Raw genomic sequence first — 57671 nt, 5'->3', positions numbered from 1 at the left:
TGCTTCAATATCTCAATCAGTAAGAACTAATCTAAAGAATGAAAACTATAATTTAATAGAATTAAGCGGGAAAAATAGGTATGAAACTAACATCGCTGTAGCAAACCAACTAGTTAAACTTGGTGTAAGTGCAGATAGTGTTATGTTGGTTAGTGGAGACGGCTTTGCCGATGTATTATCTGCTACTCCTGTAGCTGCAGCAAAAGGCCAAATTCTTTTATTAGGAAACAATAGTACTAGTTCAATGGAACCAGTACTTGATTTTGTGAAGACCAATAATTCAAATGTTACAGTTGTAGGAACAAATAATGCTATAAAAGATGATATTTACAAAGCTTTAGGAGCTGTTAAAAGAATAAACGGCGGGGCTAATAGATTTGAAACAAATATAAACGTATTAAATGAATTTAAAGATGACTTAAAAACTGACAAGTTATTTATTGCAAACGCAAGTGGTGGAAGATATACAGATGCCCTAATAGCTTCATCCTTAGCTGGAAAGTGGAGCACTCCATTAGTATTAGTAGATGATGAAACCTCTGATTCTACAAGTAAGGCTATAGATTATATTAAAGGAAAAATAAGCAGTTCAACTGATTTAAGTGCCATAGGTGAAACAGGCGTTATTTCTGATACTATTGTTTCAAGAATAAATTCATCTATATCAAGTTCTGTTGAAAATAACTATAGTCCTACTGTCAAGTCCGTAAGCACTAATGGACTCAATCAAATAAAAGTCGAATTTAATACTCCCGTAGATGAAAGTTCTGCAGAGCAAATACAAAACTACTCAATCGAAGGTTCTTCTTTAGGTTCGAATTCAGAAACTGAATCATCAGCTAATCTTCAAGAGGATGGAAAGACAGTGCTTATTACTTTTGCGCATCCATTCCAGCAGTATAAGACTGTAAATTTTATGGTTAAGAACTCCATACTTGATTTAAGTCTTAAAAATACTATATCAAAGTATGAACAAAAAATTACTTTTTCTGATATATCAGCTCCTTCATTAGAATCAATAACCCCAGTAGGAGGTAATAAATTAGTTCTTAAGTTTTCTGAGCCAATAAGAATGACTATCTCTAACTTATCATCAATGAAAATCAACAGGCAAAGTATCGCAAATTATGGGTTAAATTCAGCTCAAACTGTATTTGATAATAAATCTGGAGATTGGTCTGATAAGGTAGAGCTTTATTTCGACTCATCACTTCCAGTTGGTAGCAATGTATTTACTATGCCAAATGGAGATCTAGGCAAAAAATTTGATAATGCTGCAGGATTCCCCATATTAGGGTCTTCTAATAATTTCACTATTAACTCTATATCTGGGGTTCCAAAAGTTACGAATGTAACTACTGACAATGCAAAAACTATTTTTATTACTTATGATAGATCTATGGATCGTCAAACAGCACTTCAGTGCAGTAACTATAAATTAAATGGTAGTGTAGTATCTGTTAGTAGTTCAAATATTAGTTTTGTTGAAGGTTCAAATGACTGTATAGTTAAAATAAAACGTCTAGATTATATACTTAAAGATGGGTCAAATCATCTTGAAATTAATAATAATATTACAGATACTTATGGTAATAGTATAAAAACTAGTTCCCTGGATTTTATTTATGGAGACGATTCACTTAAGCCTCAAATTACAAGCGCTTCCGTTCGTGATGGTAAGACTTTGCGTATTAAGTTCAATAAGGATGTACAGGATTATTACGCAACAAATAAGGCAAACTATAAAATATCTGATTCAGATGGAAAAGATATTTCTTATAGAATTAGCAGTATTAATAAGGTATATGATTCTAACGGAGGCAACAATAATATATACGACATCACATTTAAAGACGCAGATGCCTTAAAAGGTTATAAATACACATTAACTGTTAGTAATATCCTTGATACTGGAACCAACCCTAATGTAATGGATACTTATACTGGTGTAGTTACTGGCTTAGATAAGCAGTTGCCTGATGTCACCTCAATAGTTAAAAGCACAAATGATGAGCAAGAAGTAGTTGTTTTCTTTAATAGATCTATGGATGAGTCATCAATAACTGATACATCAAATTATTTTTATCAAGACGGCAGTGGTAACACTCAAAGGCTTCCTAGAACTGCTACAGTTTCAGCAGGAATAGATGGCAGATATGCTATTATAGATTTCCCAACAAGCTGCAAAATCAGAACAGGAAGCGACGATAGGTATGTTATAAAATTAGGAGTTCAAAATATCAAAGATAAAGATGGAAGAATAATGACAAATATGTCTTATAGTGGTGAAATAAGCACCGACTATTATAATGGTCCAAAGCTTATTGATAACACAGCAAGATTGTATTATTCTGGTAATGATATAAAAGTTAGATTTTCTCTAACTTCTCCATTAGATATTTTAAACCTAAGTGATTTTAAAGTGGCTGGAGAAACTCCAGATAGTGCTATTACAGACAGTAATGATGTAATTCTTACTTATAGAGCTGGTGTTAACGACAATGAAAAAATCACTTCTATCCAATCAGAGGGAACTAGTACAACGCTTAGTATATCTAACACTAAATCCGTAGATGCAGCTGGTCGCAAGTTAGGTTCTTCCTCAGATGTGGTACTTTTACCGCCTATAACTCACCAGGATTCATGGATAGCTCATAGTTCTGGAGGAGGTTATAATACAGTAACCATAACCTTTGATCAATATATAGATGATACAATAAAATCATCCTATAATGATGACTTTATTTTTACAAATGAAACCACAGGTCAAAAGCTTAAAGTTTCATACGTAACAGTTAGCAATCAAAATGTTATATTTAATTTTGACAACGGTACTATGAAGCTTGGCGATAACATAAGCGTACATGCTAATAGTGATACATCACTTATTAATATTAGGGATAAAGACCATGTTGGAGACTATGAAATTTATAGCCCTACATTAGATGATATAAACGGCAAAACAATAGTAGTCCGCTAAAGATGAATTTTAAAAAGAATGAAAATAGGCTTACAAGAAGCCTATTTTCATTCTTTTTCTTTAATTATTAAATGTGAGTAAAGTTAAAAAAATTATAAAAAATATCATAGGTGAAAATCCCCATGATATTTTTTAATAAACATCATATTATATAGCGAAGCTATATAATTCTATATAAATTCTCTGAAAGAGTATGAAATGACTATTTATAGATGATGAATTTTTATTGGATAATCATTGAAATGGGGAGGATAACCGTATGGTTATCCCCTTTATTTTTTAACTTACTATTCTATCTGAATATAGATTAGTAAATCTTAACTTGTCTTGTCTTAGTACTATCATCAGTTGATGGAACGTACTTAGCATAGTTTTCATTATCATCAACAAGAGCTTCTACATCAATTGAAGTATTCTTTAAAGCAACTCCCACATTGTAAGTAGCTGTTGATGTACTTGCTGTAAACTTAGTAGCTTTAGTACCAGTGAATACAAATACTAATGCATTATCTTTGATTTGTACAAGATCAGCTTTTACTGATTCTCCACCTATAGTAAATGTAAAGTCATCAGTTTTAACTCCACTATGAGGATCTATAGCATTGTCAAATGTTAACACTACTGCAGAACCTGTTGTAGTTCCATCAACATATGAAGTTTTTGCATACCAGTAATCTGAATTAGTTTTTGGTGCTGCTAAATAATCATATGCTACTGTAGCTAAAGTTCTTGGAGCAATTGTTGCACCAGCAATGTCTTGAAGTGCTTTTGTACCAGTAACTATTTCAAGATCTGCAGCTGATCCTTGAGCTTTTATAGCTTCTATTTTAGTTAAGTTAGTGTTAGTGCTTGATGCCTTCTTTGCAGCGTATGCAGGATTATTAATATAATCAGCAAAACCAAGTGTAAATGCAGTACCTGTAGTTGTAGTACCAGGGATATCTTTGCTGTATCTTAATACTATATTTGAACCATCAACATATACGCTATCAGGATTTTCTCCAGCAACTTTAAACTGACTTCTGTCTAATGAATCGGTATCTATTGACTTGTCTAATTGGAATTTAACTAATAAATCATCTCCATCAGCTTCAATTCTATAAGTATCAGATTTATAAGCTGCAGTACTTGAACTACTTACACTTAGAACTGTTCCACTATTAGCAAATGAATCTATTACGTTTCCTGATATATCTTTTACACCTGATAAAAGAATTTCAGCTACTTGGTTATCACCATCTATACCTGTGTATGCTACTCCAGCACTGTTAGTACCTGCGTATGGCACATAGTAATTTGATGGGAATTCTAATGTAACGCTCTTACCATCATTACTAGCTGTAATCTTTGTTGCACTTGGTAAGCTATTAGTATCTCCTGATCCATTTTGATATTTATAGTTATCTATATTATTTAATGTATCTGTGTCCATTTCTTCAGTGAAGAATACAACAACTTTATGGTGATCAGTATCAACCTTTGAAATTACAGCAGGTCTTGAATCTGAAGAACTTACTGCTGCTATCTTTGGTGCCACATCATCATTACCTGTTAGAGTAACTGTATAATCATCCATACGATTTATATTTGATGTTGTATCTACTAAGTTTTTGATTGTAAGTGTGTATTTGCTACCTGTTAACTTATTAGAGTCACCAGATTTCATTTTAATATCCCAAACATTATCATTGCTCATTAAAGCAACAGTAGCTGGTAAATCGTCAGTATAACTTGAGTTAGCTGGTCTAATATAAGCAATGCTGCTTTCTAAGTCTGAACCAGTGTTATCTTTTAATGTGTAGTTACTTATTTTAGTAGCATAATTCTTGTCAATATCCTTACTAAATGTTATACGGATAGTTGAACTATCTATCATAGTTACTTTTGTTACTGTTGGCTTCACTTCATCTTTAGCATTGTCAAAGCTTACTTTTGTATCATCAGCAACTTTATTTCCATAAGCATCTTTAATAGAATTACTTATATATAAAGTATTAGCTCCTGTAGCAAAGGATACACCCTTAAACTTAACAGTGCAATCATCTTCTTTTAATTCTCCATCATTTGCAGGCATATTTCCAGTATTGCTACCACTTGTATTTAATCCGTAGTTACCAACTTTTGTAGCAGTAGTCTTATCCATTGGTCTATCGAATCTTACCCACATAGTTCCATCTGCATCAGCTTTAACTTCTTTTACTACTGGATTTGTAGTTACAGAATCAACATTAAAGTTTTGAGTGTTTTCTGCTATTATGAAGTTTGCAGCATCACTTAATACAGCGTTACCTGTTGTAGTTCCATCAGATACTTTTAAAGTATTGCTTCCACTTGGAAGTTTTGATGAGAAGTAGAAGTCTACACCATCAGCCCATACTGTAATAGATCCTGTTGTAGTTGTAGTTGTAGATATTTCATGCTTAGCAACTGCTTTGCTAAGACCAAAACCTGATATGTTTTGACCATTTACCTTAAACTTTGTAGTAAATGAGCTATCAGCTTCAAAATCTCCAGTTGTAGCATTATAGCTACCAGTCATTCTAATAGGTTCTGAGAAGTTCACTGTAAGCTTACTGTTTCCTTTTACACTTACTGATGATACTGTTGGTGCTGTTACATCTGAGAATGTTACAGTTGTACCATATTTAGCTACAGTCTCAGTTTTGTCAGAAGTTAAAACACCATCTTTAACTTCAACATCGTAGGACTTGTTTTGTTGTTTTACATCTTGTAAATTAATTGTTAAAGTTCTGTTATCATCTGCCAATGTTGCAGCAGCATTACTAGTACTTAATGCTGTTCCATCAACCTTATAGTTTGAAACTAATTCAGCTGAATCTTCATCAACATCACTATTAAATACTACCTTAATTTGGTTTAGGTTAGTAGCAGTTACTGAAGCAACTGTAGCATCACCAGTATTTGTTCCTGGAGTAGTTGGGTTGAAGATTTCATTTATAGCTTTAACTGTAGCTTCTGAAACAACACCAGTTCCACCAACAACATTTAAGTCAGTAGTCTTAGTTGCTTTAGCTTTGATATAGTTTAAAGCAGCAGTTGTTGCGCTTGTACCTTCAGCATCAACTAATACTAATGGTGCAGCTGATTTTCCAGCTAAAGCTGAAGCTACTAGAGCATCTGCATAACCGTTTCCGCTTGCATTAGCAATGAATAACTTGTCTGCTTTTAAATCTGCAGCAAATTTATTTAAAACATTTATGTTAGTATCAAATCTGCTAGCTCCGCCGTTTACTCTGTCAACAGCTCCTACAGCATTGTATATAGCATCGCTTATAACGTTGCTTGTTCCAACAACTGTAACTTTTGAGCTGTTAGCTTTTACGAAGTCTATAACAGATTTCATTGAATCTGCATTGTTATTTCCTAATAATAATATTTGTCCTTTAGCTGCTGCTACTGGAGCTACTGATAAAGCATCAGAGAATCCTTCTCCACCAACTAATAGAACATTGTCAGCTTTAACGCCAAGGTCTACTAATTTCTTAGCAACTGCTACGTTAGTTTCATATCTGTTTGCTCCTTGAAGCTCTACTAAAGTGTAGTTAGCTTTAAGATCGCTTCTTACTGATGCGCTTACTGAAGCATTTCCACCTACAACATATACATTTGTTGGTTTTAATGCTGTTAATGCAGCTTTAGCATCAGCGTTTAATGAACCAGCTGTAGTTAAAAGTATTGGTGCGTCTAATTGCTTAGCTAATGCTGATGCACTTACTGCGTCTGCATAACCTTCACCTGAAACTAGAACTACATCTTTAGCTCCATCTTTCCAATTTTGAGTAGCAACTTGTGCTGCTGTAGCATATCTGTCAGCGGCACCGATTCTTGTAACTGATCCTTGTGCTGCTTTAACTGGGCCAGCTGCTAGAGCTGTAGTTAAAACTAAGGACATAAGTGTAGCACTAGCAAGTGCTCTTGTACCTTTTTTACTCATATTGTAATACCCTCCTCGATTAAGTGAATTAAAATTATTTTCTTTTAAATATATATATTTAATATATACTTTATTGAAATATGCCCAAGCTCTTTTAGTAAAAACTTATGGCTTGGTCCATATTTTTTGAAACAGGTTTAATTATAGCATATTTGGATTGCCGTTTCTACTAATTTTATGTAATTCATATGTTTTTTTCATATAAACCTTCTATTAGCCAACAATTCCAAAATTCACTCCTAATTATATCATAAGAAAACTATAATTTCTATAGTTTGCATTATTTAATAATTTATTAATATTTTAGACTATTTAACCCGTGTTACTATTATACAACACTATTTCCTTTTTTTCTATAGCTGTAATTATTCCAGTTTAAGGATTAAAACTTATATTAAATTATTATATGAAAATTTAGGTTCATAACCTGTATTATTCTACATAATACTAAAAATTCCTTCAAAAATGCACAAAAAATATCCTAGATAACTCTAATTGAAGTATCTAGGATATTTTTCTATAAGTTAGTTAGGTTAAATTATTCAATACCTATTATTTCAAGTGTATCTGACACTTGTAGGTTAGTCTTTATAGTATCTGATACAGATGCAGTACCTCCGATTATACTTATCTTTGAAGTATCTGATGCATTTGCTAGTATATAATCTTGAGCTGCTAATACTTGACTTTCATCTGCACCAGTTCCACTTAGAACTAATGGTGATCCTGTTTTCGCTGCTGCAGCAGAAGCTACTAGTGCATCAGCAAACTGATCAGGAGCCGCTCCGCCAGCTGCTACATATATATTAGTAAAATCTAATCCGCCGTTATTGTTAAAGTATTTTAGAACTGCTAGATTTGTTGAGAATCTATTTTTGCTATCTGCAGCTTGAGTTATCTTTGTTCCACCTACTATGCTTGCTACTGATTGAGGTAAAACACCTTCTCCCCCTACTGCTAGAACTGATAAACCATTTTGAGTTACAACATCAGTAACTACAGGTGCTACAGTTTTAGAACTTCCAAACAAAACAGGATATCCTTTTTGAGCTGCAATAGAAGCTACAGATAAAGCATCTGCATATCCATCTTGTCCATTTACAAGCACTGCTGTTTTCTGACCACTAAGGCTTAAAACCTTTTTAGCTACCTCTGCATTAGTTCCCATTCTTGTTGAATCAGTTGTTCCAGTTATACGCTCTACAGTATATTTTTCTTTTAGCATATTTTCTACTGTAGAAGATACAACTCCTGATCCTCCAACTATATATACTTTAGAAGCTCCAAGACTTTGTATTGTTGCTGCTACTTCTGGTTCTAAAATTTTTCCTCCTGTAAGAAGTATTGGTGCATTAAGCTGTTTTGCCAGTGGTGTAGCACTTACTGCATCTGCATATCCATAACCATTTACAAGAACTACATTTGTTGCAGTTCCAAATAGATCTGTTGCAACTTTATTTGCCGTTCCTATTCTTCCACCTGCGCCGCCATCAACTCTATTTACTGTAGCAGCTTGTACATTTGCTGTGCTTAAAACTGTAGATAAAACTAAGGCTGTTAATACAGAACTTAGAAAGGTTCTTCTTCTGATCATTCCACAATCCCCCTATTCAAATGTTATTTTTTATTTTAACAAATAATATGTTATTATTATATACCATATTAAATTTTTTTACATCTTTATTATATTGCTTTTACTGTAGTACATATTTCCTTTCATATATATTTCCAGCACTATTAGTATCGTACTTCCTTTACCCCATATTTAGAGGTTGAACAGAAATTTCTATAATAATTAACCTATTTGTAATTATCCTTTGGTAACTTTCCCATGATTTCTGCATTGAAGTACCTATATGCTTAAAATATAATATTTTATGATAGCTTATTTATGATAACTTATTATTGAAGGAAAAATTATTGAGGAGGTTTTTGAGTGAACGATAGAAACAAGTTTATTGTATTTTTCCTAGCCCTTATTCTAGTGGCAAATTCTTTAACCTATACCACTCAAGCAGCTTCCCCTTATATTTCTCGTCAGGAAGCTCAGGATAGAGCACTGAAAATGGCTTACAGTACGTGGTACTATGATAAAAGCTTGAATGGAAATACACAGAGCTATATTGAATTGCCACCTTATTTAAAGGATAAAGCTAATTCACTAGAAACAGGAATTCCATATAACTATGGTGGTTCTGATGGATTTGATACAACCTCCAATATACAGTGGAGTAATTTCTTTGATGCTATAAAGAAAGGCGCTACTGCAGGTAATATCCGTTTTGAAGGCGGCTACAAAGGAGAGACTGCAGGTATAGATGCTGCAAGCTTTATTCAGAGCACTTTGAAGATTTCAGGAATCAAGCTTACTACAAATACCTTATTACAATACTTAACACCTATATCCTTTGACCAGTTAACTAATATGGATATACTTTTATTAAAAGGCGGCAGTGCGGCTTTCTTTCAGTCTTGGGTTTATGATGATCTTGGAAATATAATTGGAGCTGTAACTTTAGAAGCTACTATAGAAAATAATGATGGTACAGGACAAAAGGTAAAGGAGTATTATAGATCAAAAGACAATATAATTAACAACTACAAACCATATAGATATAAATATATAGGTAGTGATTTTATTGAAAGCAATTCAGCTCAGCCTACAATAGTAAGTCCTGTATATAGACAAGCTATTGATAAAGCTGATAATCAAGTAAGCTTCAAGTGGTATTTTAATTCTACAAATAATAGTGGATATCAAACTGCCTATAGAATTAGAGTTTATAGAGGATCTCTAGTTAACAGTTCCAGTACCTCTGGAGTATTGGTAAAAGAATTCTCTCAAGGTTCTAATTCTACAGAAGTTACAATAAGTTTTAAAGATCTTCCTGAGGATAACTACTATTTTATTTTGGAGACTAAAAACAATAATGGTTACTGGAGCAGTCCTTCAGTTGTTCCCTTTAGTTTTACAACTAACTCAAGTAGCGTTCCATATAAAATAACAGCAGTTAATAGGTTTGGTGGAGCAACTAGATATGAAACTTCAAGGATAATAGCAGAGAATAACTTTAAAGGTTACGACATGAAAAATGTAGTAATTGCCAGCGGTAATAATTTCCCTGATGGTTTATCTGGAGTTACTTTAGCTAGAAGACTCAATGCACCTTTGCTTCTTGTAGACAATAACCCAGAGGATAGCGGAAGTCAGGCTGTTCTTCAGTATATCCTGCAAAATCTAAAAAAAGACGGAAATATCTATATATTAGGAGGACAAGGTGCTGTCAGCAGCTCCTATGTGGAGTATCTTACCCAAAGGGGATATATAGGAACTAATATAGTAAGAATTGGTGGCATGAACAGAAATGAAACCAGCGTTAATATTGCAAAGAAGTTAAATTTAACAAAGGGAACACCGGTTGTTATAGCAAATGATTCTAGCTTTGCAGACGCTTTAAGTATTTCCTCTAAAGCTGGGTCCAGTCAAATGCCTATATTATTAACTTCTAAAGACAGTTTAAATAAAGAGGTTGAAGACTATATTAAAGATATTATGCCTTCTAAAGTCTATATAATAGGTGAAACAGGGGCAATTTCTGAAAATGTAAAAAACCGAATTTCAGAAATCACCTCATTAAGTGATAGTAAAATCGTAAGACTAGGTGGACAAACTAGATATGATACCTCTGAAAAGATAAATAATTACTTTTATCAAAGTGATTTCAAAAGTGTATACGTAGCAGTTGGTGAAAACTTCCCTGATTCCTTAAGCGGAAGTGCCGCTGCAGCCTTTAATAATGGGGCTCCATTAGTTTTAGTATCAGATAATTCATACGTTACTTCTGCTAGAACAATAAATTATCTTACCGGAAACAATAAGGTTACACTTAATATCTTTGGTGGTGATAGAACGGTGACCAACTATCTCATTTCTAGAATTAATACTGCTAGTATGCGGCTTCAGTAGCGACAGCAAACAAGGTACCAGGTATCTATGGATTTTTTCTTGTTAGACAAAAATCAGTAGATTCCTAGTACCTTGTTTTGTTTACCTTAATTTCCCACGCATATTTATTCTAAATAAAACCAATAATATCGTTGTAATAAAAGGAACACAGGGAGGTTTATTTTATGGAAAACAAACAAATAGAAGCTAATAATTTAAAGGTTATTCAAGATCAACTAAGCCACGAAGCATTAATGAACAAAAAATATAGTGAATATGCTGGAATGTGCAATGATACTCAATTAAAGGATTTATGTAATCAGGCTTGCCAGGTTCATAAACAAAACTTTAATTCTCTTAAATCTTATCTTGACTCACATCAGTAAAGTAAAAACTGAACGGATCTAAATACTCCTTTAAGAAAAGGAGTGCCGGAGTCACTGATTATGACACAGAAATTTTAAATTAATTGGAGGGATTGCATAATGCAAGAAAAAGACTTAATGCAAGATTTACTTACTAGTGAAAAACAAGTTATATCATCTTACAGTACAGGAATAACTGAATCATCCTGTCAAAATCTTAGAAGTACATTAGTTAACAATTTTAAAAGCGCTCAAGATATTCAGTATAAAATATTCGATACTATGAAACAAAAGGGCTGGTATGCTACAAAAGATGCTCCTGATAGTGATGTTAACCAGTTAAAAAATCAAGCCAACCAAATGATGGGCGAATTAAAATAGCATATTATACTTTTAACAAGCTGTTGATTTTTTCAACAGCTTTGCTCTTATTCGATGAATAATTCAGTTATCAAGGAGGTATTAATATGGATTTTCCTAAAACAGTACCAGCTCAAAAGCAAGATAAACAACCAGGCATTGAAGCTTTAATGAATCCACCACCGATTTTTGAAGACCCTCAGTATAAGGGGTCAGATAAATTAAAAGATAAAGTAGCTCTAATTACTGGCGGGGATAGTGGTATTGGAAAGGCTGTATCAATAGCCTATGCTAAGGAAGGTGCTGATATAGCTATTGTCTATTTTGATGAACATCAAGATGCAGAGGAAACTAAAAAAATTATAGAACAAAAGGGAAGGAAATGCATCCTGATTCCCGGCGATATAGGAGATGAAAATTTCTGCATCTTGGCAGTTCAGAAAACTATGGAGGCCTTTAACAGGATAGATATTCTTGTTAACAATGCCGCAGCTCAATATCCTCAAAATAGTATTGAAGATATAACAGCAACTCAACTTGAAAAAACTTTCAGAACAAATATCTTTAGTATGTTTTTCTTAACAAAAGCTGCAATGCCTCACCTTAAGAATGGAAGTTCTATTATAAATACTGCTTCTATTACTGCATATAAAGGAGATGAACTTTTACTAGATTATTCTGCCACTAAAGGTGCTGTTGTTACCTTTACACGATCCTTGGCTCTGTCACTAGTTGCTAGAAACATAAGGGTCAATGCTGTTGCTCCCGGCCCAATTTGGACTCCTCTTATTCCTTCTTCCTTTGATGAACAAAAAGTTGCTAAGTTTGGTTCAAGCACTAATTATGGAAGACCAGGTCAACCAGTTGAGCTTGCTGGTGCCTATGTATTTTTGGCTTCGCCAGATTCTTCTTATGTGTCTGGGCAAACTATACATGTTAATGGTGGAGTTATTGTAAATGGATAGAGTTGTATGAAGTGAAAACTTGAATCAGGTGGAGTTTCAAACTCCACCTGATTCTTAGTTGAGCGAATCCAGGGACGTAGCCGCTCGCAACGTACACTTTGAAGAAGATGGGAGTATTAGAGCGGGTAGTCATCGGATAAAAACACCCCTTAAGATAGGAATTTATATTTATTTCTACCTTAAGGGGTTTTTATTTTATTTTTAACGTTAAAAATGTAATATTTTGTATTACGATACTCTCTTATAATTGTAACATTTTTTCGCCTAGTAAATAAAATAATATTGTAAGCAAATTTAATGAGGTGAATAACTAGTGGATGCCAGAGAGTTGTTAGCTAGAATTATTAAGTGTGAAGCTGGCGGAGAAGGCGACAACGGTATGAAAGGTGTTGCCACTGTTGTCATGAACAGAGTACGTGTTCCTGATGGTGAATATCGTAGAATTGGTCAAGGTGATGTTAGAAAGATAATTTATCAAAAGGGACAATTTGATTGTATGCGTCCTGTACTTGGTGGAGTAGCTAATCCTCAGACTATTTGGGCTAACCCACCAGAGCAAATACATTATGATATAGCCGATTGGGCATTAGCAGGTAATAGATTATTTACAATAGGTTCTTCTTTGTGGTACTTTAACCCATTCGCTCCTTGTCCTTATACTTTCCCGTATAACGGTAATGGCAGGTTCCAAGTAAAAATACTAAAACACTGCTACTACAATCCTACAGCAAGTTATTTTGAGACCTAATTATTGATCCTATATAAAAAATTATAAATAGACTGCGGAGGTAAATATATGTTTCCAGATTGTTATTTAAATTATATGAACAACTTTTCTAGGGCCGTACCAGAAAATCCTGGAGCACATGCTAACTCAATGCCAGAAGCATTCCCTATGCCAAGTCCAGAAATGTTTGATGAGCCAATTCAGGAGGGAGAGGATATTCCAATGGAAGAAAATATTATGGGGGGTGAAACAATGCCACAAGACAATATTCCTATGCAAACACCTATTCAAACACCTCAAATACCAATGGCAATGCCTATGCCAATGCCTCCTTCAACACCAGAATCACCTTTTGAAGTTCAACCTGGCGCACCTGTAGTGTTAAGCACTGAGTACACACAGGGATACTTAAGAACACAAATAGGAAAGAGAATGAGAGTAACCTTCCTACTCGGAACCAATACAGTACAAGACCGTGAGGGAATATTAGAAAAGGTAGGAATAAGCTATATTATTCTAAGAGAAACTCAAACAAACAATTTGACTCTTGCAGATATTTATTCAATAAAATTTGTAGTCATTTTCCCAACTGTTTAGTTTATATACTATTTAGTTTTTATTTGACTACATTTAAATTAATAAGATCAGCATTTTTTGCTGATCTTATTAATCGTTTTTTCTTTATTTAAGCTTATTTCCATATGATTACTTCTTAAAAATGGATATATGCTTTATACTTAACTCTATTCTTCATTATAAAGGTCTAGATAGGAGTACTTCTTTCCGTCCTTTTCCCAGCCTAAAATAGATTGCATATTTACGTTTTCCGCTGCTCTAAAGATTGATTTCTCCACATCTTTAAAGTTAACTTTTAATTCTTTAATTAGGTCTTTAATCTCATAACGCTTATTCCCTATTTTTTCAGCAGCCACCATGCATGCACAATTAAGAGGCCAAATACCACTATTTTGTGTAAAACGCTGAATACTCTGCTCTTCAATATAGTAAAGAGGACGAATTAATTCCAACCCTTCAAAATTGGTAGATTTCAACTTAGGAAGCATTGTCTTAAAGTTTCCTGAATACAATACATTTAATAGAGTCGTTTCAATAACATCATTAAAGTGATGTCCAAGGGCCAGTTTATTACAACCTAATTCCTTAGCCTTTGTATACAGTGATCCTCTACGCATTTTTGCACACATATAACAAGGATAGTCTTTTGCAATACGGTCTACTACTTCAAAAATTCCAGATTCAAAAATGTGAATAGGAATGTTCAAATAGTTACAGTTGTCTATTAGCAGCTTTTTAATATCAGGGTGATACCCTGGATCCATAGCAATGAACTCTAATTCGAAGTTCATCTGACCATGACGTTTTAGCTCTTGAAACAATTTAGACATTAACAAACTGTCTTTTCCACCAGATACCGCTACTGCTATCTTGTCTCCATCCTCTACTAATTTATAATCCTTTATGGCTTTAATAAACTTTGACCATATATATTTTTTATATTTTTTAGTAATACTACGTTCTATTTCCTCAAGGGGCTTTCGTTCATTAAATGGAACTAATACTTCACAACCTTTTCCTGCAATATCACTCATACTTTACACCTCTCTTTTGACCACAATATTATATCATTTTTAAAGAGTTTTGTCTTTGGAAACTGCAGTATTATAGCCCTGAATATTTATATCTTAAATTTATTAATCTGTTTTTCCAGCTCTTCTGAAAGTTCCTTTAGTTCAACCGCTGAGTTAGAAAACTCGTTCATTGCTGCAGCAACTTCCTCGGTAGTGGCTGATACTTCCTCTGCACTTGCTGAGGACTCCTCTGAAACTGCAGATATGTTTTGCATTCTACCAATTATCTCTGTTTTTGCCTTATTAGTCTCAATTGTAGCTTTCTGTACTAACTTTATTTCTTCTGTAAGACCATTAATAGAATGGAGTATTTTATTAAATATGTCTCTAGTCTCAGTAACTGCCCGACTCTGCTCTCCTACAATTGAATTGGAAATCTCCATAGATTGTACTGCAGATTCTGTTTTATTCTTAATCCCTGAAATTAATTCCTGAATTTGCTGGGTTGCTGATGTAGATTGTTCCGCAAGTTTTCTTATTTCATCTGCAACTACAGAAAACCCTCTTCCTGCTTCTCCAGCTCTTGCAGCTTCTATAGCCGCATTTAAAGCCAATAAATTAGTTTGTTCAGCAATTTGGTTTATGGTATCTGTAATCACTGATATCTTTCCCGCTTCAGTCTTCATATCCACAACAACTACAGCTACCTCTTCAGAGGCTTTTATATTCTTCTCTGTTTTATCTGTAAGTATATTCATGACCCCTAGACCTTCTTGACTAAGCTTATTTGATTCATCTGATATATTGATCATTTCATTAGTTAAACTATCTATTCTATCTATCTTACCGGCAAGATTATTAATGGCTGTGACACCGGACTGTATATCCTGAGATGTTTCAGAAGCTCCCTGTGCTACTTGATCAATAGTTGTAGCCACTTCATTTATAGCATTATTAGTCTCTTTTGCCATTCCATTTACATTACTAGAAGTTCTTGAAATTATCTCAGAGGAGGTCCTTAAATTTAAGACTAATTCTCCTATTCTTTTCACCATAACATTAAAGTTATTCCCTAGTTCTCCAAATTCATCCTTGGTATTTATGCTAACTTCTGCTGTCAAATCTCCTTCAGAGGCCTTTTCAAAAGCATCTTTTAGAACTATAATCTTTGAAGTTACGCTCCTGCCTACTAAAAGCGCTATGATTGTGCCAATAATTGCAATTATAACAAATATAGTTACATTAGCCACCTTGATGATCTTTGTCTTAGAGATTAATTCATCCATCGGCATTGATGCCATTATCTTCCAACCAGTTATATTATTTGTATTATATACTGCGTATTTATCTTCACCGTTATAAGTATATTTTTCGAAACCATATTTCGAGGTTTTTGCTTTTTCCCAATAGCTTAAGGTTGTTACAATATCTCCACCTAGTAACTTCTTATCAGGATGAGCAATCATTGTACCTTTTAAATCAGTTACAAACACATATCCTTTTTCCCCAATTGTTATGGCAGCTAATCCATTTGATAGAGCCTCTAAGTCAACATTCATGGATATTACACCAACTATAGTTCCATTATTCTCTACAGTTCTGGATATAGAAACTATTATTTTACCATCTACCGCACTCTTGTATGGGTCTGTATAGGTTACTTTTCCTTTTTTATCTATAGCATTTTTATACCATGGCCTTGCAGTAGGATCAAAACCATCCGCCATCTTGGATTCAGGGTAAATTAAAAACCCCTTATTCGGCTGTCCAAAATAAACTTGCAAGATATCTTCTCTACTTTCTGTAGCATCTCCTAATAACTTTAAGGCACTTTTTCTATTTTCTTCACTGCTGTCTATATTCTTAATCATTGTATTTTCAGCCAGCATATTCAAAGTACCTTCAAAGCTTGAGAAATAGTTATCTATTCCCCTGTTAACCTCCTTCAATGTTGCTGTAGTTGAAGATTGAAATTCATCAGATAGAAGCTCACTAGTTTTATTATAGGTGTATAACCCAGATAAAATAATAGGAACTAAACATAGCAACAGTAATATTGATATCAACTTAACTTTAATACTTTGGAAATTGAAAGTTACTTTCCTCTTCATATAGAACACCTCTTTTCTTATATATTCGACATATTAATTATATTATCGGCTTATTTCGAACTTTCTTCATATTTTATTTAGTATGCGAATTTGTTTAGTACATAAATATATCCTGAAGAATTTAATGCAAAAATAAAACCTTACTGACTGCAATCAGCAAGGTTTTTTATTTAAATTATGCTTTACCATATGAATAATAACAAATAACCGGAGTACCCTCATCAATGTTATCAAATATTGTCTTTGCTAAATAGTATGGTGAATTTACACAACCATGGGAACCACTTGTTCTATATATACTTCCACCAAATTCACCTCTCCAGCTTGCATCATGAATTCCAATGCCATTATTAAAGGGCATCCAAAAGTTAACAGGCGAACTATATCCCGGTCCTCTTAGGACAGCATTTCTTTCCTTATATTTTAACTTATAAATACCTTCAGGTGTTGAGTGATTAGCGCTTACATTACCTGTAACAACGTCTCCCTGTACTATTAGTGAACCATTTTTATAAAACCATAAATGTTGATTTCTCATATCTATTTCTACATAGGTATTTCCAATATCGTTACTACCATGAGCTGCGGCAGTTTGGAGGTATGTTGGCTCTTTAGTTATAGTTTTTCCTTCTTTAATTGCATCGGTTAAAGCTTGGGTTTCCTTGGCAGTATCAATATGCCATCCATAGTCACCACCACCAATAGTCATAGTATTTCCTGATGATGTAGAAAAATTTCTTACCTTCCCAACTGTATTATAGGTATTACAAAGTGATTCCATATAGCTTTTTACTTTTTCTTCATCAAATATAACTCCAAGATCCTCATTAACCGTAAGCCATTTGTTTATTGTGGAGCCATCTATAATTTCTTTACCATCTCCAAAAGTATACGTAACTTTTGAAGATACATACTTATTAAGAGTATTCTTCACTTCAATAGTTTTCGGTGAATCTTTAGTGTATTTTGGACGAACATAACAATTGGCTGCTTCCAAATCTACTGCAGCCTCCTCTTTGTTTATTGCCTTTACCACATTATCATATAAGATTTCTTTATTAACCTTGTTTCCATTTACTTCACCTACAATGGTGTAGCCTTTATCTGCATATTTAAAGCTAGGGTTTTTAGGTTCAACTATATTTTTACTATCAAAACAGGAAAGTTTATCTATTCTTTCTTTTAATAGCTTCGTATCATACGAAACTTCAATCTTCATTTTAGAATCTTCTGTATTAAAAAATGATGATACCCATTTATAAGGATTCTGCCTATCTTTAAAAGTCTTAAGTTGTTCTCCAAAATTGTACTTTAAACCAATATCTGATCCTTTAATTTGTTCGTTTTTACTGTCTCGTTCTTCCAAACTCAACGAATACGTCTTTAGCTTCGATGCCATTTCTCCCTTTGCTTCCTCTACAGTTTTAGTAGAAACATTAATTCCATTGATTTCAGAGCCAAAATAGAAGTGATTTTTAAAATATGCCGCCATACTAAAGTATATAATAAGTAGAGTGCAGAGAGAAATCACTGTACCTATTATAATTTTATTACGTTTATTTTTTTCCTTTTCCGTAATACCCATCCCCTTTATAATTTCAATAGAAACTTAAAATTAATCCTTTGCATGACTTAATGTTACTGAACTTTATAAATCTTACATTCCATTTTATGTATGAAAATTCATATTTAAGACAATTATGTTTTATAATTTTGAAAAAAAATTAAAATTCTATGAACACATGAGATGGGTAATAAATATCCCCCAAAAATTTAATAATTACTAAAGAAAAGCTTAATTGATGTTACAAATTTAGTAGTTGAATCTAATCTGACAGACAAAAAACAAAACCGCCCATAAGTAGCTACTTAAGCTGCTTACAGGCGATTTTCACTATTTATGCTGGTAACAAAGGATAATAGTTAAAATTTTCGCTTCTGATTTCATTAATTTTTTAATATAGTGATTTGTATATTTCATACACCGTTTTTTCATTTAATTCTACATAGTTATTTGCCATTAAACGGCCTTGTTTTGTCATAACACTTTCAGTAAATACCTTTAACTCTTCTTCTTTTAATCCATATTCACGTAATTGTTTTTTAGGAATCAATACATTTAATAATTCTTCTATTTTAACATAAACTTCATCCTCTTTGCAGTTCAGAACACCAGCTAAAAATTTATTCAATTTTGTAATTTTTCCTGTTGGATTTAGACGTTGGTATGTTTTAAATACTCCAATAAACATTTGATAATTTGCTTCTCCATGAGGAACATGATATCTGGAACCTAAAGGATAGCTCATAGCGTGTACTGCTCCACATCCTGCATTACCAAATGCAATCCCAGCATAAGTACTTGCTAACAAAAATTCCTTTAGTAGTGGAATTCTCGCCTCCGGTCCATGGTTTGCAATTTCTTCATATCCTTTTAGAATCATTTCCATTGCCTTGTAAGAAAATAGTTCTGTAAAATCTGTAGCTTTTGGTGACATACTTGATTCAATAGCATGAATTAAAGCATCAATTGAGCTAGTGGCAAAAAACTTAAAAGGTAAATCCTCTAAAAGTTCTGGAATCATAATAGCGTAATCTGCATATAATTCCTCTACAGCAAGGCCTAATTTTGTTTGCCTTGCCTTTAATTCAAGAATAGAAATATTAGTTACTTCACTACCTGTTCCACAGGTTGTTGGTATTAAAACTAATTCCTTATCCTTTATAAATCCTAATTTGTGATCAAATAAATCAATCACTGGTGAAACTGTTTTTAATGCGAATAATTTTGATACATCAAGAACACTGCCTCCGCCAATGGCAATTACTCTTTTATAAGGAATATCCTTTATATCCTTATAGATTGCTTCTACCATTTCATCGCTTGGTTCTCCATGACCGTAGTTTCTTATAAAAATAACATTAGTATCTAGATTATACTTAGAGAAATAGGAAACATATGTGTGTTCACTTGTTATAATTAAATCCTCTCTCCCTATTTGAAAGTTATCTATAAATTCTTTACATGTATCAAAAGTATGAATTTCTGGTTTGATAGATAGTGCCTTCATTTTCTGCCCCCATTTTTAAATATTTCCGTAAATCTCCTTTAGGTGATTTGTCAGCTTTAGGTTTTCCTCATAATCAACCTGACAATCAATAACTACTGGTACATTTTGTTTAAATGCTTCTTCTAGGGTTGGAATTAAATCTTCTGCTTTTTCTACTCTATATCCCTTTGCATGCATACTCTCTGCAAATTTTACAAAATCAGGATTAGTAAAGTTCACATAACAGCTCTTGCCATATTGTTCCTCTTGTTTCCACTTTATTAAACCATAATTATTATCATTAAATACTAAAACTACAATTGGAGTTCCTATACGCAATGCCGTTTCTAATTCTTGGTCGTTCATCATAAAGCCGCCATCTCCGGCAATAGCTAATACTTTCTTATCCGGATTAATCAATTTAGCTGCGATTGCACCTGGTATAGCAATGCCCATAGTAGCAAAACCATTTGAAATAATACAAGTATTAGGTTCATAACAGTTGTAGTGCCTAGCAATCCACATTTTATGAGCACCTACATCTGATATAACAATATCTTCTCGTCCCATAACCTTTCTGACATCATTCAAAATTCTTTGGGGCTTCATTGGAAAACCATTATCCTCTGCATAGCTTTCATGTTCAGCTAACATTTTTGCTTTAATCTCCAAGGCCTTTACCGGTTCCGCTTTGCTAGATGTTCTCCTCATTATATTGTAGAGTGCATCTGAAATATCTCCAACCACTTCTACCACTGGTTGATAAAGCTTATTGATATGAGATGGTCTTGCATCAATGTGTACAATCTCAGTCTGTCCCTTTGGGTTCCACTTTGACGGAGCATATTCTACAATATCATATCCAACTGTTATTACTAAATCTGCTTCTTCTATAATTTTATTCACATAATCTTTTTGTGGAATCCCAATTGTCCACATTGAATATTTGTTATCAAAAGGAATAATGCCCTTTGCCATCATTGTATTAATTACTGGAATCTTTAGCTTAGTTGCAAACTCTGTAACAGCTTTTGAAGTGTTTCCTCTTACAGCACCACTTCCAGCTAAGATAACAGGATTTTTAGCTTTAAATATTTCACTTGCAGCATCCTCGATTGTTGATAAATCCGCATGTTCCTTTGGTGGTATTTTCTTTTCCAAAGGCTTTTCTCCAATGCTTACCGGCATTTTCGCAATATTTACAGGTAAGTCAATATGGCATGCCCCTGGCTTTTCACTTTCTGCGTATTTAAAAGCAAGCCTTACAATCTCATTTACAGTGTCAGGACGAACAATTTGTTTACTTCTCTTTGTAATTGGCTCAAACATTTTGCATAGGTCTAGAAATTGGTGTGATGTAATGTGCATTCTTTCAGTACCAACCTGACCTGTAATCGCAACAACTGGAGCACCATCACTATCAGCATCTGCTACACCAGTTACTAAGTTAGTTGCACCTGGACCTAGTGTTGCTAGACAGACGCCTGCATTCCCCGTTAAACGTCCATATACATCTGCCATAAATGCAGCACCCTGCTCATGACGAGTTGTTATAAATTTAATACTTGAATCTGCAATTGCGTTCATTACTTCTAAATTTTCTTCACCTGGAATACCAAAGATATATTCTACCCCTTCAGCTTCTAAACATTTTATCAGCATTTGTGCTGTATTTAACTGAACTTCTTCTTTTATCTCTCTACTCATATAAACGCCCCTAATCTTTATTGATTTTATTAATAAATTAAAATTAATTACTTACATTTAACAGTTTGTTATTTATAGCTTTATTTATTATGATACTTCAACTAACAACACCTTTCCATCACTTTTTTTCTTATTTTATCACAACAAAATGATTGTGACTATCCTTCAGAAACGATTTATTATTTGTAAGATAGTATAATTATAGTAATAATAATCACTTAGTGACATTTTCATTAAACAAAAATTGCCTGTAAATAGCTACTTAAACCACTTACAGGCAATTTTCAATATGTATAGTAGAGGCAAAGCATCGTAAGTGAAATCTACTACCTTTTTGTAACTTTTACCTCTTTACCTCTAAATACAATAGCTAACTCTATTATATTCTCTACATTTCCTTCTATTAACTCTGCTCTATAATTCATATCTTTTATTTGTTTTAATGCTTCTTCTGTAGCTTCTTCCATAGTATCCTTAGAAAAATCACTAATTTTCTTAAATTCAATTATTATTGCAAGCTTAGAAACTTCCTTTGGAACGAGCATAACATCATATCTTCCGTATCCACTTTCCTTATTTGATTTAACATAATAATCATCTGAAAGTGAAATTAACATCCCTAATACAAAGGCATGATAAACCTTCTCTGGTTCCTTTCCTCCTATGTCAAAATAGCTAATACTATTTAGCACAAATTCCTTTAATATATATTCAAAAACCTTAATATCTCCTGTTATTAAAGCTTTAATCATTGCATTATACTTTGTACTGCTAATACTTTCCGAGAACCACTTTTTTATTATGTTTCTATAGAATGTGTATACTTCTTTATTGGGAACTTTTAATTCACATACCAAATCCCCATCAACAGTCTCTTTATTACTTACTTTTAAGTATCCTGTAAATAACAAAAAACTCCACAGATTTTCACTACTATCTTCTATTTCCGTCATAACTATATTGTCATTTACTACCTTTTTGATTTTTTCACCAGAGATTAAAATTTCTAAATCTCTTTTTATTTCCTCATTGCCTCTTGAAAGAATTCCTTTGATTAAATCATTAGCACTTGTATTTATCCAGTAAGCTTTTAACCCTTCTCTTATATTATCTAAATAATTTAAAACTGACCATGGATTATAGATAGTTGTATCTCCAAATATATATCCGTTATACCAATCTTTTATCTTTATTAATTCTTTTTGTAAATTATAATACTTTAGCAATTCAATTACTTCGCTTTCGGTAAATCCGAATTTCTCACTAAATTCAAATCCTGTAAGTGATGATACTTTTAAGTTATTTAGTCCTGAAAAGATACTTTCTTTCGCTACTCGTAGTATGCCTGTCAACATAGCCTTTTCTAAATAATTATTATCCTTTAATGCTTCACTTAGCATATTTCTTTCAAAGGATATAATTTTTTCATAATATCCCTTAATGTATCCTTCCTGAATAGGTACATCATACTCATCAATTAATAGGATTACCTTTTTATTATGATACTCACTTAAATATGCCATTAAATTACTTATAGCACTTGATAATAATACTATATCCGCTTCTTTGTTAAGAACTTTGTTAAATTCTCTTTTTTCGATATCTACCATATTATCGCCATCTAACAAATACATATATTTTTTATATACATCAGATAGTACTGAAGCAAATGCTTTAATAGCATCTTCCATATTCTCATATTTGATTCCTTTAAACGAAATGAATATTACTGGATATTTCTGATTTAGCTTCATTGTTTCTTTATCTTGTTCTATTTTTAAACCTTTGAATAGGTGTTTATTTTCTTCATTCATATCAAAGAAATGTTTTATTATACTCATATTAAGGGTTTTTCCAAATCTTCTCGGTCTTGGAGTAAGAATTACTTGTGCTGAATTTCGTATAAATTCTTTTATTACAGAAGTCTTATCTACAAAATAATAATTACCCTCTATTAATTCTTTAAAGTTTGAAATTCCAATTGGTATGCTTTTTTTCAAGCTATCACCTTCTTTCCCTTAAACTATTATAATTATTTTATCAAAATAAAAAGCTTTATACTATAATTATGATATAAAAGTTCCCATTCTATAACAATAACATTTGAAAATTTTATACACTTAATCATAATATATATTTGGTGGAGCTATCCTCACCCAACAAAAACAAAACCGCCTGCAAGCAGCTGTTTAAGCCACTTGCAGGCGGTCTTTATATGTATGGTGGAGGCGAGGGGTGTCGAACCCCTGTCCGAAAGTCGTAATACCTAAGCATCTCCGAGTGCAGTCCTTATATTAACATTCCCTCTACTAGACGCCCAAGGACAGGCTTCTAGTTTCAGTAGCTTCATAAATCCCGTTCCTGTGGCAAAGCTTACACAGGCTCGTTTCACCGCTGTCGTCGCCAGATTCCGGTCCGCGGTACTACCGGGCTGACGTTAGCAGATTAAGCTGCTAAAGCTAAATTATCGTTTTTAGCGTTTATATTTAATCCTATAGTTTTTTAAGGCGGGTCCACAGGTTCCCTCCACTCGCTTCTTAGATACAACATACCCCCGTCGAAGCCAATACGCCCCCTTGTTATAACTCATAACACTTGGGTGATGAGTGTATCTTTTTTATAAACGCAATTTGTATTATTAAATTGTATCATTCAAAACTCTCATCGTCAAGGACTTTTGCTCACCTGACAGTTATTATAATACATCAGATGCAGAAAGTTATCAATAGGATTTTTACTGCTGATTAATCATTTCTTGGATGCTTTCTTATTATTTTTCTAATAAGCAAAATGTTATAGCAATCTTTATTTTAAATTCTTAAATTTTAATACCATATTTCCTATTACAGCATAGAAATTATAGAAAATCACTACAAAACTAAAGGGTCTATCTAAGTCTTTCTTTCATCTGTCTATCTATATCTCTCTTAGCTGCCTTTTCAAGCATAGCATCTCTCTTATCGTAGTTCTTTTTACCTTTAGCTACTGCTAGATTAACTTTTACCCTTCCTTGTTTAAGATATAAGGATAATGGTATAAGTGTATACCCCTGCTGAGTAGTATATCCTAATAATCGTCCTATTTCTTCTTTATGAAGAAGAAGCTTTCTATCTCTAAGAGGATCTTTATTAAATATGTTTCCTTTTTCATAAGGACTTATATGCATGTTTCTAACAAATATTTCTCCATTTATTATTTCTGCATAACTATCCTTAAGATTTGCTTTTCCTGCTCTTATAGACTTAACTTCTGTTCCTACAAGCTCTATACCAGCTTCCATACTCTCTTCTATAAAATAATCATGTCTTGCTTTTCTGTTTTCAGCAAGAGTTTTGTTTACTGATTTACTTTGGGCCATAAAAACACCTACTTTAGATTTTATTCGTAGTATTTAATTATATTCTATTAGGAAGTTAATGTCAAGAAATAATTTACTTATTTTCCCAAAAGAGTTTTAAGCCCCTAATCTAGGTTTCACATCCTATATAAGGGGCCTTTAACACCTTTATCCGATGACTACCCGCTCTAATACTCCCTCTTTGAGAAGCGTACGTTGCGAGCGGGTACGTCCCTGGATTCGTTCAACTAAGAATCAGATGGGGGTTAGATGCCTAAATGGCATTTAACGGGCAATGCCCCGGAGTCGAAGACAAACCCCATCTGATTCAAGTTTCCACTTCATCTTAACTTTCTTTGAAAATCTTCAGTAAGAACTACCGCTGAGTTTTCCTTTCCATCTTCTGTTTCTCCTACTGGTGACATAGATGCCTGTTTTAAGGTGTTTTCTTCAGCATCTTCTTTTTCAATATCTGTGATTGTTGTCTCATCATAATATTCTTCAGACTTATCATCCTCAGTATTAAAATCGCTACTTCCTATATCATCCACATCATAATTTCTTTCTATAATTATTTCTTCTATACCCTCATCATTTTCTTCCTTTATTAGTTCGAAGTGTATTTCATGAGAGAACATATCCACTTTTAGAACTTTAACTTTCACTTCATCCCCAAGTCTATAGATATTTTTAGTTCTTTCTCCTATAAGACTTAAGTGTCTTTCATTATATACATAATAATCATCAACCAAAGTACTAATGTGTACGAGACCTTCTATTGTATTTGGAAGCTCAACAAACATTCCAAAGTTTGTAACGGAAGATATTATACCATCGTATTCTTCCCCTATTCTTTCGCTCATATATTCTGCCTTCTTAAGATCATCTACTTCTCTTTCTGCATCCTGAGCTAATCTTTCCATATCTGATGATTGTTTTGAAGCATATTCTACTTCTGCTGTTAATCTTTCTATTCTCTTCTGATCTATTTTTCCGTGTATAAAGGCCTTTATAATTCTGTGTATTATAAGGTCTGGATATCTTCTTATAGGTGATGTAAAGTGACAATAATATTTTGCAGCTAATCCAAAGTGTCCTATGGATTCTGGAGAATATCTTGCCTGTTTCATAGAGCGAAGTAATAAGGTACTTACTACTGTTTCTTCCTTTTTACCTTTTACTTTTTCTATAACATCCTGTAGAGCTTTAGGATGTATTTCTTGACTGATTTTCATTACATATCCCAAGTTATGAATAAACTCACTAAAATGCATTAGTTTTTCTTCATCTGGATCCTCATGTATTCTATACACAAATGGGATATTGGACCAGAACATGTGCTCAGCTATAGTTTCGTTACACACTAACATGAATTCTTCAATTATCCTATTTGCTATAGCTCTTTCATATGGCTTAATATCTACTGGTTTTCCTAATTCATTAAGAATTATCTTACATTCTTCAAAATCAAAGTCTATAGCTCCACGGGTACGTCTTTTCTTATTTAATATGTGGCAGAGTTCTTCCATTATTTTAAAGGACTCTACAAGATAATCGTACCTTTCAATAAGTTCTGGGTCTTCATCTCTGAGTATCTTAGTTACATTAGTATAGGTCATTCTTTCACTAGTCTTTATTATAGTTTCTGCTATACGGTGATCAACAACTTTACCTGTCTTATCTATTTCCATAAAACAGCTTAAGGTAAGTCTATCAACTTTTGGATTTAAGCTGCATATGCCATTTGAAAGCTTCTTAGGAAGCATTGGTATAACTCTATCTATCAAGTACACAGAAGTTCCTCTTTTTAAAGCTTCTTTATCTAGAGCGTTCTTTTCTTTTACATAATTAGATACATCAGCTATATGTACTCCTAAGTAGTAGTTACCGTTTGGCAACTTTTCTATGGATATAGCATCATCTAAATCTTTAGCATCTTCGCCATCTATAGTCACTATAGTTAAATCTCTTAAATCTTCTCTTCCCTTATATTCTTCTTCTGGTATTTCCTCTGGTATTTGCTCAGCATAGGATACTACCTTTTCTGGGAACTCTTCAGGCAATCCATACTTTTTAATTATGGTAAGAATATCAATACCCTTATCTCCCTTTTTACCTAGTATTTCTATAACCTTACCTTCTGGATTTCTTCTTTTATCTGGCCAAGAGGTTATTTCCGCTATTACTATGTCTCCAGTTGTAGCCCCTTTTCTGCTTTCCTTAGGTATAAATACATCCTGATATATTCTCTTCTCCTCTGGTACTACAAAACCAAAATTTTTACTATCTTCATAGGTACCAATAATAGTTTTACTGTTTCTCTCTAGTATTCTTATTATTTCACCTTCACGTTTTTTTCCTCTATTCTCTTCTCTTGTTACTTTAACTACTACTTTATCTCCATGCATAGCGCCATTTAAATATGAGGATGGTACGAAGACATCCGGTGTATCGTCTTCAGTTATTACGAATCCAAAGCCCTTTTGATGACCTTGAAGTTTTCCAACTACAAGATTCATTCTATCTGGAATTCCATAACGGTCTGTACGGGTTTTTACGATCTGTCCATCTCTTTCCATCTCATTTAATATCTTTTCAAAAACTTTTCTCTCTGCTTTTTTTATACTAAAAATTCGCCCTAATTCGTATATGTCCATAGGCTTATATGCCTGTTCTCTCATGAAGTTTATAAGTGTTTCTTTAATATTCATAAATTCACCTCGCCTTTTAATTAATAAATTTAGTATTTGGAATTTTAAAATTTAAATAAATACCTGTATATTATAAATTTATCTATTATTATCTTCTATTATTCCCTTAAAAATATTGAATAATCCTTACTATTTGTAGTTTTAATGTTATAGTAAAATTATCCATCAGTCAACCTGGTTTTGAATCGTTAGAATTAATTGAAAAATAAATAGAGTGGCTTAAAGCCACTCTATTTATTTAAAACTATTCTAGTTTTACTTTACTACATTTTGAATCATACATAATGCTGCAAATATTATTGCTGAAATAACTGTAATTCTTGATAATAATGCTTCTGATGTTCTTGATTTATTCTTTGAGTAGAATGTGTCACCAGCTCCACCTGAAACTAATCCGCTTAATCCATTAGTTTTACTTGGTTGTGCTAATACAACTACAATTAATACTATAGCTACTATTGACTGTAATATAGTTAAAAGAGTACGCATACTCCTCACCTCCTGGCACCTTGGCATATCTTAAATTTTAACATATAAACTTATTCATTACAATGATATATTTACACACTAATATGAGGTTTAGCTAAAGCGAAACCTCATACCAAAATAAATCATTTATTTTTTTATATTATAGAAGGTATTTAATCCTCTGTATTCTGCCATTTCTCCTAATTCTTCTTCTATTCTAAGAAGTTGATTATACTTTGCAACTCTTTCAGATCTTGCAGGTGCTCCAGTTTTTATCTGTCCTGCATTTACTGCTACAACTAAATCTGATATAGTTGTATCTTCTGTTTCTCCTGATCTATGAGAAATAACTGCAGTATAGCCTGCTCTTTCTGCCATTTCTATAGCATTTAAAGTTTCTGTAAGTGTTCCTATTTGATTTAATTTTATAAGTATGGAATTTGCAACTTTCTTTTCTATACCAGTTGTTAATCTACTTGTGTTAGTTACAAATAAGTCATCACCTACAAGCTGAATTTTGCCACCTAACTTTTCAGTTATTATTCTCCAGCCTTCCCAATCCTCTTCTGCCATACCATCTTCTATTGATATTATAGGATATTTATTTACAAGATCTACATAGTAATTAGCCATTTCTTCAGATGATAGGACTTTACCTTCACCTTTTAAATTGTACTTGCCATTTTCATATATTTCAGATGAAGCAGGGTCTAAAGCTATATATATATCATCTCCTGGAGCGTAGCCAGCTTTTTCTATAGCTTCAACTATAACCTGAATTGCTTCTTCGTTTGATTTTAGATTTGGAGCAAAACCACCTTCGTCGCCAACACCAGTATCATAGCCTTTTGATTTTAATAATGATTTTAATGTATGATAAACTTCTGCACTCATTCTTAAGGCTTCACTAAAGGAAGGTGCTCCTACTGGCATTATCATGAACTCTTGTAAATCCACATTATTGTCAGCGTGTTTTCCTCCATTTATTATATTCATCATTGGTACTGGAAGAACTTTCGCATTAACTCCTCCAATATATTGATAAATACTAATTCCAAGATATTCTGCAGCTGCTCTAGCACAAGCAAGAGAAACTCCAAGCATTGCATTTGCTCCAAGTTTTCCTTTATTATCTGTTCCATCAATTTTTATCATAGTTTTATCAATTAAAACTTGATCAAATATATTCATTCCAATAAGTTCTTCTGCTATGTAATTATTCACGTTGTCTACAGCTTTTAGAACCCCTTTTCCGTTGTATTTTGTTTTATCATCATCTCTTAATTCTACTGCTTCAAACATTCCTGTAGAAGCTCCTGATGGTACAGCTGCTCTTCCTACTGTTCCATCTTCTAGTACAACCTCTACTTCTACTGTAGGAAATGCTCTTGAATCAAGAATCTGTCTTGCCATTACATCTACAATTTCCACATAGTTCTTAATCATAATTAAAATACCTCCAAAATCATTATATTTTATAACTTTTACCTTATTAATATAACCATATAACTCGCTTATTATATAAGGTATATAAAAATTCAGCTTGTATATAATTGTATTAGGTTATTCCAAAGTATACAATTGAACATTATAATAACTTTAGAGTTCTTCATATTACCTGATACTTTATATTATAATTATAGTTTTGCAATTTCTCTGTTCTTTTTATAATTTTTGACATTATTGAAACTGTCTCTACCGGATATTTTCCACTAGCTGTTTCTCCACTAAGCATAACTGCATCTGTTCCATCTAGAACTGCATTAGCTACATCAGAAACTTCAGCTCTAGTAGGTCTTGGATTGTTATTCATTGACTCCAACATCTGCGTAGCTGTAATAACAGGTTTTCCGGCTTCATTACATTTTTTTATGATCATCTTTTGTACAAAAGGTACTTCCTCTAATGGTATTTCTACTCCTAAATCCCCCCTTGCAACCATTATCCCATCAGATACTTCAATAATTTCATCAATATTATTTACTCCTTCGTGATTTTCTATCTTAGAAAATACTCTGATATGACTACCTCCATTTTCATTTAGCACCTTCTTAATCTCTAAAACATCTTCAGCTTTTCTGATGAAAGATGCAGCGACAATATCTACTCCCATCTCTATACCAAATTTTAAATCTTCAATATCCTTTTCTGTTACAGCAGGTAATTTTGTAACAACACCAGGTACATTTACATTCTTATAATTTCCAAGAGTTCCTGTATTCTTAACAATACAATGTATTTTGTTTCCTTTTATTTCTTTTACCTTTAGTCCTACTAAACCATCTGCAATTAGAATATAATCTCCTATATTTACATCTTTATATAAATCTTCATAACTTATAGAACATGTTGTTTCATCTCCCAATATGTCATCTCCACATAAAACAATATAAGATGTACCTTCCACTAACTTTACACTTCCATCAGCAAATTTTCCTGTTCTAACCTCTGGACCTTTAGTATCCAATAATATCTCTACAGACTTATTTAATTCAGTTCTAAGCTCCTTTACTAAATTAATTTTTCTTCTATTCTCATCATGATTTCCATGGGAAAAATTATGCCTCGAAATATCCATTCCAGCATTTATTAATTTACACATTACTTCCCTGCTCTCACTTGCAGGACCTATTGTACATACAATCTTAGTCTTTCTCATATGCTCTACTCCTATCTTACTTTTACTATGGACTTATAAAACATACCGATATAAGAAAACTATACCGATTGCTATACATTATAATAGACTCATTAGTCTTATTATATTCTCAGCTGTCTTTTCAATATTTTCCTGGCCTTTCACAAGTGCTTCCTCCAGCGAAGCTGCTCCTTTCACAATACCAAATATGGAGTCTATTCCCTTTTTATACAATATATCTATACCATCACCGACTCTTCCTGCTAATGCAATTACCGGCTTATCATGTTTCTTAGCAACTACTGCAACACCTAAAGGGGTTTTGCCATACTGAGTTTGAAAATCTATACTTCCTTCTCCAGTCCAAACCATATCTGCATCTTTTACCTTTTCTTCTAAACCTGAGTATTCAATCACCATTTCGATACCTTTCTTCAAAGTACCATCTAAAAACGCCATAGATCCAGCTCCTAATCCACCTGCTGCTCCAGCTCCTGGTACTTCTAACACATCCTTACCAAGCTGCTTTTTTATTATATCTGCATAGTGTTTCAAGTTATCATCTAATAGTCGTATCATATCTTCATTTGCCCCTTTTTGGGGACCAAATACATTTGAAGCTCCTCTTTCTCCACAAAGTGGATTGTTAACATCACAGGCCACTTCTACTACAACATCTTTTATTCTAGAATCAAAGTTAGTTAAATCAATGGTATCCAATTTTCCCAGTTCTCCACCACCAAAGCCTAATTCCTTCCCTTGTGTATCCAATAATCTTCCGCCAAGTGCTTGTACAACTCCAGCTCCGCCATCATTAGTAGCACTTCCACCAATACCTATTAATAGCTTTTTTATCCCATGATCTAAGCAAGCTTTTATAAGTTGTCCAGTACCATAAGATGTCGTTATTAAAGGATTCCTTTTTTCTGGAGATACCAAATGAATACCACTTGCACTAGCCATCTCTAGTATTCCTGTTTCTCCATCTCCCAAGATGCCATAAGTTGCTTCTACTTCGACACCTAACGGTCCAACTACATTTATTCTATATAATCTTCCACCTGTGGCATCTAATAGGGATTGCATTGTACCCTCACCACCATCAGCCATTGGTACATGTATACAAGTAATGCTGCTATTTGCTCTCTTTATTCCTCTTTCCATAGCTTCACATGCTTCTTTAGCCGTCATACTTTCTTTGAATGAATCAGGCGCTAATAGAATAACAAAATTTTCTTTCATATTAACCTCCAAAGTATAAAATTCTTAGTTAAACTTTCCATTTCATTCTATGACTACTTTTAATATTTCTCTTAATTCACTACTTTTGTCATTATAACAAATTAATTCATACGTATCTTCTAGCTCTTTTATGTTCCATTTTGAATTATCCTGATTAAATAACATAATAATTTCATCCTTTAATACATATTTGACTAATCATCTTTAATTTATGATTTGATATTTTTATAAATTTTTCTTGTTCACCAGCTCTTGCTGCTTCTATTGCTGCGTTTAACCCTAATAGATTTGTCCTTTTTGATATGCTTTCTATAAGAGTAATAACTTTAGTTATATTATTAATATTTAATACAAGTTCTGCTTCTGTGTTCTCCATAATTTTACTAGCACTTGCTATTTCTTCTGCGCCTGCCGAAATTTCTTCTAAAAATGCTGAAATTTCGTGTATTTTTTCTGATACATCATCTAATATATTTTGTCTTTCTTCCATTTGCTTAATCTTATCTATTTCTTCCTCAACTATAATAGCAGCCATTTTTTGTAATGGTTTCACTACAACAGGATCCCCACTTATACCAAGGCACCCTATGATTTTGCCTTGATATTTTATTGCACCGTTATATCCGGGCAATACGCCTTTCAGATGTGAAGCTTCTTCTAGTGTGATTGCTGAAGATTCAATTTCTCCATTCATAATTCTTTTTGCAATTTCATGGATAGTACCCAGTCTTTCCTTTTGAATAGTAGCAATTATCAGGCCATTTTCGCCCATAAAGTTTACATTACTGCCAGTTATATTATGTATTGTAGTCACTATTTTTTTAGCAAGTTCTTCTGGAACTTGATGTGTCCGAGTCATAGATACCTCCCTTTATACTGTAGTCATAACATTCAATATAAAACTATATTACTTTCCTAATAATTAAACACTAGCGAAATTAATTTATTGTAAAATTATTTGAAATATGTCAATATAACATAAACTACATGACGTAGTCATGTAGTTTATGTATAGATTCTTAGCACAGCAGATTGTTAATATCTACTACACTAAGAATATTAGCATTTTGTAAAGTACATGGAGATTCCTTGCCCACCACCTATACACATACTAACCATAGCATCTTTTTTATCAGTTCTATTTAATTCGTAAAGAACTTTTACAGCTAAAACACATCCAGTAGCTCCAATAGGATGTCCAATAGAAATTCCGCCACCATAAATGTTAACTTTATTCATATCAAGACCTAAATCCCTAGACACAGCTATAGATTGGCTAGCAAAGGCTTCATTTACTTCAAACATATCGATATCTTTTAAATCTATGTCTAACTTTTTTGCAAGTTTTTCACTAGATAACTTTGGAGCATACCCCATTACAGCTCCATCATTTCCAGCAACTGCGAAGCCTTTAACTGTTAGCAATGGTTTTACCCCTAATTCTTCAGCTTTTTCTCTAGACATAACTACAACTGCAGCAGCACCATCATTTAAGCTTGAAGAGTTACCAGCAGTTACCGTTCCATCTTTTACAAAGCAAGGCTTTAATTTTTGAAGTTTTTCAATGGTCAATCCTTCTCTTGGACCTTCATCTATATCAAAAATCGTAATATTTCCTTTGCGGTCTTTTAATTCTACTGGAACAATTTCCTCTTTAAATTTTCCTGCTTTAATTGCTGCAATTGCTCTTTGATGACTTTGAAGGGCAAATTCATCCTGTTCCTCTCTTGTAACATGATACCTTTTCGCTACATTTTCAGCAGTTACCCCATTGTGGAAAGGGCCTAAAGGCCATGTTAAAATGCTAATAACACCATCTTCAAACTGTTTATGTCCCATTCTCGCTCCCCATCTTGCATCTCTTACATAGTATGGTAATTGTGATAGATTCTCAGCGCCACATGCTACAACAATGTCCGCATTTCCTGTTTGAATTTTCATCACAGCGTCTGCAATAGCCTCCAATCCTGACCCACATTGTCTGTTTACGGAATATGCAGTAGTTTCCTCTGGAAGGCCTGCTTTAAGAGATATAACTCTTCCTACAAAGCCATTTTCTGCAACCTGTCCAACTTGGCCGACAATTGCTTCATCAACATCTGATGGTTTTATTCCAGCTCTTTTTACCGCCTCTTTTATAACTAAAGCACCTAAATCCGTACTGTGAACATCCTTTAAACTTCCACCAAACGCTCCAATAGCTGTTCTGGCACCACTTACTATTACGACTTCTTTTAATTGACTCATATTTAATATCCTCCTCCTACTATTAGTGTATTATAAGATCATTCCTCCACCTACATTTATTACTTCTCCAGTTACATAATCTGCCTCATCAGAAGCTAAAAATGCTACCATGTTTGCAACATCAGATGGTTTTCCTGCTCTGCCCATTGGAATTTTGTTAACCATAATATCCCATACTTTTTCCGGAACACCTCTTGTCATATCTGTTTCAATAAATCCAGGACAAATAGCATTACAGGTAACTCCTTTTTTAGCAAGTTCTCTAGATGCAGTTTTGGTAAGTCCAACAACACCTGCTTTTGAAGCTGCATAATTAGCCTGTCCAACATTTCCAAGCCAGCTTGCAGATGCAATATTAATAATACTTCCTTTGCCCTTTTCTCTTAGAATTTGGGCAGCATGTTGTGTACAATAAAAAGTACCACTTAAATTGACTGCAATTACTTGGTCCCATTGCTCAATAGTCATTTTGTGAAGCATAGCATCACGATTAATTCCAGCATTATTTACCATAATATCTAATGTGCCAAACTTTTCAATGGTAAAGTCGAATAAAGCTTTTACTTCCTCTTGCTTTGATACGTTAACTGCGAAAGCTTCTGAAGTTCCACCTAAATCCAAAATTTCTTTTACAGTTTCATTTGCTATATTTAAAGAAATATCTGCTATAACAACTTTTGCACCTTCTGCAGCAAGCTTCATTGCTATTCCTTTTCCTAAGCCTCTTCCAGCTCCAGTTACAATTGCTACTTTATTTTCTAATCTCATAAAAAATCCTCCTTATAATTAATCCGTAAAAATAAATTTATTTAAAGATAATATCTTTTAATCCAAATGGACCATCATTAAATAATGAAGGTTCCATAGTTTTTAAATCTTTACTAATAATAGGCCTAAAATCCATTAAATCTAGAACCTGTGTTTGTAAATCAATACCAGGCGCAATTTCAATTAACATAACTCCCTCTGGTACTAACTTAAACACTGCTCTTTCTGTTACGATAATCACCTGCTGATTTTTTTCACGTGATATCTTTCCATTAAAAGATATTTGAGCAACCTTCGAAACCATTTTTCTTATTTTTCCTTCTTTTACAATGGTGAGTTTTTCATTTTCAAACTTGTATTCAGCACCACTAGCAGTAAATGTTCCACAAAATACTACCTTTTTAGCATTTTGGGTAATATCAATGAATCCTCCAGCACCAGTACATCTAAGACCCATTTTTGTTGCATTTACATTTCCTTCTCCATCTAATTCGCCACATCCCATATAAGTTATATCCACACCTGCTCCATTGTAATAATCCATTTGCTCATGGTGTCCAATCATAGCATATAAATTCTGACCAATACCAAAATCAATACCGCCTGCTTGAACTCCACCATAAATACCAGATTCAACGGTTATCATAATATCATCTGCTACTTGTTCTTCATTGCATATTTTTCCAATTACATCATTAGGAATTCCTGTGCCTAGATTGATTACACAACCTTTATAAATTTCCATAGTGGCACGTCTTCCTATAAACTTTCTTTCACTAAAGGCAAGTGGCTCGATTGTGCCTTGAGGTACACGTAGTTGTCCAGAATATGATGGATCAAAATACCATGAAGATGTTTGTCTGTGATCTTCTAAGGGATTATCACAAACAACAATTCCATCAATAAACACCCCTGGTACAGTGACATTTTTAGGGTTTAGAGTTCCAGTTTGAGCAATTCGTTTTACCTGAGCGATAACTACTCCACCATAACGTTTAGTTGCCATAACTGCAGGGATAACCTCTAGTTTCATAGCTTCTTCATCTGTTGTAAGATTACCCATTTCATCACAAACAGTTCCTCGAATAATACATACATTAATAGGAATTTGATTATAAAACATATATTCCTCATTTTTGTATTCCATTATGTCAACAATATCATCTAACTTTTTTGTTCGTTCATTCATCTTGCCACCTTCTATACGTGGGTCAACAAAGGTACCAAGACCTACTTTTGACATTTTTCCAGGTAAACCACAAGCCATACTTCTATATAGCTGTGCAATTTGTCCCTGTGGAAGACAGTAAGCTTCTACTTTGTTATTAGAAATCATTTCCATCCAACGCGGTTGCAACCCCCAGTGAGAACCAATAATTCTAGTAACTAATCCTTCGTGAGCAAAGTGTTGAATGCCGTCTTTTCTATCACTTTGTCCACAAGAATGCAAAAGAGTTAGATTTCTAGGATGTCCAGTTTCTAAGAAACTTTTTTCAATTTGTTTCAAAATGGTTTCACTAGCACTGACAAGAGTCATTCCAATTGTACATATAGTATCTTGATCTTTAATGAGAGAAACGGCTTCAGCCGCAGTCATAAAGTTGGCCTTTAACATATATTTTCCTCCTGCTTAAATAAATTTCTAATTGCTTTTTTATCAACTTTACCATTTGCTGTTTTGGGTATATCATTAAGTATTAAAATACGCTGTGGTATCTTGTATTTTGCTAACTTTTCTAGTAAATGCTGTTTAATTTCATCTTCTGTTAGCATGCAATTATAAGTTAGCTTAACAGCAGCAGCAGCCACTTCACCATAAACTTCATTAGGAATACCGACTACAGCCGCTTCATCTACTCCTGAAATTTTATAGATTTCATTTTCTATATCATAACTCCAAATTTTTTCTCCACCACGATTAATCATATCTTTTTTACGATCTACCACATAGAGATATCCTTGGTCGTTGAAATACCCCAAATCTCCTGTTCTTAACCATCCATCTTCATCCAGCGATGAAGATACTAAATTATAATAATTGTCTAAAACAACAGTTCCTCTTATCAGAATTTCTCCAACAAAATTGTTGGATACTTCCCTATCATCTTCGTCAATAATTTTAAATTCTGTGCCTGGTATAGGTTTACCGGAAGAACCTATAAATTCACTTGTAGCTGCATTATTAGAAAATATAGTAGCTGGAGATGTAGTTTCGGTTAAACCGTAGACTGTATGAAAATGCACGTTCGGTAACCATTTATGAAGTTGTTTTAATTTTTCTTTCGGCATGTTACTACTGCCATATGCAAAACTTTTTAAACTGGGTATCTTAGGAAAATTTTCAGCTTGCTCTAAGAGAAGTAAAAAAACAGCTGGTGCAGCATGAATGAAAGTTATATTATTTTCTTTTGCACATTTAAGAACTCTTTGTGCATCAAAAAATTTATGCAAATATATGGTACCCTTACTGTAAAGAAATAATCCCAAAAGTGCTATCAATCCAGTAATATGATAAATTGGAGTTGCTATGATGGTTTTATCATTACAAGTAATTCCTAAAACTCTTTGGTAAGAAACAATGGCATGCATAATATTATAATTTTTGATCACAACACCTTTACTTTGAGAGGTAGTTCCAGATGTAAACATAATAATTGATGAGTCTTCATATCCCCCAGCAGAATCTGTCCATGGAAGATGATTAATCGAAATGTTACTAAAGCCATATCCATTTTCTGCATTTGTCGATTTTATAATACATATACCTTGATTCTTGTATGGTATAAACCAGTTATAAAAATCCTCATCACAAATAATGTAGTTTAAATCTGACTTATCAGCCAATGATCTAATTTCAGATTTTTTATACTTGCTTGGAAGCGGGATAGTAACTGCTCCAATTTTACAAAGAGCCAAAAACGCTACACAAAATTCAATACTGTTGTACAACATGAGCGCAACATGTTTACCATGCTTGACACCAACAATATTATGTAAATAAGAGGAAAATTGATCTACAAGCTCTAATAAGCGACAATAAGAATATTCTCTGTTGTAGTTATCAATAATAGCAATTTTATCAGAACAATTGTATGCAGATTTTTTTAACACATCATAAAGATTATTTGGAAGATCTGGATAAGTATTAATGATTTTGTCTTTTACTTTTCTTTTGGTCATATCAGCAATAAGTTCATGTGGCCAAAAATCGTTTCCGTTAACCATGATAATATCCCCTCTCTTTTTACGAAACCGATTTCGTATTTGATGTTTTAATGTTATCATATGGATTTATTTATGTCAATAAAAAACATATTAAAATCTAATATTTTTACTTATATAAAATATATGACTTCCAACTGAAAAGTATTGAATGATTTGTATCTTTAAACAGACACAAATCATTCTTTTTAGTGCTTATTGAACATAATTTAATTGTTATGAGGAATCTTCTGTATTTTAAATATATTTTTAGATTAACTTAACTCTATTCTTTATCCAAATTACAACTCTTTAAACTTACAAGCGAAAAATCTTTTTTGAATTTAGGTCCATTAGTCTCTCTCGTAAACAAGATCACTACCGCAAGGGCAAGAATCATCGCACCTGTCATTGTATAAAGACCAGCATAGTATCCACTCATCGAAGACCAACCTCCACCTAATTGAATAAGCCAACCAGTAACTAGCGTTGCGACTGCAGCACCACTAAACATACCTGTGGTTAAAACACCATTTCCCGTTACAATTGCTCCTCTCTCTGAAGATTCAGCAACGTACTTGTACATAACTGGATATACAGCATTTGAGCAACAACCAAGTAAAAGCTGAAGCGCAACAAGCCAGAATAAGCTAATTGTAATAAACTGCATTAAATAAAAGGCTATAGCTAACCAAATACAACAAATTATCATCGTTTTCTTTGGACCAATTTTATCTGAATAATTTCCCCAAAAAATCTGTCCAAGTCCACCTGTTATTGCATATACTACACTCAGGCTAGCCGCTGCTGCATAGCTGTAATTTGCAACAAAAGCTAAATAGGCTGGCATCCAAAAGAGAAATGCTATATAGGCAAACTGGCAAAGAAATGCAACTAGTGCCACTGCTGATATGTTAGGATTTTTTAAACATCTAATAAGCGATCCTGATGACGAACCATTTGATACTGATTCTTCACTTGGATCATAATCCAAAGGACAGGTAAAGCCAGAAGCTCTAGTATGTTGCTCAAAATTCTTATATCTATCAAGAGTTGCCCATTTGTAGTAAGCAAACCAGGTAACTATAGCAATTATAGGAAATACTAAAAATGCATATCTCCAATTACTATCTCCAAAAATCATTAGTACACCGCTAATTATTATTCCACCAATAAGACTTCCCCACGGATAAGCCGCATGGTGAATCCCTATTGCAAACCCTGTCTTTTCACGCGGCCACCATTCTGCCACACTTCCCACTTCACCGCACTCACCTGGTGCAGAGAAAAAACCTCTCAATCCTTGCCAAATTAAGATCATAGTAAAAGTCCCGGTTAAAGGCGTTATTCCTGTTAGAGCCATAAAAACAACGTAACTCATCGAGATAATACAGCCACGTTTTTTTGTAGCCCATCCATGTTCACCATTATCAAACCATCTTGCAAGAGGAATAGCCCCAAGAGCCATTGTAATACCACATACAGTTCCAATTAAACCAGCCTTGTCAGGCCCTATATTATAGGTATTAGATATGTAGGGCAAAACCCTATTTGTCAGCTCTCTGCCGTTAGCATTAATAGCAAATATAATCCATAAAAAAGTTAGAGCTATCCAGGATTCTTTTGATGCTCTCTTCGGTTTTACAATCTCAGTTTTTTCTTCATAATGATACATAACACTTTCCCCCCGTATAATAATTTTGTGAAACTCAAAATTAAATAACTTACAATAATAAAGTAGATAGATTATTTTTTCTTTATAGCATCAAATAAAAATTGTTTCTATGCTAATTCAGCATTTATAACCCCCCAATCAGTACAACCGTTTACAAGAATCCTTTAATTTAGCTTGTATAAAATCACTGCGTATATACTCTTTAAACACTATAATTGTTGTACAACAGAAGGTAATTCTTAATTCTATTATTTACTAAAACTGCACACTCTATTTTACACCAGCTATATATACTATGGATTTATAACTGGTATAAATTCACTTGATCCATTCTCTATTCCAGGCTCATGTCCCGGTAGAATATAATGAGCTATTTCTCTAATTCTATCTAAGCTTTCATAGACATCCGATACACTGATAACTATATTGGGTTCTAGATTTTCGTTTACATTTTCCGCCACATTACAAATATCGCCTGAGACACACACTATACCGTTATTAGTATTAAACAATACAGATTGATGTCCTTTAGTATGACCTGGTGTAGTAATAACTCTTAACCCAGGGAGTATCTCTACATCTCCTTCTAAAAATTCCCATCTGAAATAGGACATAGCTGTTTTGTCATAACAGGCTTTATCATAAAATGGAGCTTCAGGAGCAATAGGATGAAATGCCTCATACCATTCACTTTTTTGCACATAACACTTTGCATTAACAAATTTAGCATTACTACCACTATGATCACAATGCAAGTGTGTATTAATAATAATATCAACTTCATCTGAATCCCACCCCATTATGTCTTTCACTGCAACTTCTGTTATTTCACATTCTTTTTGTTCTACACCAGGTTCAGCTTTTTTATAAATTTCCAAATCTCTTATACCAGTATCCACTAAAACCTTATGTTTACCATCTGTTGCTCCAGCACACCAAATTGGAACTTTTATAATCTCACCTTTACCCTTGTAATGAGTCATAGCAGAACGATCTAACGTAATACTACCAACTTTAATTGCCTTTACTACCCACTTAACTTCATTTTTCATATTTACTTCTCCCTTCTTTAAGACATCGTTCTCTTGAAACAAAAATAATTAGCGTTATATTTAAGAAACCGATTTCTTTAATTTATACTTATTATATCATTTACATTTTTATAAATCAATAACTGCTTTCATTTTATTTATTCTTTTATTTTTTCATTTTTCTACATATATCGTCATTTTATCATTTTATTTTCATTGTAGGACAAATACTTATAGATTCTAAAAAAAAATAAACTACATTACTTAAATAATGTAGTTTATTTCAAATTTAGAGTTCTTTAATAATTTTACCAATAATTAATTTAATCTATTAGTTATTTTTATATATTATTCTTCAAATCTATCAGGATTAAAGGGACCAGTACTATTTCTTATAATTAGTTTTGGTTCTAAAATGATTCTTTCTGATTTTGCATCTGGTTCCTCTAATTGCTTTATTATTAAGCGAGTTGCATGTTCACTCATTTTATCCACATGCTGACTCACTGTTGTCAAACTGATATCATGCATAGCAGAAAACACAATATTGTCAAAGCTAACAATAGAAAGCATTTCTGGAATCTTTATATTAGTCTTTTTACAATAGTCAATAAAACTCAAAGCAGTCATATCATTGATGATTACAAGCGCACTTGGTCTATTTTTAATATCTGATACATATTCTTTTGCAATTTCATATGCTGTCTCAATCTTCAAATCGCTATACATGACACTTTTTTCATTGAATGGTAAATGATAATTTTTAAGCGCTTGACGATATCCTTCATATCGCTGATTTGCTGCAGAAGAATTTTTCTGTCCACCAATAAAACCTATATAAGTATGACCTAACTCTATTAAATGTCTAACAGCAATATAACCAGCCTGAAAGTTATCAAGTAAAACAGAATCTCCGTCATATGAATCTAAAATTCTGTTAACGAGAACCACAGGCATATTTACTGTCTTTAATTCATTTTTTATTTCATCTGTTTGAGCAGTCAACAATATTAATCCTGCAAAATTAAATTGTTGCGCTAATCTAATAAACTCAATTTCATTTTTTTCCTCATACTCACTATTAAAAACCATAACCATATAACCATTATTGCTCAAAATCTTCTGGATATTGAACGCTAAATCAGCATAGAATGGATTTCTAACATCTCCAAAAATCAATGCTATGATATTAATCTTACCTTTACTAAGGCTTTGAGCAATTGTATTGGGTTTATATCCGATTTTATCAACAAAATCTAACACTTTTTTCCTTAATTCATCGCCAACACCTGGTGAATTACTAATTGCCCTTGAAACGGTAGAACGAGAAACTCCTAACATTTTAGCAACATCTGAAATTGTATATTTTTCATTCTTCACGTTTCATTCCTCCAGATTTATTTTTATTATAATAATTACCTTTTAATAACATACTTATATTATTGTAATACATTTGGCATTTAAAATCAACATTCTTTCCATTATATCGATCAATACACATCTTGCTTCTTATTATTCTGCTTCAAACAATTTTTGAAAGACCTTCCTATAATAATATCAAAATGTCTTAAACTTCTTTTTTTATAAAGAAAAAAAGAGCTATCTTAAAATAACTCTTTTCTCTATATTTTTATTTTATTAAGCTCTTACCTGTCATTTCCTCAGGTATTTCTAGTCCCATAACTTGAAGCATAGTTGGAGCTATATCTGCTAATATACCACTATCTCTTAATGGCTTAGCATCTGCTGCTACATATAAGAATGGAACAGCATCTGTTGTATGGGCCGTCATAGGTTTACCTGTTGAGAAGTCTATCATCTGCTCTGCATTACCGTGATCTGCAGTTATAAATGCAGTTCCATTCTTCTCTAATATTTTATCTACAACCTTGCCTAAACATACATCAACAGCTTCTACAGCTTTTTTAGCAGCATCAAAAACTCCTGTATGTCCTACCATATCTGGGTTTGCAAAGTTTAGTATAATCATGTCATATTTATCTTCATCAAGTTTATTTAATAATTCTTCAGTAACCTTGTAAGCACTCATTTCTGGCTGCATATCATAGGTTGCAACCTTTGGTGAAGGTATAAGAGCTCTATCTTCATTTGAATTTGGCTCTTCCACGCCTCCATTGAAGAAGAATGTTACATGGGCATATTTTTCAGTTTCAGCTATTCTTAACTGATTTTTACCCATCTTGCTTACATATTCTCCAAGAGTGTTTGAATAGCTTTCAGGTCCAAAAGCTACATCTACACCTTGTAATGTTACATCATACTCAGTCATAGTAACAAATGTTAAATCTAAAGCTTCTCTGGAAAAACCATCAAACACTTTATCATTTATGGCTCTTGTTATTTCTCTAGCTCTATCAGGTCTGAAATTAAAGAATATTACTGAATCCTTATTTTTTACATTAGATTTTCCTGCGCCAGCAATAATAGTTGGAAGTACAAACTCATCAGTTTTATTATCATTATAGGATTTATCAACAGCTTCTATAGCGCTTGCTGCTTCTTCACCTTTTCCAAGTACTATGGCATTATAAGCTAATTGAACTCTTTCCCATCTTTTATCCCTGTCCATTGCATAGTATCTTCCTGATACTGTTGCTATTTGTCCAACACCAACTTCTTGCATATAGTTTTCTAATTCTATTATATACTCTTTTGCTGAAGCTGGAGGTACATCTCTTCCATCAAGAAAAGCATGAATATATACTTTCTGTACATCCTTTTCCTTTGCAAGCTTTAATAGTCCCTTTAAGTGGTTAATGTGTGAGTGAACTCCTCCATCAGATAAAAGTCCCATTAAATGAAGTGATGAATTATTTTCTTTTGCGTTGTTTACTGCTTTCTTCAACGCTTCATTTTCAGCAAAGTCTCCATCTTCTATTGACTTAGTTATTCTAGTTAGCTGTTGGTAAACTATTCTTCCTGCTCCTATATTTAAGTGTCCAACTTCTGAGTTTCCCATTTGTCCCTCTGGAAGTCCAACACTCAATCCACTAGCCCCTAATTCTCCGTGAGGATAGTTGTTAAAATATCTATCATAGTTTGGTTTATGTGCTGCCTTAACTGCGTTTCCTTCTACATTGTCTGAAATTCCGAATCCATCAAGTATTACTAATGCTACTGGTTTTTTACTCATCATTAACCTCCATTTTTTTTGCTAAAAGTTGACAATTGAAAGTTGAAAGTTATAAATCATTTCTTCCTTATGTCTAAAATCTAAAACTTTATTAACTTTCAACTCTCCACTCTCAACTCTCAATTAAATTAATAGTTTACTATTCCTGCAAAATCCTCTGCTTTTAAGCTAGCTCCTCCAACTAATGCACCGTCTATATCACTTTGAGCCATTTGAGCTTTTATTGTATTTGGTTTTACTGAACCACCATATTGAATTCTTACTTTATCTGCTACTTCTTTTCCATACATTGATGCTATTACGCCTCTTATGTAAGCTATAGTTTCATTTGCTTGCTCATCTGTTGCTGTCTTACCTGTTCCGATAGCCCAGATTGGTTCGTAAGCTACTACTACTTTTTCTACTTGTTCAGTTGTAAGTCCTGCTAAATTTAATTTTATCTGTCTTCCTAAAACTTCTTCAGTTACATTTGTTTCTCTTTCTTCTAAGCTTTCGCCACAGCAAGATATTGGAATTAGATTATGCTCTAAAGCTTTTTTTACTTTTTTATTAACAGTTTCATCTGTTTCATTGAAATATTGTCTTCTTTCACTATGTCCAATTATTACATATTCTACGCCCATCTTTTCAAGCATCTCTGGTGCTACTTCTCCAGTATATGCTCCTTTTTCTTCAAAGTGCATGTTTTGAGCACCAACTTTTATATTAGTTCCTTTAACTGCTTTTAATACTGCATCTAATGCTACAAATGGCGGACAAACAACTACGTCACACTTTGCATCTTTTACAAGTCCTTTTAACTCTTCAACTAATTTTAAACCTTCTTCTATAGTATTATTCATTTTCCAGTTTCCAGCTATAATTGCTTTTCTCATTATTAAATACCCCATTTCCTCTAATTTGTTATCTATAAATTAATTATTATTTTTAGTTCTTATTTATCTTAACTTCCCTGTAATATTTTAAACTATTACCCCTACTTTATCTAGTGTGTAATTTTGGTTATACATAAGAGATTCTAAGTTAGGTATTTGACTTAAGTATAGGTATTCATGGGGTTATCTCTGACAGTACATCTAATAATTTTAGTTAGCTCTTGGCGAAACTGCTTTAGAAAAATAATAATCTTAAATATGTCTGACCGAAGGGAGTTTATTTGAGATTATTATTTTTCTTTAGCAGTAAGCCTTAGAGATAACTAAAATTATTAGCAGTACAGAAGAGTTAACTCCTTGAATACCGGTGCTAAGTCACTCCTACTTGTTGTTAAGTGCCTCTATTCCTGGTAATGCTTTTCCTTCTAAGAATTCAAGTGACGCACCACCACCAGTTGAAATATGAGTCATTTTATCTCCGAATCCTAATATGTTAACAGCTGCTGCACTGTCTCCTCCACCGATTACAGTTGTAGCATCTGAATCAGCCATAGCTTTTGCTACTGCAATAGTTCCTTTTGCAAAGTTTTCAAACTCAAATACTCCCATTGGTCCGTTCCAAATAACTGTTTTAGCTTCTTTAACTGCGTTAGCATATAATTCAGCACTCTTTGGTCCGATATCAAGACCCATGTGTCCTTCTGGAATATTTTGATCTTCAGTTACAACTGGAGTTGCATCTGCAGCAAATTTATCTCCAACTATATTATCTACTGGAAGTAATAATTTAACTCCCTTAGCTGCTGCTTTATCCATCATTTCTTTTGCATAGTCAACTTTATCAGCTTCAAGAAGTGATGTTCCTATAGTAAATCCTTGTGCTTTTAAGAATGTGTAAGCCATTCCTCCACCGATTATTAGAGTATCAACCTTTTCAAGTAAGTTATTGATAACGTTGATTTTGTCTGATACTTTAGCTCCTCCAAGTATTGCAACAAATGGTCTTACTGGATTCTCAACAGCTTCTCCTAAGAATTTTAATTCTTTTTGGATTAAGTATCCACATACTGATACTGGTACAAATTGAGTAACTCCAACAGTTGAGCAGTGAGCTCTGTGAGCTGTTCCGAAGGCATCATTTACAAATATATCAGCAAGTGAAGCTAAATCTTTTGAAAATGCTTCTTCGTTTTTTCCTTCTTCTGGTCTGAATCTTGTATTTTCAAGAAGAACTACATCTCCTTCTTTCATGTTAGCTACTGCAGCTTTAGCATTTTCACCAACAACAACGTCATCAGCAGCAAAAACTACTTCTTTTCCTAACATTTCTGATAGTCTCTTAGCAACTGGTGCTAAAGTTTTTGTTGCATCTGGTCCTTTAGCTTTGCCAAGGTGTGAGCAAAGTATAAGTTTTGCTCCTTTTTCTATTAAATACTTTATAGTTGGCATAGCTCCAACTAGTCTGTTTTCATCAGTAATTTTTCCATCTGCTAGTGGAACGTTAAAATCACATCTTACCAATACTCTTTTTCCTTTTACATCTACATCTTCAATTGTTTTTTTATTAAAAGCCATTATAAAAAACACTCCTTTGTAATTAAAAATTTTTTCATATAAAAAATAATCCGTACCTACAATTATATATTATTTTGAAATAATTTCCATATTTTTATATTGAATATTCATTTATCATAAAAGGTCTGGCCTTATAGCCATAACTACAAAACCAGACCTATATTTTATCTTTTTTTCCGATTACTCGTTAACTATTTAGTTACGAAGAATTTTAAAGTTCTGATTAACTGTGAAGTATATGACATTTCATTATCATACCATGAAGCAACTTTAACTAATTGTTCTCCATTTACTTCCATAACTTTAGTTTGTGTAGCATCGAATAATGAACCGAAGTTTATTCCGATTATGTCTGAAGATACTAATTCTTCTTCAGTATATCCGAAAGATTCATTAGCAGCAGCTTTCATTGCAGCATTTATTTCTTCTTTAGTTGCTTTCTTTTCTAAAGTACATACTAATTCAGTTAATGAACCAGTTATTACAGGAACTCTTTGAGCTCCTCCGTCTAATTTTCCAGCTAATGCAGGAATAACTAAACCGATAGCTTTAGCTGCACCAGTTGAGTTTGGAACGATGTTTGCAGCAGCTGCTCTTGCTCTTCTTAAATCTCCTTTAGCGTGTGGAGCGTCAAGAGTGTTTTGGTCATTTGTATAACCGTGGATTGTAGTCATGAATCCTTTTGTTATAACAAATGTATCATTTAATACTTTAGCCATTGGAGCTAAGCAGTTTGTTGTACATGATGCACCAGAAATAACTGTTTCTGAACCATCTAATACATCTTGGTTTACGTTGAATACAACTGTCTTTAAGTCACCAGTTGCAGGTGCTGATATAACAACTTTTTTAGCACCAGCTTGGATGTGAGCTTCTGCTTTTTCTTTTGAAGTAAAGAAACCAGTACACTCTAATACTACGTCTACTCCTAGTTCTCCCCATGGTAAATCTGCAGGATTTCTTTGAGCAGTTACTTTTATTTCTTTTCCATTAACTACGAAAGCTCCATCTTTAACTTCGATTTGACCATTGAATCTACCTTGAGCTGAATCATATTTAAATAAATGAGCTAAAGTTTTAGCATCAGTTAAGTCGTTTATTGCAACAACCTGAAATTCTGGGTTTTCAATCATTAATCTTAATGCTAATCTTCCTATTCTTCCAAAACCATTAATAGCTACTTTTACCATCTGAAATTCCTCCTAGAATATATTAAAATTTATTTTATATATATAAATAATATAATTAACAACTATTTTAAAAGTTCCATTATTTCTCTTGCTGCACCTTCGTCTGTTACTAGGATGCTATTGTGACTATTATTTTGTGTAGAAACAATGGCTTCTGCTTTATTTTTTCCACCAGCTACAGCTATCAGTGTTTCTATTTTCCCAATCTCTTCGTTTTTTATTCCTATGCTTGGTGTATAATATACGATTTCGCCTTCTTTATTAAAATAATATCCAAAGGCTTCACCTACTGCCCCGTATTCTTCTATTTTATTTAATTCTTCTTGAGGCAAGTTTCTTCTTTTAGCCATATTTTCTGCTCTTCCAATACCGTATATTAAAATATCAGCACTATCTACTGTCTCCAGTACGTCTCTTATGTCTTTTTCTTGCATCATAGCATTCATTGCTTTATCACTTAGGTTATCTGGAACATGTAGTAATTTATACTTTCCATCTATTTTGCTAGCAAGCTTTGCAACAAGTGTGTTTGCTTGGGTTTCTACATTTATACCCATACCACCTCTAGCTGGTACTACTAATACATCTTTTAAATTTGGTATCTTAGGAACATTATCAATTACTTCTTTTATGGTAGAGCCTCCAGTAATTGCAATTATACTATTGTCTTTTATTATTTCTTTTACATAATTTGCTGCTGCTCTTCCAATTTCATTGATTATTGTTCTATCTTCATCTAAGTTACCTGGAACAACTAACACTTTTCTTAGCTTTAAGTTTTCTTTTATAAATTTCTCGATTTCAGATAAACCTTTTAACTCATGTATAAAGTCTTTAAGTTTATCTATTATTTCTTCTCCATCTTTTGTTATTGTCATGCCAGGAGTATTTATTTCAATAAAGTTTTGACTCTTTAAGAAATTTATCTCTGATCTTACAATTCTTTCACCAATTCCAAGGTTATTTGCAAGTACCCTTCTACCAATCGGCTGATTATAATATATGGTTCTTAAAATCCCATACCTTTTTTCTAATAATTCGATAAGTTCTGGTACTATCTTCTGCTGTAACTTCAATATGTCTTCCACTTGAAATCCCTCCTGGTCTTTTTGTGTCCCAGTACATCTTTTTCTGTCCCACTTATATTATAGAATAAATTAAATTCTTTTTAAATAGTATTTTGAAAAAAAATGTGAACAATTTATGAACATTAGAGGGGAGAGTTAGAATCTCTTTCTCCCCTTTGATGACTTTATCCCCATTTCCTCTCTGTATTTTGCCACAGTTCTTCTAGAAATATTCATACCTTCTTCATTTATTAAATCACATATAACTTGATCAGATAGAGGCTTTTCTTTGTCTTCCTTGTCAATTAAATCTTTTATAGATTTTTTTATTATTTTTACTGAAACATCTTCTCCACCGCTATTATTAGAAGATATTGCTGTAGTAAATAGATCCTTTATTCTTATAGTGCCCTTATTAGTGTATATATATTTATCCCTTATAGCTCTACTTATGGTAGATTCATGAACACTTAATTCTTCTGCTATCTCTTTTAGTGTCATTGGTTTTAAGTATTCATCACCATAATCAAAGTAATCCCTCTGGGTCTCTAATATTTTTTCTAATACTCTATATATGGTACTTTTTCTATGCTGTATACTTTTAATTAAAAACATAGCACTGTTTAACTTTTCTTTTACATACTCTACAGCTTCTTTATCATTTTCATTTCTTATTATTTCTTTATACATTTGATTTATACTTAATTTCGGAAGCATATCGTCATTCATTAAAATAAAATATTCGTTATCTATTTTTTTAATGTAAGCATCAGGAGTTATGTATTTTACTTCTTCCCCAGTAAAAAAGCCTCTAGAAGGTTTAGGATGAAGGGTTTTTATTACATCACCATATTCCTGTGCTTTTTTTACATCTATATTCAGTATTTTTGCAATATTATTATACTTGTTTTCTGCAAGCAATTCCAAATGGTTATCTATTATTTCAAATATAGCTTGTTCTTGTATATCTTTTTTTATTATTTGTATTTTTAAACACTCTTTTAAATCCCTTGCACCTATACCACTGGGCTCCAAGGATTGTATTGTTTCCACACAATGTTTTGTTAAAGCCATAGATATTTTTAAATCTTCAGTTATTTCATCGTCTGTTATTCCCAAATATCCTCTTTCATCAATATTTTCAATAATGTATAGACATATAGATTTAATAAAATCCTTTACACCTAAGTCCCTAATTTGTTCTTTCAAATATTCTTTTAGTGATTTTTTCTCTGAAATAAAGCTAAAAGGAGATATCTCCTCGTCATCCTTTTTTTCATAATTATGATGACTATAATTATCAAATTCGAAATATTTCACCAATTCCTTATAATCCATCTTATTATTTTCTTCACTATTCCCAGATGAACCTTTCGCATCTAGTACGGGATTTTCTTGTACTTCTTTCTCAACATATTCTTGAAGCTCAAAGCCTGACATTTGCAAAAGCTTTACTGATAACTGCATTTCTTGGGTCATTACAAGTTTTTGTTCTTGCGTTAAATTTAAACTAAAATCCATATTCATATTCACACCCCATTTTCTAACCCTATTAGTGGATTATAACGAAAGCCACACCTCATTATAACATGTATATGGACAAAGAATGAAGTGAAAACTTGAATCAGGTGGAGTTTCAAACTCCACCTGATTCTTAGTTCAACGAATCTAGGGACGTAGCCGCTCTCAACGTATGCTTTGAGAAGCAGGAGTATTAAAGCGAGTAGTCATCGGACAAATAATTGTATTTTAGCTTAGCTATGTTCTTCTATATAATGTTCAGCGCTTGTGGCGGCAATTGCACCATCTGCAGTTGCAGTTATAACCTGTCTTAGAGATTTTTTTCTTACATCCCCTGCTGCAAATACCCCTGATACACTTGTTCTCATATCTTCATCAGTTACTATATATCCTTTTTCAAGGCTTAACTTTCCTTCAAATAATTGAGTAACTGGATCATATCCAACAAACACAAAACATCCATCTACCTTCAATTCGCTACTTTCATCTGTCAACTTATTCTTTATTAAGACTTTTTCCAATCCGTCCTTTCCTATAGCTTCTTCAACAACTGAGTTCCAAATGAAACTTATCTTTGAGTTAGCAAAAGCCTTTTCCTGTAAAGACTTAGATGCTCTTAATGAGTCTCTTCTATGTATTACAGTTACATGTTTTGCAAATTTCGTAAGATATATAGCCTCCTTAACTGCTGAGTCTCCTCCTCCAATCACAGCTACATCTAAATCTGTGAAGAAATCTGCATCACAAGTGGCACAATAAGCAACACCCTTTCCTCTTAATTCAAGCTCCCCTTTGAAGCCACCTAGTCTTGGATTTGCACCAGTACATATTATTACAGTTTTTGCTTCATAGCTGTCTTTTTTGCCCTTTATTATTTTAGTATCTCCCTCTAAATTTACATCTATTATTTGATCAACAGAAAACTTTGTACCAAATTCTTCAGCTTGTTTTTTTATTCTTTCACTTAAGGATGGACCTGTGCAGTTTTCTATTGAGCCTGGATAATTTTCAATTTCATAGGTACTTGTCACTTGACCACCAAATTTTACTCCTTCAATAATTAAAGTATTCATTTTTGATCTGGCTGCATATAATCCTGCTGACAGACCTGCTGGTCCTCCACCAATTATTATAGTATCATAAATTTTTTCCATAACATTACCTCCCTTATAGTTTTTAGTATATATTAATTTAATTGATTATATTATAAATATAATTAACCCAGTACTCTAGTGAATACCGGGTATATGAAGTAAATTTTTATAATTGCATTTCGAAGGATATATATTTTAAAACTTTTCTATAAAAAATATTCCACAGGCATTTGGTCCTGAATGTACTCCTACAACGCATCCAACTTGGCATTCAATGAAAACTTTTCCTTTTTCTTCCAAATCTTCCTTTAATGCGTCTCGTACATCCGTGTTCTCTACCTGTATAATTAGAGACTCTTCTCCATCTTTAATTCCCATACTATCCATGTAGTCTAAAATGGTTCTAATTGCTTTTTTATTTCCTCTTACCTTATCCGTTACAACCATCTCTCCATTATGCACAGATAGTATTGGCTTTATTCCTAATATGTTTCCTATAATTCCTGCGGTTTTCGATAGTCTTCCTCCTTTAACGAGGTTGTCCAAACTATTAAAAACTATTGAACTTTTCACATGTGGTATTAATTTTATTATCTCTTCATATATCTGGTTTATTTCTAATCCAGCTTCCTTTAATTTAGCTGCTTTTATTGCTAAAAGTCCTAATCCAGAGGTGACACTTAAGCTATCTATTACAACAATATCATCTGTTTCAAGCATTTCCTTTGCTACACAGGCTGATTGGTATGTTCCACTCATTTTTGAAGAAATATGTATGGAAACTATTTTATATCCTTCATCTAAATATCTTTTATAACACTCTAGGAACCTTTGTGGATTTATCTGTGCGGTTCTGGGAAACTGTGATGTACCATTCATTTTTTGTAAAAGTGTAGGCAGATTTATATCTATTCCATCTTTATAGGTTTCTTCTCCAAAACTAACTAAAAGAGGAATTACTTCTATATCATACTTCTCTACTACATCTAAGGGTAAATCTGAAGTACTATCAGTTATTATTTTTATTTTCCCCATAACTTTACCTCTTTCTTATTTCATATTTGGGAAGTCCATCTGTCTTAACGCCTCATATACAACAATAGAAACAGTGTTTGATAAATTTAAAGAACGAGTTGTTGTTTTTATCATTGGCACCCTTATACCCCTTTCAGGATCACTTTCCCTTATTGCATCTGGAAGCCCTGCTGATTCCTTGCCAAAAACTATAAAATCTCCATCTTTAAAGTTAACTTCACTGTATAAGTTTTCCGCATGAGTAGTTGAAAAATAAAAGGTTGAATCCTTGTATTTTTCTCTAAGTTCATCATATGACTCATATACACTTAAGTCTAAATCCTTCCAGTAGTCAAGTCCCGCTCTTCTTAGATGTTTTTCATCTAAGCTAAATCCTAAAGGTTTTATTAAATGTAATTTACAATTTGTAAGTACACAAGTTCTTGCTATATTCCCTGTATTTTGTGGTATCTCTGGTTGAAATAATACTATATTTAAATTCACCCTAATTCCTCCTTTAATCCGCTGCAATCAAAAGCTACAATAATATCTAGTCATTTAAATATATTAACTCATAATAAGTGAATAGTAAAGAGTTTACAGTTGTCCTCTCCCATTGGTGTATACTAATTCATCATTTTATTCTGATTAGATATAGGTTTCTTGTCCGAAGCTTCTTTTATCCGATGACTACCCCCTCTAATACTCCCATTTTCTTCAAAGTGTACGTTGCGAGCGGCTACGTCCTTGGATTCGTTCAACTAAGAATCAGGTGGAGTTGAAACTCCATCTGATTCAAGTTTCACTTCATGCTTTTTTCATCAACCATAAGCTTTGTATAATCCTCACTATTTTTATTATATCCATTTTTAACCTGATGATCCAAGTAGTTTATTATGCCCTTTGAAATATTTTCTGCTAATCTTTTTAATACCTCATCTTTAGATAACCTAGCTCTATCCTCTTCATTTGTTATGAAGCCACATTCTATTAGGGCAGAAGGCATCTTTGTGTATCTAAGTACAGCAAAATTCTCTCTTTTTACCCCTTTGTCTTCCCAACTATCACTTTTTAATATTTCATCTCCAATAGTTTTTACTAATTTTATTCTTTCATCTGTTTCATATCCTTTACCGTCATAATAATAGCCAGTTATCCCCTTATAATTAATATCCTGTAATGAATTGATATGTACGGAAACAAAAACATCTGCATTTGAATTGTTTGCAATATTTCCAATTTCTTTTAAAGGCACTAGCTTGTCTTCGTTTCTTGTAAGTACCACAGCATACCCTTCATCCTTCAAATATTCTTCCGCATATTTTACAATTTTAAGAGTCAAATCTTTCTCATTAAAGTTTTTATAACTTGTCCCTAAATCAACTCCACCGTGACCGGGATCAAGGACTATAGTATAATTTTTGTTGTTATTACTATTCTCTTCTTTATTTTTATCTACAGCCATAACTATTGGGAATGATGTTCCATCCCTTTGAAGAAAAATAGACATTTTCCCAAATATTGACAGTACTAGGGTAAAAAAAACACAAGAAATTATAAATCTTTTCTTGTTTGCAATTCTCATACCTATTATCTCCTTATAAAGAAATTGGTGCGGATAACAGGATTTGAACCTGCACAAAGTCTCCTTCACTAGAATCTGAATCTAGCGCGTCTGCCAATTCCGCCATACCCGCATAGTTTGAACATTTTTCTAATTACTATTATATCATATTTTTCCAAATTAATGAATATAATTATATGTTTTTTTACTTTTCATATGCAGATATCTATCTAGGAGCTTATGTCTCAAATAAAAAAAGTTAAAATGCTTAGATTTAAGACATCTCTTTAATCTAAGCATTTTGATTATTTCTTCGTTCCTCTTTTTATCACTGCATCTACAGGTTTATAGAAGTCATCTGCTATAACTTCATCGCTGATAACTACTCCATTTTTTATTGCTTTCTTTGTAACCTTTACCTTGTAGCCTGTTGATGGTGCTTGAGTCTGCTCTGTTTGTCCAACTGCCAAAGTTGGATCATCAACATATTTAACACTAGGTTGTAAAGTTTGATAAACCTGTGAGCGTACTTCCGTTATAGTACTAGATAATGCTTCATTACTGTATATATTAAATGAAACAATACCTCCACTAGCATCTGCTTCAATAAATAATGGATAGTCTAATGTATTTTTAAATTTATAATCTAAATTGCCAAAATCAACTGTAGCATCCATACCTAATGGAACATAGTGGGATGGTAATGAATGATGAGCTCTTTCTACTGAGTTTATATTTGCCCTAAGTATAGCATTATATAAAGTGCTAGATACTTGGCATATTCCTCCACCTAATCCTGAATCTATTTGGTTTCCTATGATTACAGGAGCTGCTTGATATCCCTTTTCCGCGGTTCTCTCTCCTACTACATCATTAAAACTAAATGTATCTCCAGGCATTAATATCTTTCTATTTATGCTTCTTGTAGCTAAAATTATATTATTAGCTCTTTCTGCTGAAGATATAGAGCCGTAATTTGTTGAAAAGCTAGATATTCTATAGTTTACAGCACTTAATTTATCCGCAGTAATCTTAGCGGTGACAGCTTCAATAGGAGCTTTAATATTCACATCAGAATCAACGGGCCCATCTATCTTTGAAGCCACTTCTTTTTGTAATACTTCCTTCTGTAGTTTGCTACCATTTTTATCAGCTACCACAGTAAACCTTCCGCCACTACCATTTAATTTGGCGTCTACAGGATCTTTATTTATCTCCTTTTCAATGGTATCAATAAGCTCATTTACCGGTTTTGAATCATATGTAAACTTAAGTTTGTATTCTTTAACCTCTGAACTTTTTACTAATTTATATTTTTTTAATAAGTTTAATTCCTTACCATATGAAAGAGCTTGATTTACTACTTCATCAATATTGTATTTAGGATTCAATTTAGAATAATCTAAGGTATAAGTTCTATCTGATGTACTTATATTTAATTTCTTTTTTACGACAACAGATCCATATTTTTGATTTATTATTTGTTTTGCTTGCTCTTTATTTTTTCCCCCTAAATTTTCCCCTTCAATTTTAACTCCTGGATATATTAAGTTTGACCATGCCTTTACAGTATAATATTGATAGGCCAGAAACCCTACAATTCCAACTGCTAGGATTGAAACAGCGACTATAACTCCAAGCGGTAACCTTTTTTTACCACTTCTCTTTTTTCTTGCCATAGGTATCACCTCTTCGTACCTAATCATTATACTATAAAACAATATTTATTTAAATTAGTTTCTTTCTGTCGAATTGGAGTATAAATTAAAGACTACATTTCCCGCTGATGTATATGCTTCAATATATATTGGAGAATTTAATGTATTTTTAAACTTATAATCAATGTTGCCATAGTCTACAGTAGCATCCATACCAGACTCCACATAATGAACTGGCAATGTATGGTGAGTTCGTTCTATTGATGGTAAGCCTGCATTATTTACTGCATTATACAATGTTGTAGACACCTGACATATGCCTCCACCAAGTCCCGACTCTAATTTATTATCTACAATTACAGGCGCTGCCTCATACCCTTTATCTTCTGTTCTTTCCCCTACTACACCATTAAAACTAAATTCTTCTCCTGGTAGCAATACCGTTCCATTTATGCTCTTTGTGGCAATGGATATATTATTTGCTCTTTCTGAAGAAGATATACCTCCAAAACTTGTTGAAAATTCTCCTATTCTTGAATCTATTCCTTTTAACATACTTCCTTTAATCCTAGGCTCACTTACCAGCATGGATGCTTTAAACTCAACATTATCTAGCATACCACTATCAATTTGAGCTAAAATATCTTTTTCCAGTTTTTCTTTGTCCAATTTGCTTCCATTTTGTTCTGGTATTATATTAAACCCATCACTCATAACCTCCAAAGAAGCATTTATAGGCTGTTTGTTTACATCTTGTTCAATACTATCAATGGTACTTTTTATGGGATTTATGTCATAAGAAAACTTTAATTTATAATTCATAGTCTTAGGTGATTTTATTATAGTGTACTTACTAAATAAATTCAGATTTTTTCCATAGGCATAAACTTGGTCTATAACTTGATTTAAATTGTATTTTGGACTTATTTTCGAATAATCCAGTGTATATTTTTTATCTACTGCTGTTATATTAATTTTATTATTTGATATTTTATCGGAGTATATTTGTTTAATGATTAATGCAGCCTGGTCCTTCGTTTTTCCCGATAGGTTTATTCCTTCTACAGTAACTCCAGGATATATCAGTTTGTCCCAGTATTTTATTTCACTATAGTGATAGGTTATATAACCACTTAGTACACTAGCTAAAATAACTAATGCCCCTATAATTCCAAAAATATAGTTACCCTTAGAGCTTTTTATGCTACTCTCCATTCCAACCACCCCTTACTTCTCTATTGTTATTATACTACAGAACTTTTAATTTTTGTATGAAGAATCCACCTCTCTTTTAATTTACTAGATAATATTAATGTAAGTTTGGTACAATAATCTAAAGGATATATTTCGAATTGAAGTATTCGGAATATAAAAATATATAAAGACGGGGGAATTAATTAATGATCGCAGAAATATTATGTATAGGTACAGAGCTTTTACTTGGAGACATTGTGAATACCAATGCTCAATACCTATCCAGAAGATTAGCAGACTTGGGTATTTCCGTATACCATCAATCCGTTGTTGGAGATAATGTAGAAAGACTGAAGAAGGAACTTGAAGAAGCTTTTGCTAGAGCTGATCTAGTTATTGCAACTGGAGGTCTCGGCCCTACTCCTGATGATCTCACAAAGGAAACTGGAGCAGATTATTTTAGGAAAAATATGGTTTTAGACCAAGAGTCGCTGAATAAGCTAAATTCATATTTTATTAAAAATGGCAAAGGTGAACTAAAGGGAAATAACATAAAGCAAGCTTATTTTCCTGAAGGATCACTGATTCTTCCAAATAATCATGGCACAGCTCCCGGATGTGTTATAGAGGAGACTAATAAGATTCTTATTGTGTTACCTGGACCTCCAAGAGAAATGAAGCCTATGTTTGAG

41 protein-coding genes, 1 tRNA gene, 1 other RNA gene and 2 pseudogenes (2 of these 45 cut by a window edge) are annotated in these 57671 nt (G+C 32.9%); 8 read left to right on the top strand and 37 right to left on the bottom strand.

Going from position 1 to position 57671, the window contains the following annotated elements:
* Positions 1-2980, top strand: partial view of a cell wall-binding repeat-containing protein gene (locus CLMAG_RS22280; protein ID WP_066627723.1) — the 3' portion only. 347 nt of this gene lie to the left of the window's left edge; the window shows 2980 of its 3327 coding nt (coding positions 348-3327); its start codon lies beyond the left edge, outside the window; the stop codon is at positions 2978-2980.
* 307 nt (positions 2981-3287) lie between these two features.
* Here the strand turns inward: CLMAG_RS22280 and CLMAG_RS22275 are convergent, their stop codons facing one another.
* Positions 3288-6935 (bottom strand): cell wall-binding repeat-containing protein, encoded by a 3648-nt coding sequence (locus CLMAG_RS22275; RefSeq protein ID WP_066627720.1) that lies wholly within the window; start codon positions 6933-6935, stop codon positions 3288-3290.
* Positions 6936-7473: 538 nt separating this feature from the next.
* Positions 7474-8529, bottom strand: coding sequence for a cell wall-binding repeat-containing protein (locus tag CLMAG_RS22270; protein ID WP_066627717.1), 1056 nt, complete (start codon positions 8527-8529; stop codon positions 7474-7476).
* A 342-nt stretch (positions 8530-8871) separates the two neighbouring features.
* Between CLMAG_RS22270 and CLMAG_RS22265 the strand changes: the two genes are divergently transcribed.
* From CLMAG_RS22265 to CLMAG_RS31085, 6 genes are all read left to right on the top strand, one after another.
* Positions 8872-10902: a cell wall-binding repeat-containing protein gene (locus CLMAG_RS22265; RefSeq protein ID WP_066627714.1), complete on the top strand. Its 2031-nt coding sequence runs from the start codon at positions 8872-8874 to the stop codon at positions 10900-10902.
* Positions 10903-11066: 164 nt separating this feature from the next.
* Positions 11067-11267: a hypothetical protein gene (locus CLMAG_RS22260; protein ID WP_066627711.1), complete on the top strand. Its 201-nt coding sequence runs from the start codon at positions 11067-11069 to the stop codon at positions 11265-11267.
* 99 nt (positions 11268-11366) lie between these two features.
* On the top strand, positions 11367-11627 hold the full coding sequence (locus CLMAG_RS22255) for a spore coat protein (protein WP_066627708.1): 261 nt from the start codon (positions 11367-11369) through the stop codon (positions 11625-11627).
* An 86-nt stretch (positions 11628-11713) separates the two neighbouring features.
* Positions 11714-12571: an SDR family oxidoreductase gene (locus CLMAG_RS22250; protein WP_066627706.1), complete on the top strand. Its 858-nt coding sequence runs from the start codon at positions 11714-11716 to the stop codon at positions 12569-12571.
* 313 nt (positions 12572-12884) lie between these two features.
* Positions 12885-13319, top strand: coding sequence for a cell wall hydrolase (locus CLMAG_RS22245; RefSeq protein WP_066627703.1), 435 nt, complete (start codon positions 12885-12887; stop codon positions 13317-13319).
* Positions 13320-13367: 48 nt separating this feature from the next.
* A complete protein-coding gene (locus CLMAG_RS31085; protein ID WP_242873109.1) occupies positions 13368-13895 on the top strand; it encodes a hypothetical protein in 528 nt (175 codons plus the stop codon).
* Between the two features lie 146 nt (positions 13896-14041).
* On the opposite strand, the gene CLMAG_RS22235 is transcribed toward CLMAG_RS31085, so the two are convergent.
* From CLMAG_RS22235 to CLMAG_RS22070, 35 genes and pseudogenes are all read right to left on the bottom strand, one after another.
* Positions 14042-14908 (bottom strand): tRNA 2-thiocytidine biosynthesis TtcA family protein, encoded by an 867-nt coding sequence (locus CLMAG_RS22235; RefSeq protein ID WP_066627700.1) that lies wholly within the window; start codon positions 14906-14908, stop codon positions 14042-14044.
* 86 nt (positions 14909-14994) lie between these two features.
* Complete coding sequence (locus CLMAG_RS22230) at positions 14995-16998, bottom strand: methyl-accepting chemotaxis protein (protein ID WP_066627697.1); 2004 nt, start codon at positions 16996-16998, stop codon at positions 14995-14997.
* A gap of 175 nt (positions 16999-17173) precedes the next feature.
* Positions 17174-18583, bottom strand: coding sequence for a L,D-transpeptidase family protein (locus tag CLMAG_RS22225; protein ID WP_066627694.1), 1410 nt, complete (start codon positions 18581-18583; stop codon positions 17174-17176).
* A gap of 370 nt (positions 18584-18953) precedes the next feature.
* Positions 18954-20069, bottom strand: coding sequence for a 4-hydroxybutyrate dehydrogenase (locus tag CLMAG_RS22220; protein WP_066627691.1), 1116 nt, complete (start codon positions 20067-20069; stop codon positions 18954-18956).
* Between the two features lie 15 nt (positions 20070-20084).
* Positions 20085-21755 carry an acetolactate synthase large subunit gene (locus CLMAG_RS22215; protein ID WP_066627689.1) on the bottom strand — a complete coding sequence of 557 codons (1671 nt, stop codon included), beginning with the start codon at positions 21753-21755 and terminating at the stop codon, positions 20085-20087.
* 326 nt (positions 21756-22081) lie between these two features.
* The gene (locus CLMAG_RS22210) at positions 22082-23755 is read right to left on the bottom strand and encodes an AAA family ATPase (protein WP_066627686.1); all 1674 of its coding nucleotides are present in this window, start codon (positions 23753-23755) and stop codon (positions 22082-22084) included.
* Positions 23756-23975: 220 nt separating this feature from the next.
* Positions 23976-24331, bottom strand: a transfer-messenger RNA (tmRNA) gene (ssrA, locus tag CLMAG_RS22205).
* A 311-nt stretch (positions 24332-24642) separates the two neighbouring features.
* Positions 24643-25113 (bottom strand): SsrA-binding protein SmpB, encoded by a 471-nt coding sequence (smpB, locus tag CLMAG_RS22200; RefSeq protein WP_066627683.1) that lies wholly within the window; start codon positions 25111-25113, stop codon positions 24643-24645.
* 542 nt (positions 25114-25655) lie between these two features.
* Positions 25656-27803, bottom strand: a pseudogene (gene rnr / locus CLMAG_RS22195) (ribonuclease R); the annotation flags it as partial.
* Positions 27804-28058: 255 nt separating this feature from the next.
* Positions 28059-28292 (bottom strand): preprotein translocase subunit SecG, encoded by a 234-nt coding sequence (secG, locus tag CLMAG_RS22190; RefSeq protein ID WP_066627681.1) that lies wholly within the window; start codon positions 28290-28292, stop codon positions 28059-28061.
* Positions 28293-28418: 126 nt separating this feature from the next.
* The gene (gene eno / locus CLMAG_RS22185) at positions 28419-29714 is read right to left on the bottom strand and encodes a phosphopyruvate hydratase (protein WP_066627809.1); all 1296 of its coding nucleotides are present in this window, start codon (positions 29712-29714) and stop codon (positions 28419-28421) included.
* A 181-nt stretch (positions 29715-29895) separates the two neighbouring features.
* Positions 29896-30930 (bottom strand): annotated as a pseudogene (gene pyk / locus CLMAG_RS22180) (pyruvate kinase); the annotation flags it as partial.
* 78 nt (positions 30931-31008) lie between these two features.
* Positions 31009-32151, bottom strand: coding sequence for a glycerate kinase family protein (locus CLMAG_RS22175; RefSeq protein WP_066627676.1), 1143 nt, complete (start codon positions 32149-32151; stop codon positions 31009-31011).
* Between the two features lie 42 nt (positions 32152-32193).
* Positions 32194-32316: a hypothetical protein gene (locus CLMAG_RS34470; protein WP_278331355.1), complete on the bottom strand. Its 123-nt coding sequence runs from the start codon at positions 32314-32316 to the stop codon at positions 32194-32196.
* Positions 32317-32323: 7 nt separating this feature from the next.
* Positions 32324-33010, bottom strand: a complete 687-nt coding sequence (locus CLMAG_RS33940; RefSeq protein ID WP_066627672.1) for a sugar diacid recognition domain-containing protein — start codon at positions 33008-33010, stop codon at positions 32324-32326.
* A gap of 200 nt (positions 33011-33210) precedes the next feature.
* Entirely contained in the window at positions 33211-34398 is a 1188-nt protein-coding gene (locus tag CLMAG_RS22165; RefSeq protein WP_066627669.1) for a thiolase family protein, read from the bottom strand.
* 30 nt (positions 34399-34428) lie between these two features.
* Complete coding sequence (gene fabG, locus CLMAG_RS22160; protein WP_066627666.1) at positions 34429-35166, bottom strand: 3-oxoacyl-ACP reductase FabG; 738 nt, start codon at positions 35164-35166, stop codon at positions 34429-34431.
* Between the two features lie 37 nt (positions 35167-35203).
* Complete coding sequence (locus CLMAG_RS22155; RefSeq protein WP_066627664.1) at positions 35204-36781, bottom strand: acyl CoA:acetate/3-ketoacid CoA transferase; 1578 nt, start codon at positions 36779-36781, stop codon at positions 35204-35206.
* Positions 36775-38391: a class I adenylate-forming enzyme family protein gene (locus tag CLMAG_RS22150; protein WP_066627661.1), complete on the bottom strand. Its 1617-nt coding sequence runs from the start codon at positions 38389-38391 to the stop codon at positions 36775-36777. The genes CLMAG_RS22155 and CLMAG_RS22150 overlap by 7 nt, the downstream gene beginning before the upstream one ends.
* Before the next feature lie 262 nt (positions 38392-38653).
* Complete coding sequence (locus CLMAG_RS22145; protein WP_066627659.1) at positions 38654-40042, bottom strand: MFS transporter; 1389 nt, start codon at positions 40040-40042, stop codon at positions 38654-38656.
* Between the two features lie 293 nt (positions 40043-40335).
* Positions 40336-41094: an N-acyl homoserine lactonase family protein gene (locus CLMAG_RS22140; RefSeq protein WP_066627657.1), complete on the bottom strand. Its 759-nt coding sequence runs from the start codon at positions 41092-41094 to the stop codon at positions 40336-40338.
* A 327-nt stretch (positions 41095-41421) separates the two neighbouring features.
* Entirely contained in the window at positions 41422-42453 is a 1032-nt protein-coding gene (locus CLMAG_RS22135; protein ID WP_073393002.1) for a LacI family DNA-binding transcriptional regulator, read from the bottom strand.
* Between the two features lie 250 nt (positions 42454-42703).
* On the bottom strand, positions 42704-44227 hold the full coding sequence (gene gpmI / locus CLMAG_RS22130; protein WP_066627655.1) for a 2,3-bisphosphoglycerate-independent phosphoglycerate mutase: 1524 nt from the start codon (positions 44225-44227) through the stop codon (positions 42704-42706).
* Between the two features lie 128 nt (positions 44228-44355).
* The gene (gene tpiA / locus CLMAG_RS22125) at positions 44356-45102 is read right to left on the bottom strand and encodes a triose-phosphate isomerase (protein WP_066627653.1); all 747 of its coding nucleotides are present in this window, start codon (positions 45100-45102) and stop codon (positions 44356-44358) included.
* Positions 45103-45483: 381 nt separating this feature from the next.
* Positions 45484-46677, bottom strand: coding sequence for a phosphoglycerate kinase (locus CLMAG_RS22120; protein ID WP_066627650.1), 1194 nt, complete (start codon positions 46675-46677; stop codon positions 45484-45486).
* 191 nt (positions 46678-46868) lie between these two features.
* Entirely contained in the window at positions 46869-47867 is a 999-nt protein-coding gene (gene gap, locus CLMAG_RS22115; RefSeq protein WP_066627648.1) for a type I glyceraldehyde-3-phosphate dehydrogenase, read from the bottom strand.
* 62 nt (positions 47868-47929) lie between these two features.
* Complete coding sequence (locus tag CLMAG_RS22110; protein WP_066627646.1) at positions 47930-48955, bottom strand: sugar-binding transcriptional regulator; 1026 nt, start codon at positions 48953-48955, stop codon at positions 47930-47932.
* A gap of 135 nt (positions 48956-49090) precedes the next feature.
* Complete coding sequence (gene rpoN / locus CLMAG_RS22105; protein WP_175562158.1) at positions 49091-50455, bottom strand: RNA polymerase factor sigma-54; 1365 nt, start codon at positions 50453-50455, stop codon at positions 49091-49093.
* Between the two features lie 233 nt (positions 50456-50688).
* Positions 50689-51609, bottom strand: a complete 921-nt coding sequence (gene trxB / locus CLMAG_RS22100; RefSeq protein WP_066627640.1) for a thioredoxin-disulfide reductase — start codon at positions 51607-51609, stop codon at positions 50689-50691.
* 135 nt (positions 51610-51744) lie between these two features.
* The gene (locus CLMAG_RS22095; protein WP_066627636.1) at positions 51745-52584 is read right to left on the bottom strand and encodes a DegV family protein; all 840 of its coding nucleotides are present in this window, start codon (positions 52582-52584) and stop codon (positions 51745-51747) included.
* Between the two features lie 15 nt (positions 52585-52599).
* Positions 52600-53067, bottom strand: coding sequence for a tRNA (cytidine(34)-2'-O)-methyltransferase (locus CLMAG_RS22090; RefSeq protein WP_066627634.1), 468 nt, complete (start codon positions 53065-53067; stop codon positions 52600-52602).
* 298 nt (positions 53068-53365) lie between these two features.
* Positions 53366-54148 carry an N-acetylmuramoyl-L-alanine amidase family protein gene (locus CLMAG_RS22085; protein WP_066627631.1) on the bottom strand — a complete coding sequence of 261 codons (783 nt, stop codon included), beginning with the start codon at positions 54146-54148 and terminating at the stop codon, positions 53366-53368.
* A gap of 25 nt (positions 54149-54173) precedes the next feature.
* Positions 54174-54260, bottom strand: a tRNA-Leu gene (locus CLMAG_RS22080).
* 172 nt (positions 54261-54432) lie between these two features.
* Positions 54433-55806, bottom strand: coding sequence for a VanW family protein (locus tag CLMAG_RS22075; protein WP_066627629.1), 1374 nt, complete (start codon positions 55804-55806; stop codon positions 54433-54435).
* Positions 55807-55860: 54 nt separating this feature from the next.
* The gene (locus CLMAG_RS22070; protein ID WP_066627626.1) at positions 55861-57000 is read right to left on the bottom strand and encodes a VanW family protein; all 1140 of its coding nucleotides are present in this window, start codon (positions 56998-57000) and stop codon (positions 55861-55863) included.
* 185 nt (positions 57001-57185) lie between these two features.
* On the opposite strand from CLMAG_RS22070, the gene CLMAG_RS22065 reads away from it, so the two are divergent.
* Positions 57186-57671, top strand: partial view of a competence/damage-inducible protein A gene (locus CLMAG_RS22065; protein WP_066627624.1) — the start only. It continues 750 nt past the right edge of the window; 486 of the gene's 1236 nt are visible here — the first part of the coding sequence; the start codon lies at positions 57186-57188; its stop codon lies beyond the right edge, outside the window.

The sequence above is a fragment of the Clostridium magnum DSM 2767 genome (assembly GCF_001623875.1).
Classification (GTDB): Bacteria; Bacillota; Clostridia; order Clostridiales; family Clostridiaceae; genus Clostridium_AM; species Clostridium_AM magnum.
This window is presented reverse-complemented; position numbering and strand designations above follow the sequence as displayed.

Bases quoted from the DNA above. Each gene is read 5' to 3' on its own strand.
- secG (WP_066627681.1), bottom strand. From the start codon at position 28,292: ATGCGTACTCTTTTAACTATATTACAGTCAATAGTAGCTATAGTATTA.
- CLMAG_RS22230 (WP_066627697.1), bottom strand. From the start codon at position 16,998: ATGAAGAGGAAAGTAACTTTCAATTTCCAAAGTATTAAAGTTAAGTTG.
- CLMAG_RS22150 (WP_066627661.1), bottom strand. From the start codon at position 38,391: ATGGTTAACGGAAACGATTTTTGGCCACATGAACTTATTGCTGATATG.
- CLMAG_RS22270 (WP_066627717.1), bottom strand. From the start codon at position 8,529: ATGATCAGAAGAAGAACCTTTCTAAGTTCTGTATTAACAGCCTTAGTT.
- fabG (WP_066627666.1), bottom strand. From the start codon at position 35,166: ATGAGATTAGAAAATAAAGTAGCAATTGTAACTGGAGCTGGAAGAGGC.
- CLMAG_RS22155 (WP_066627664.1), bottom strand. From the start codon at position 36,781: ATGTTAAAGGCCAACTTTATGACTGCGGCTGAAGCCGTTTCTCTCATT.
- CLMAG_RS22225 (WP_066627694.1), bottom strand. From the start codon at position 18,583: ATGGGTATTACGGAAAAGGAAAAAAATAAACGTAATAAAATTATAATA.
- smpB (WP_066627683.1), bottom strand. From the start codon at position 25,113: ATGGCCCAAAGTAAATCAGTAAACAAAACTCTTGCTGAAAACAGAAAA.
- CLMAG_RS22165 (WP_066627669.1), bottom strand. From the start codon at position 34,398: ATGAGTCAATTAAAAGAAGTCGTAATAGTAAGTGGTGCCAGAACAGCT.
- gap (WP_066627648.1), bottom strand. From the start codon at position 47,867: ATGGTAAAAGTAGCTATTAATGGTTTTGGAAGAATAGGAAGATTAGCA.
- CLMAG_RS33940 (WP_066627672.1), bottom strand. From the start codon at position 33,010: ATGACTCGGACACATCAAGTTCCAGAAGAACTTGCTAAAAAAATAGTG.
- rpoN (WP_175562158.1), bottom strand. From the start codon at position 50,455: ATGGATTTTAGTTTAAATTTAACGCAAGAACAAAAACTTGTAATGACC.
- trxB (WP_066627640.1), bottom strand. From the start codon at position 51,609: ATGGAAAAAATTTATGATACTATAATAATTGGTGGAGGACCAGCAGGT.
- CLMAG_RS22260 (WP_066627711.1), top strand. From the start codon at position 11,067: ATGGAAAACAAACAAATAGAAGCTAATAATTTAAAGGTTATTCAAGAT.
- CLMAG_RS22145 (WP_066627659.1), bottom strand. From the start codon at position 40,042: ATGTATCATTATGAAGAAAAAACTGAGATTGTAAAACCGAAGAGAGCA.
- CLMAG_RS22215 (WP_066627689.1), bottom strand. From the start codon at position 21,755: ATGAGTAGAGAGATAAAAGAAGAAGTTCAGTTAAATACAGCACAAATG.
- CLMAG_RS22250 (WP_066627706.1), top strand. From the start codon at position 11,714: ATGGATTTTCCTAAAACAGTACCAGCTCAAAAGCAAGATAAACAACCA.
- gpmI (WP_066627655.1), bottom strand. From the start codon at position 44,227: ATGAGTAAAAAACCAGTAGCATTAGTAATACTTGATGGATTCGGAATT.
- CLMAG_RS22070 (WP_066627626.1), bottom strand. From the start codon at position 57,000: ATGGAGAGTAGCATAAAAAGCTCTAAGGGTAACTATATTTTTGGAATT.
- CLMAG_RS22220 (WP_066627691.1), bottom strand. From the start codon at position 20,069: ATGAAGGCACTATCTATCAAACCAGAAATTCATACTTTTGATACATGT.
- CLMAG_RS34470 (WP_278331355.1), bottom strand. From the start codon at position 32,316: ATGTTATTTAATCAGGATAATTCAAAATGGAACATAAAAGAGCTAGAA.
- CLMAG_RS22255 (WP_066627708.1), top strand. From the start codon at position 11,367: ATGCAAGAAAAAGACTTAATGCAAGATTTACTTACTAGTGAAAAACAA.
- tpiA (WP_066627653.1), bottom strand. From the start codon at position 45,102: ATGAGAAAAGCAATTATAGCTGGAAACTGGAAAATGAATAATACTATA.
- CLMAG_RS22235 (WP_066627700.1), bottom strand. From the start codon at position 14,908: ATGAGTGATATTGCAGGAAAAGGTTGTGAAGTATTAGTTCCATTTAAT.
- CLMAG_RS22075 (WP_066627629.1), bottom strand. From the start codon at position 55,806: ATGGCAAGAAAAAAGAGAAGTGGTAAAAAAAGGTTACCGCTTGGAGTT.
- CLMAG_RS22275 (WP_066627720.1), bottom strand. From the start codon at position 6,935: ATGAGTAAAAAAGGTACAAGAGCACTTGCTAGTGCTACACTTATGTCC.
- CLMAG_RS22120 (WP_066627650.1), bottom strand. From the start codon at position 46,677: ATGGCTTTTAATAAAAAAACAATTGAAGATGTAGATGTAAAAGGAAAA.
- CLMAG_RS22175 (WP_066627676.1), bottom strand. From the start codon at position 32,151: ATGAAAGAAAATTTTGTTATTCTATTAGCGCCTGATTCATTCAAAGAA.
- CLMAG_RS22095 (WP_066627636.1), bottom strand. From the start codon at position 52,584: ATGGGGAAAATAAAAATAATAACTGATAGTACTTCAGATTTACCCTTA.
- CLMAG_RS31085 (WP_242873109.1), top strand. From the start codon at position 13,368: ATGTTTCCAGATTGTTATTTAAATTATATGAACAACTTTTCTAGGGCC.
- CLMAG_RS22140 (WP_066627657.1), bottom strand. From the start codon at position 41,094: ATGAAAAATGAAGTTAAGTGGGTAGTAAAGGCAATTAAAGTTGGTAGT.
- CLMAG_RS22085 (WP_066627631.1), bottom strand. From the start codon at position 54,148: ATGAGAATTGCAAACAAGAAAAGATTTATAATTTCTTGTGTTTTTTTT.